53 protein-coding genes and 7 pseudogenes (1 of these 60 running past the window's edge) are annotated in these 57,671 nt (G+C 45.4%); 30 read left to right on the forward strand and 30 right to left on the reverse strand.

All coding sequences use genetic code 11. The features are described 5' to 3' along the window. The 6 genes from TZ48_RS15105 to TZ48_RS15130 all read right to left on the reverse strand — a co-directional run. Positions 1–296: AI-2E family transporter (locus TZ48_RS15105; RefSeq protein ID WP_162674608.1), on the reverse strand; the 296-nt coding region annotated here is incomplete at its 3' end. Further along, a complete protein-coding gene (locus tag TZ48_RS15110; protein WP_112479762.1) occupies positions 289–975 on the reverse strand; it encodes a potassium channel family protein in 687 nt (228 codons plus the stop codon). The genes TZ48_RS15110 and TZ48_RS15105, both read right to left, overlap by 8 nt. A gap of 59 nt (positions 976–1,034) precedes the next feature. Beyond that, a complete protein-coding gene (locus TZ48_RS15115; RefSeq protein ID WP_112479763.1) occupies positions 1,035–1,910 on the reverse strand; it encodes an HlyD family secretion protein in 876 nt (291 codons plus the stop codon). A gap of 11 nt (positions 1,911–1,921) precedes the next feature. Continuing rightward, positions 1,922–2,125 (reverse strand): DUF1656 domain-containing protein, encoded by a 204-nt coding sequence (locus tag TZ48_RS15120; RefSeq protein ID WP_042498270.1) that lies wholly within the window; start codon positions 2,123–2,125, stop codon positions 1,922–1,924. Next, complete coding sequence (locus TZ48_RS15125) at positions 2,126–3,727, reverse strand: TolC family protein (protein ID WP_112479764.1); 1,602 nt, start codon at positions 3,725–3,727, stop codon at positions 2,126–2,128. A 10-nt stretch (positions 3,728–3,737) separates the two neighbouring features. Then, a complete protein-coding gene (locus TZ48_RS15130; protein WP_112479765.1) occupies positions 3,738–5,945 on the reverse strand; it encodes an FUSC family protein in 2,208 nt (735 codons plus the stop codon). A gap of 223 nt (positions 5,946–6,168) precedes the next feature. Here TZ48_RS15130 and TZ48_RS15135 point away from each other — a divergent pair, with 223 nt between their 5' ends. Further along, positions 6,169–8,637 carry an ATP-binding protein gene (locus tag TZ48_RS15135; RefSeq protein WP_112479766.1) on the forward strand — a complete coding sequence of 823 codons (2,469 nt, stop codon included), beginning with the start codon at positions 6,169–6,171 and terminating at the stop codon, positions 8,635–8,637. 87 nt (positions 8,638–8,724) lie between these two features. After that, positions 8,725–9,063, forward strand: coding sequence for a HopJ type III effector protein (locus tag TZ48_RS15140; RefSeq protein ID WP_112479767.1), 339 nt, complete (start codon positions 8,725–8,727; stop codon positions 9,061–9,063). A gap of 309 nt (positions 9,064–9,372) precedes the next feature. Here the strand turns inward: TZ48_RS15140 and TZ48_RS15145 are convergent, their stop codons facing one another. From TZ48_RS15145 to TZ48_RS15180, 10 genes are all read right to left on the reverse strand, one after another. Continuing rightward, on the reverse strand, positions 9,373–10,164 hold the full coding sequence (locus TZ48_RS15145) for a copper chaperone (RefSeq protein WP_112479768.1): 792 nt from the start codon (positions 10,162–10,164) through the stop codon (positions 9,373–9,375). Between the two features lie 46 nt (positions 10,165–10,210). Next, complete coding sequence (locus tag TZ48_RS15150; RefSeq protein ID WP_162674610.1) at positions 10,211–10,924, reverse strand: hypothetical protein; 714 nt, start codon at positions 10,922–10,924, stop codon at positions 10,211–10,213. Beyond that, positions 10,906–11,736, reverse strand: a complete 831-nt coding sequence (locus TZ48_RS25235; protein ID WP_239670902.1) for a tyrosinase family protein — start codon at positions 11,734–11,736, stop codon at positions 10,906–10,908. The genes TZ48_RS15150 and TZ48_RS25235 overlap by 19 nt, the downstream gene beginning before the upstream one ends. A gap of 448 nt (positions 11,737–12,184) precedes the next feature. Then, positions 12,185–12,721: an ABC transporter permease gene (locus TZ48_RS25240; RefSeq protein ID WP_239670903.1), complete on the reverse strand. Its 537-nt coding sequence runs from the start codon at positions 12,719–12,721 to the stop codon at positions 12,185–12,187. Then, the gene (locus TZ48_RS25245; protein WP_239670904.1) at positions 12,673–13,092 is read right to left on the reverse strand and encodes a hypothetical protein; all 420 of its coding nucleotides are present in this window, start codon (positions 13,090–13,092) and stop codon (positions 12,673–12,675) included. Before TZ48_RS25245 ends, TZ48_RS25240 begins: the two co-directional genes overlap by 49 nt. Continuing rightward, complete coding sequence (locus TZ48_RS15165; RefSeq protein ID WP_112479770.1) at positions 13,089–14,057, reverse strand: ABC transporter permease; 969 nt, start codon at positions 14,055–14,057, stop codon at positions 13,089–13,091. The genes TZ48_RS25245 and TZ48_RS15165 overlap by 4 nt, the downstream gene beginning before the upstream one ends. 80 nt (positions 14,058–14,137) lie before the next feature. Then, the gene (locus TZ48_RS25250) at positions 14,138–14,404 is read right to left on the reverse strand and encodes an ABC transporter ATP-binding protein (protein ID WP_239670905.1); all 267 of its coding nucleotides are present in this window, start codon (positions 14,402–14,404) and stop codon (positions 14,138–14,140) included. An 8-nt stretch (positions 14,405–14,412) separates the two neighbouring features. Beyond that, positions 14,413–14,967 carry an ATP-binding cassette domain-containing protein gene (locus tag TZ48_RS15170; protein ID WP_239670906.1) on the reverse strand — a complete coding sequence of 185 codons (555 nt, stop codon included), beginning with the start codon at positions 14,965–14,967 and terminating at the stop codon, positions 14,413–14,415. Next, positions 14,967–15,956 (reverse strand): ABC transporter ATP-binding protein, encoded by a 990-nt coding sequence (locus TZ48_RS15175; protein ID WP_112479771.1) that lies wholly within the window; start codon positions 15,954–15,956, stop codon positions 14,967–14,969. The genes TZ48_RS15170 and TZ48_RS15175 overlap by 1 nt, the downstream gene beginning before the upstream one ends. A 76-nt stretch (positions 15,957–16,032) precedes the next feature. Beyond that, positions 16,033–17,709, reverse strand: coding sequence for a peptide ABC transporter substrate-binding protein (locus TZ48_RS15180; RefSeq protein ID WP_112479772.1), 1,677 nt, complete (start codon positions 17,707–17,709; stop codon positions 16,033–16,035). Between the two features lie 371 nt (positions 17,710–18,080). Between TZ48_RS15180 and TZ48_RS15185 the strand changes: the two are divergent. The 4 genes and pseudogenes from TZ48_RS15185 (at position 18,081) to TZ48_RS15200 (ending at position 22,906) form a co-directional block, all read left to right on the forward strand. Next, positions 18,081–18,756: pseudogene (locus tag TZ48_RS15185) on the forward strand (ABC transporter ATP-binding protein). Beyond that, positions 18,743–21,245 (forward strand): annotated as a pseudogene (locus TZ48_RS15190) (ABC transporter permease). Before TZ48_RS15185 ends, TZ48_RS15190 begins: the two co-directional pseudogenes overlap by 14 nt. After that, entirely contained in the window at positions 21,245–22,348 is a 1,104-nt protein-coding gene (locus TZ48_RS15195) for a lipocalin-like domain-containing protein (protein WP_112479773.1), read from the forward strand. Before TZ48_RS15190 ends, TZ48_RS15195 begins: the two are co-directional and overlap by 1 nt. 132 nt (positions 22,349–22,480) lie before the next feature. Beyond that, on the forward strand, positions 22,481–22,906 hold the full coding sequence (locus tag TZ48_RS15200) for a DUF3995 domain-containing protein (protein ID WP_112479774.1): 426 nt from the start codon (positions 22,481–22,483) through the stop codon (positions 22,904–22,906). Between the two features lie 74 nt (positions 22,907–22,980). On the opposite strand, the gene glpK is transcribed toward TZ48_RS15200, so the two are convergent. Together glpK and TZ48_RS15210 are read right to left on the reverse strand one after the other, a co-directional pair. Continuing rightward, a complete protein-coding gene (glpK, locus tag TZ48_RS15205; protein WP_112479775.1) occupies positions 22,981–24,501 on the reverse strand; it encodes a glycerol kinase GlpK in 1,521 nt (506 codons plus the stop codon). Positions 24,502–24,552: 51 nt separating this feature from the next. Then, positions 24,553–25,413, reverse strand: coding sequence for an MIP/aquaporin family protein (locus tag TZ48_RS15210; RefSeq protein WP_112479776.1), 861 nt, complete (start codon positions 25,411–25,413; stop codon positions 24,553–24,555). 316 nt (positions 25,414–25,729) lie between these two features. Here TZ48_RS15210 and TZ48_RS15215 point away from each other — a divergent pair, with 316 nt between their 5' ends. The 15 genes and pseudogenes from TZ48_RS15215 to TZ48_RS15280 all read left to right on the forward strand — a co-directional run bounded on the left by TZ48_RS15215 (position 25,730) and on the right by TZ48_RS15280 (position 42,922). Further along, entirely contained in the window at positions 25,730–26,491 is a 762-nt protein-coding gene (locus TZ48_RS15215) for a DeoR/GlpR family transcriptional regulator (protein ID WP_112461585.1), read from the forward strand. Between the two features lie 193 nt (positions 26,492–26,684). Next, positions 26,685–28,382: an anaerobic glycerol-3-phosphate dehydrogenase subunit A gene (glpA, locus tag TZ48_RS15220; protein WP_112479777.1), complete on the forward strand. Its 1,698-nt coding sequence runs from the start codon at positions 26,685–26,687 to the stop codon at positions 28,380–28,382. Next, positions 28,379–29,680, forward strand: a pseudogene (gene glpB, locus TZ48_RS25255) (glycerol-3-phosphate dehydrogenase subunit GlpB); the annotation flags it as partial. The gene glpA and the pseudogene glpB, both read left to right, overlap by 4 nt. A gap of 78 nt (positions 29,681–29,758) precedes the next feature. Beyond that, a complete protein-coding gene (gene glpC, locus TZ48_RS25260) occupies positions 29,759–31,012 on the forward strand; it encodes an anaerobic glycerol-3-phosphate dehydrogenase subunit GlpC (protein ID WP_420822945.1) in 1,254 nt (417 codons plus the stop codon). 410 nt (positions 31,013–31,422) lie between these two features. Beyond that, entirely contained in the window at positions 31,423–31,923 is a 501-nt protein-coding gene (locus TZ48_RS15230) for an ATP-binding cassette domain-containing protein (RefSeq protein WP_239670907.1), read from the forward strand. After that, the gene (locus TZ48_RS15235) at positions 31,907–32,917 is read left to right on the forward strand and encodes an ABC transporter substrate-binding protein (RefSeq protein WP_112479780.1); all 1,011 of its coding nucleotides are present in this window, start codon (positions 31,907–31,909) and stop codon (positions 32,915–32,917) included. The genes TZ48_RS15230 and TZ48_RS15235 overlap by 17 nt, the downstream gene beginning before the upstream one ends. A gap of 128 nt (positions 32,918–33,045) precedes the next feature. Continuing rightward, positions 33,046–33,936 (forward strand): annotated as a pseudogene (locus tag TZ48_RS15240) (ABC transporter permease). Then, entirely contained in the window at positions 33,936–35,198 is a 1,263-nt protein-coding gene (locus tag TZ48_RS15245; RefSeq protein WP_112479781.1) for a quaternary amine ABC transporter ATP-binding protein, read from the forward strand. The pseudogene TZ48_RS15240 and the gene TZ48_RS15245 overlap by 1 nt, the downstream one beginning before the upstream one ends. Positions 35,199–35,491: 293 nt before the next feature. Then, positions 35,492–36,052, forward strand: a complete 561-nt coding sequence (locus tag TZ48_RS15250) for an aldolase/citrate lyase/malate synthase family protein (RefSeq protein WP_112479782.1) — start codon at positions 35,492–35,494, stop codon at positions 36,050–36,052. Positions 36,053–36,574: 522 nt separating this feature from the next. Next, a complete protein-coding gene (locus tag TZ48_RS15255) occupies positions 36,575–37,552 on the forward strand; it encodes an LPP20 family lipoprotein (protein WP_112479783.1) in 978 nt (325 codons plus the stop codon). A gap of 27 nt (positions 37,553–37,579) precedes the next feature. Further along, complete coding sequence (locus tag TZ48_RS15260; protein WP_112479784.1) at positions 37,580–38,596, forward strand: hypothetical protein; 1,017 nt, start codon at positions 37,580–37,582, stop codon at positions 38,594–38,596. 2 nt (positions 38,597–38,598) lie between these two features. Beyond that, positions 38,599–39,198, forward strand: coding sequence for an LPP20 family lipoprotein (locus TZ48_RS15265; RefSeq protein WP_112479785.1), 600 nt, complete (start codon positions 38,599–38,601; stop codon positions 39,196–39,198). A gap of 56 nt (positions 39,199–39,254) precedes the next feature. Continuing rightward, positions 39,255–40,855, forward strand: a pseudogene (locus TZ48_RS15270) (transglycosylase SLT domain-containing protein). Between the two features lie 8 nt (positions 40,856–40,863). Continuing rightward, a complete protein-coding gene (locus TZ48_RS15275; RefSeq protein WP_239670908.1) occupies positions 40,864–41,640 on the forward strand; it encodes an ETEC_3214 domain-containing protein in 777 nt (258 codons plus the stop codon). Positions 41,641–41,743: 103 nt separating this feature from the next. After that, positions 41,744–42,922: a mechanosensitive ion channel family protein gene (locus tag TZ48_RS15280; RefSeq protein ID WP_112479786.1), complete on the forward strand. Its 1,179-nt coding sequence runs from the start codon at positions 41,744–41,746 to the stop codon at positions 42,920–42,922. Positions 42,923–43,498: 576 nt separating this feature from the next. Here the strand turns inward: TZ48_RS15280 and TZ48_RS24445 are convergent. The 8 genes from TZ48_RS24445 to TZ48_RS25280 form a co-directional block, all read right to left on the reverse strand. Beyond that, a complete protein-coding gene (locus TZ48_RS24445) occupies positions 43,499–43,624 on the reverse strand; it encodes a transposase (protein ID WP_162674611.1) in 126 nt (41 codons plus the stop codon). 307 nt (positions 43,625–43,931) lie between these two features. Next, the gene (locus TZ48_RS15290) at positions 43,932–44,306 is read right to left on the reverse strand and encodes a phosphatidylglycerophosphatase A (protein ID WP_112479788.1); all 375 of its coding nucleotides are present in this window, start codon (positions 44,304–44,306) and stop codon (positions 43,932–43,934) included. Further along, positions 44,279–44,404 carry a phosphatidylglycerophosphatase A gene (locus tag TZ48_RS25270; protein WP_239670909.1) on the reverse strand — a complete coding sequence of 42 codons (126 nt, stop codon included), beginning with the start codon at positions 44,402–44,404 and terminating at the stop codon, positions 44,279–44,281. Before TZ48_RS25270 ends, TZ48_RS15290 begins: the two co-directional genes overlap by 28 nt. Before the next feature lie 106 nt (positions 44,405–44,510). After that, positions 44,511–44,813: an HdeD family acid-resistance protein gene (locus tag TZ48_RS15295; RefSeq protein WP_162674612.1), complete on the reverse strand. Its 303-nt coding sequence runs from the start codon at positions 44,811–44,813 to the stop codon at positions 44,511–44,513. Positions 44,814–44,833: 20 nt separating this feature from the next. Continuing rightward, positions 44,834–45,106, reverse strand: a complete 273-nt coding sequence (locus TZ48_RS15300; RefSeq protein WP_112479790.1) for a DUF308 domain-containing protein — start codon at positions 45,104–45,106, stop codon at positions 44,834–44,836. Positions 45,107–45,207: 101 nt separating this feature from the next. After that, entirely contained in the window at positions 45,208–45,651 is a 444-nt protein-coding gene (locus TZ48_RS15305) for a potassium channel family protein (RefSeq protein WP_112479791.1), read from the reverse strand. A 58-nt stretch (positions 45,652–45,709) separates the two neighbouring features. Further along, positions 45,710–45,937: a DUF1269 domain-containing protein gene (locus tag TZ48_RS25275; protein ID WP_275426450.1), complete on the reverse strand. Its 228-nt coding sequence runs from the start codon at positions 45,935–45,937 to the stop codon at positions 45,710–45,712. Positions 45,938–45,995: 58 nt separating this feature from the next. After that, positions 45,996–46,202: a DUF1269 domain-containing protein gene (locus TZ48_RS25280; protein WP_239670911.1), complete on the reverse strand. Its 207-nt coding sequence runs from the start codon at positions 46,200–46,202 to the stop codon at positions 45,996–45,998. A gap of 179 nt (positions 46,203–46,381) precedes the next feature. Here TZ48_RS25280 and TZ48_RS15315 point away from each other — a divergent pair, with 179 nt between their 5' ends. The 8 genes and pseudogenes from TZ48_RS15315 to TZ48_RS15350 all read left to right on the forward strand — a co-directional run. After that, the gene (locus TZ48_RS15315) at positions 46,382–47,293 is read left to right on the forward strand and encodes a LysR family transcriptional regulator (RefSeq protein WP_162674613.1); all 912 of its coding nucleotides are present in this window, start codon (positions 46,382–46,384) and stop codon (positions 47,291–47,293) included. A gap of 356 nt (positions 47,294–47,649) precedes the next feature. Further along, positions 47,650–49,692: an alkyl/aryl-sulfatase gene (locus TZ48_RS15320; protein WP_112479793.1), complete on the forward strand. Its 2,043-nt coding sequence runs from the start codon at positions 47,650–47,652 to the stop codon at positions 49,690–49,692. A 323-nt stretch (positions 49,693–50,015) separates the two neighbouring features. Then, entirely contained in the window at positions 50,016–50,798 is a 783-nt protein-coding gene (locus TZ48_RS15325; protein WP_239670912.1) for a hypothetical protein, read from the forward strand. 115 nt (positions 50,799–50,913) lie between these two features. Then, positions 50,914–51,744, forward strand: a complete 831-nt coding sequence (locus tag TZ48_RS15330; protein WP_112479794.1) for a coiled-coil domain-containing protein — start codon at positions 50,914–50,916, stop codon at positions 51,742–51,744. A gap of 53 nt (positions 51,745–51,797) precedes the next feature. Then, positions 51,798–52,211: a rhomboid family intramembrane serine protease gene (locus TZ48_RS25905; protein ID WP_112479795.1), complete on the forward strand. Its 414-nt coding sequence runs from the start codon at positions 51,798–51,800 to the stop codon at positions 52,209–52,211. 5 nt (positions 52,212–52,216) lie between these two features. Next, the gene (locus tag TZ48_RS25910; RefSeq protein WP_112479796.1) at positions 52,217–52,552 is read left to right on the forward strand and encodes a rhomboid family intramembrane serine protease; all 336 of its coding nucleotides are present in this window, start codon (positions 52,217–52,219) and stop codon (positions 52,550–52,552) included. A 12-nt stretch (positions 52,553–52,564) separates the two neighbouring features. Continuing rightward, on the forward strand, positions 52,565–53,056 hold the full coding sequence (locus tag TZ48_RS15345; RefSeq protein WP_112479797.1) for a diacylglycerol kinase family protein: 492 nt from the start codon (positions 52,565–52,567) through the stop codon (positions 53,054–53,056). 11 nt (positions 53,057–53,067) lie between these two features. Then, positions 53,068–53,493 (forward strand): annotated as a pseudogene (locus TZ48_RS15350) (lipid kinase YegS); the annotation flags it as partial. 670 nt (positions 53,494–54,163) lie between these two features. On the opposite strand, the gene TZ48_RS15355 reads toward TZ48_RS15350, so the two are convergent. Next, positions 54,164–55,837: an ABC1 kinase family protein gene (locus TZ48_RS15355; RefSeq protein WP_112479799.1), complete on the reverse strand. Its 1,674-nt coding sequence runs from the start codon at positions 55,835–55,837 to the stop codon at positions 54,164–54,166. After that, positions 55,834–56,106: a hypothetical protein gene (locus TZ48_RS15360; RefSeq protein ID WP_112479800.1), complete on the reverse strand. Its 273-nt coding sequence runs from the start codon at positions 56,104–56,106 to the stop codon at positions 55,834–55,836. The genes TZ48_RS15355 and TZ48_RS15360 overlap by 4 nt, the downstream gene beginning before the upstream one ends. Before the next feature lie 235 nt (positions 56,107–56,341). Between TZ48_RS15360 and TZ48_RS15365 the strand changes: the two genes are divergently transcribed. Next, positions 56,342–56,599 carry a DUF4282 domain-containing protein gene (locus TZ48_RS15365; RefSeq protein WP_112479801.1) on the forward strand — a complete coding sequence of 86 codons (258 nt, stop codon included), beginning with the start codon at positions 56,342–56,344 and terminating at the stop codon, positions 56,597–56,599. Positions 56,600–57,209: 610 nt separating this feature from the next. Here TZ48_RS15365 and rplY read toward each other — a convergent pair. Both rplY and TZ48_RS15375 read right to left on the reverse strand, forming a co-directional pair. After that, entirely contained in the window at positions 57,210–57,488 is a 279-nt protein-coding gene (gene rplY, locus TZ48_RS15370; RefSeq protein ID WP_042475403.1) for a 50S ribosomal protein L25, read from the reverse strand. A gap of 161 nt (positions 57,489–57,649) precedes the next feature. Continuing rightward, positions 57,650–57,671: pseudogene (locus TZ48_RS15375) on the reverse strand (ATP-binding protein) (it continues 1,345 nt past the right edge of the window).

Here is a 57,671-nt window from a genome sequence, read left to right on the forward strand (position 1 = left end):
CCGTCATAGATGGAGCCTGATACCAATACAAATGGTATAACTAGGATAGAAATACCAATTAACGCCACCAACATTGAAGCCAAACCCCGTTTACCACCAAGCGAACGTTCGAGCTTTTTGGTGACGGGCAACAGAGCCACGGCAATGATTGCCCCCCACAACACCGGAATAATGAACGGCTTAATGATGTCGTAAGTAAAACTGAGTAGAAGTACGAGTAAGCCGATTCGAATAGCCGACTCCACCATATTGTTGACAAAGAGCTTGCTTTGACGTTGTTCGGTTTGTCTATCCATTTTGTTTTTCCCTGTGTTGCAAATTTGCACTGACTAAACTCGACACGACGATGGCCATATAAAATACGCCTACGATTGCCTCTAAATACACCACTACTTGAGCCAATGGAGTCACTGGACTTATATCACCATAACCGAGCGTGGTTAAAGTAACGAAACTAAAGTAGGCCGCATTGGAGAAGTTGTCTCCCCAAGAAATTGCTTCCATACCGGTGAATGCGCCCGGTGAATATTCAATGACTACCAAGTAAACGATAGCCCACATTAAGCCGAGCAGGAGAAATAATGCGACTGAGCCGATGACTTTGTTGGTATTTACTTCGCCATGAAACAGTACTTGCCTTGCCGTGGACTTGAATGTTCCTAAGAAGAAACAGAAGGTGAGCGCCAGCATGGCGATATCCATTTCACGTCGCTCGAATATGAGTTTGAAAATAATGACAGCAACCCAGCATAGAGCCAGTGTTTTCAGAAGTCGTGACCAGTTTTTATCAAACCGAAGGCTCGCAAAGCAGACAATAAAAGTAATGACAATGGTAACTTGAAGAACACGTTCGATAGCACCACTACCTACAACTTCAGCCAAAGCTCCGCTTATCAATAGGGCGATTAAAGCGAGAGTCAAATAGAAGAAGTTGTTTTCTTCATTGATGTTTTTCAGGCGGCTTCCTACTTTCATCCTGTCTATCCTTGCATCTTTGTGACTGTGTTACCTATTACATACAAGTAAGTGGCATGTTACTTTGCGTCTTCCATCACCATAATAGACGCCGACAGACCAAATCTTAGGTGAACCCCCTCAGGCAGCTCTTTAATCGAAATACGCACGGGAATACGCTGCGCGAGTCGAATCCACTGGAATACAGGGTTTACATTCGGCAGTAAGTTGTAGCCTACGGTGCCGTCTTTGGGTGCAATTCCCCAGCCAATGGAGTCGACTGTCGCTTCTAATGGTGTGTCCGGATGCGACATTAAAGTGACCCGAGCGTCACTACCGGGTTTGATTTTTGGCAGTTGGTTCTCTCTAAAGAAGCCGAATACCCAAAAGCTATTTTCGTCAATTAGGGCTAATAACGGTTGGTTGGCCACCGCCTGCGTACCTGTTCGAATATCGAGGTTGGATACAAACCCGTCAACCGAAGCTACGACACGGGTATAGCTGAGGTTAAGCTTGGCGGATTTCAGCTTTTCTTCCGACGCTTTGATTTTGAGTAGGGACTCTTGATAAGAGATTTCTCGTCGAATGAGATCTTTGTGTGATACCGCACCTTTATCTTTTTTACGAATGTCGAGTAGCCGGTCATATTCGATTTTCTTGCCCTTAGAGCTGATGATGGACTGCTCAAGAGCGACTTCCGCTTGAGCCAAGGCCACCTGGTAAGTCTCTGGATCAATTTCAAACAGAAGTTCGCCTTTTTGCACTCTTTGGTTATCGGTGATCGCAACGTTAACAATGGGGCCTGACACGCGTGGGGCAACTTTAATAATATTTGCCCTTACTTGGCCATCTCGCGTCCAAGGGTTATTGAAGTAGTCTTGGTATTTTTGATACCCAAACCAAGCCGCGCCGCCAAGTATGACTAAGTTCAGGACGATAATAATGGATTTCTTCATTCGAGAGGCTCCTAAAACCTAATCACAAAGTGGTCGAAGGCAACGACGTACATCACCACAATGGCAAGGAACGTCAGTGATGGGAATGCGACAAATCGAGACAACTTAGTTTTGTTCATAATGATCACCGTAATCCATGTGGCAACAATAGCCATACACACAACGAGAAGTAGCGGTGAAAAATAGATATCGCCCCAAGCGAGTTCGTGTGGCATTTACGGCTCCTCCTTGGTGGATGCGGTTCTAAACATCAGTTCTGGTACCAGAGTATTTTCTTGGTTTAATTGGTTATCCCAATCCGTTCTTTTTTGCATCTGTTCAATGTTATCTGGAGACACAAAGCGCTGTCCGGATTGAATTTGCCAACCGCCACCCAGTGACTTGTAAAGCGCGACGACTTGATTGGCGACGTTGCCTTTAATCTGTGCGTAGCTATCTTCACTGCGAGTCATTTTCTCTACCGAATTGAGCAGGCGCTCAAACGAGATTTGGCCATTCTCATACTGAGTAAGCGAGATATTGAATGCTCGAACCGATGCGTTGACCGATTGAAGTCGAAGCGCTTTTTGCTCAACATAGAGCTCGTAGGCTTCCATGGCATTGGTGACCTCTTGCACCGCTTGTAGGACCTTCTTGTTGTAGTTGGTCATTGTCTCTTGAAAACGAGCATCTTCCAGGCGGATGTTATTTTTAACTCGGCCGTATTGGAAAATGTTCCAGCTAAAGGCAGGACCAGCTACTAAAGTCAGTGAGTCATTAAAGCTAAAGCTTGAACCAGAGGGGACTGAGCTGTCGATACCAATTGAACCAAATAAGGAAAAACTAGGATAGAGCGCAGTTTCGGCCACGCCAATCTGTGCACTCTGGGCATGGGCTTGAAGTTCGGCGACTTGCAGATCGGGGCGTCTCATAACCAAGCTGGCGTCGATATTGGAGGCTAGTGCCGGAGCCTCGGGCACAATTGAACCATCTTCATCTTCTGATATCAGAGACTTGGAGCCTGATGAGCGAAAGCGTTGTTCATATTCAGCGAGCCTTTGACTCATCCCATCTTCAAGTAAAGGATCGACTTGCTCTGGCAGCAAACCGAGCAGGACAGCAAGTGCGTTGCGTGCCTGTAACATGGCAATCTCAAGCGCGGGCAGTGCTGCTTTGGTGGTGAATAGTTGGTTTCTCGCCTGCTGCACGTCGAGTTCGGTGACGTTACCGGACTCAAATTGTACTCGAGTGATGTTGACAACACGCTCTTGAATTTCAATGTTTCGCTGCGACAGCAACATACGCTCTTGGAACGAACGATAGTTGATGTAGTTGCGTGCCACTTCTGAAGTAATGGTCACCAATATATCGTTATAGGAGGCAATCGAGGCGTAGTAAGTGGCCTGTGCGGCTTCAATACCGCGAGCGTATTTTCCCCAAACGTCCATTTCCCAGCCAGCATCGAAGCTAATGGCAGCGTTGTTGAAGGCGCTTTCGTTAACATAGGCTCGTGCCAAGTTGCCCGATATGGCTTGTGCTTGTGGGTAACGTAGGCCATCAGCAATGCCTAATACGGCTCTAGCTTGTAGGATTCGAAGTCCAGCGGCTTCGACATCGAGGTTTTGTTTAGCGGCTTTCTCTACAAGTTGATTGAGAGTCGGGTCGTTAAACTGTTGCCACCAGTTTGCCGTCGATTGTGTGCTCGATTCGGTTTCACTGTCGCTCCATGACTGAGGAAGCACTACCTTACTGCTCGGCTCAAATTCAGGGCCAAGCGTAGTGCAGGCCGTCATTAGCATAGTCGTGGTAAAGGCTATAAATAGCCGATAGCTCATCATTTTTTCTTTCCTAAAATCGATGCATCTTGAGGTTCTCCAAATCGATATCTCGGCTGGCCTCTTGAACATTTTTCAGCGATTCATACAGATTTCTTTTTAAATGAAGAAATAGGTAGAAGCCTGCAATGTCATTTTTGTCTATCTCATCCAAGTCGAGCGACTCGAAAAAGGTTTCCAGAGCTTGTTCTGCTCGCGTGTAGTCTTGTTCAGCCCGCTTGAAATACTCATGGCTGTTTGATTGTGCGCCACCATGTATTTTAGCCCCGTGTATTTTGACTAGGTTTGGTAAAACAGTATCGACATGAGTCTCTCTAAGCTTAGTAATCAATGAGTTATTTTTCAGAATTGTTTGTGCGGCAACGAGATTATTTACATGTCCCATTAGCACTCCACAGCGTTTGGCGTAGTGAACTAGGTGTTGTTGGGTATTGTTATCGAAGTAGCTCACGTCGACCTTACTTGCCCAAAGCACTAGCTTTTTAGAGGCAACATTCGCAGTTTTGACATGCAGAGCAAGGCTCAGCCTTGTCAGCCAGTTTGGTCTGATATTTTGCATGCCGAGAAGCAAGCGGTGTAAGTGAAAGAAAAGTCGCTGTCTAACGGTTAGAAATAGATGCTCTGCTTTGCTAGAAAAGGGAAAGTAGTGTGAAAACACGATCATCATTACCACAAGGTAAAATAAGATCACGACGGTAAGAATGATGCCAAAGTGATAGGTCATCGTGTTGTCTATCCCAAGTACAAACATACCCAACATAAAAAAGATGGTGATAGGGCCTTTGAATAGGTAAAAACCAATAAACGTATAAATAAATAGGAACAGTGCGAGCTCAATTCCAAGCTCTAGCGCAGGCAAAATAAACACATAGGCAGGGATAGCGAATAAAAACCCGAATGTGAACAGAAACCCTAGCGCTTTAGGATGAAGCGGCATAAAAGACAGGACGGCCATAAATATGGTAGAGAAAATCACAAAGCTGTAACCACCGGGCGGGTTAAACAGAATCCATAAACCGCCTGCGACCCAGTAAGTGACGAAGACCTTAATCGACGTTTTAAAGTTTTCTGCATCCCACCACAAAAAGGCACTCGGCATGGGAAGAAGCGTCTCTTTAAACGACACCACTTTGGTGATGGAGTCGATACAGCTAACCGTTTCAGCAAGCTTACCTGCGTTGTCATAGAGCCGATTCATTAGATAACCCAAAGTCAACACCGACGCCCTGGTAAGGTGAGTGCTTGTCGCCAATTTTGCTTCATCAACTTGCAGTTTTTTCTCTTCAAAGCGGAACGACTCTCCACTTTCAGATGAGGCCAAAAACTGCTGACTTTGCGAGAGCAGCGTTTCAATTTGTGCGACAAACTTAGGGAACTCAGCCAAGTACTCATTGGTGTCAGCGTGATTGAATCGCGCACTTGACGCAGTGGCAAGAAATTGAGTGATTTTCTGACTGTGGTGGATAACCAGTTTCCACTCCTGCATGTACGCCGCAACTTCGCTGCTTTCCTTTTTGATGACGTTGAAACGTTGCTCTAGCGTGGTTTGTGCGGTGAACAGTTTTTCGACTAGCTCATCGATGGATGGAGTGGTGTCGTCGGAAGAGTTCTGTTCACCAGCTTCGTCTTTTGTCTCATTTGTTTGAATATCCTTCGAAGTGGAAGGTGCCATACCTGGCAAAGACGCGGAAATTGCGGCGAAGGATTTTTGTTGTATGTCCAAGGTTTCTCGAAGCAGCGTAGTGAGGTTTTGCTCGGCTTTACTGGGGAATAAATAGACGCCCACCAAGGTGTAAATTGTTACTCCGAATACCGTCATATAGGCACGGTCGACACCATACAGAAAGGCACCTTCAGCATCGCCGCCGTTTGACATCATGAGCGTCATGACCGCCGTTAACATGAGTAGAGTAGGGTCACTTTGATAGGCGTTGCGAAGGTAAAAGATAAACGCCACCACAATAGACACGCTTAACATGTACAAAAAGCGGTCTTGAGCGAAAGCACCCACCAAAATAAGACCGATAACGGCACCGACAATGGTGCCAAGTACCCTTAGGCTACCTTTTTCAAAAGACTCACGCTGACTCCCCGTTGATGCAATGAGCATAACGGTCGTCGCAGCCGTGGAGGCTTGAGGCCATCCCATAGCAAAAGGTATGAGATAAGCGAGAGTCAAACTCAGCGCCACCTTAGTGGCAAATCGCGCTTTGCTGTTCATCATCCATGAATTTAAGAAGAGGCTTAACAGAAATATAGACGTTAAATGATAGGTTGGGTGGCTAACATCAAGAAATTTAAAAGCTTTCGTGCGTTTGGTGAACTGCCTCGAGCCTTTAAAAAGGAGAGTTAAGTCGTTCAGTTGTCCTTTTTAGATAAGTTGCACTGTATATCGGCGCAAAATCTTCTAAATTCATAGTAGCAATCAAACAAAAGGATTTAACGTGCTGAAACTAAAAGGACTGAGTGGAAGAACCTTGGTACTGATATACACGACTTTCGTCATGTGTGTGTTCGCGATTGCCTCAGTCGTCATTCTGGGTAGAGAATCCAAGTATGCAATAGATTCGCTACAAACCACCGGTTCAAACCTAGAGCTGCAAGCCGCTAAATTATTTGTCGAAGAGTATCTAGACAACGCGAAGGCGCGCGTGAAATTGGCGTCGAGTAACACAGATATTGTCGATTTTCTTGAAGGGACGCATAACGTGAATCTCGATTCGACCTTACACCGTTACGAGGGAGATACACGCTCGGTCTTGTTTGCTGTCTTCAATGCTGACAGGGAAGTCCTATTCGAAGACAAGTTTCGCCATCCTTCTCGTGCCAATGAAAACCGAATTTTTGATGAAATGAAGCAGCTCGCTTCAAATCTGATCACGCCAGCACCGGTCTACCTACTCCACAACGATACTGACCATATATGTATTAAGATTTTCATGCCGATCATGAGCAAAGGAAGCTTTGTTGGAATGGTGTTTGGTGAAACGCCGGTGGACTATGAGGAACTGTTTGGAGATTTGATTGATCCACAAGAGCGCTGGTATGCGTTAACGCAAGGAGACGTTTTTGATTATGTGACTCAAAATAATCTTGATTCGTGGTTGGTTAACTCCACACCTGTAGCGACCGCAGGCTTAACGTTAATGCAAGGCGTCAACCCCAACTCATTGCAGCTGCAATCTGACAACTTTATGAGTCACATTTACAATGCGATAGCGGTGGTCATGGGGGTAAGCTTCCTGCTGGTCCTGTTTGCCGGGAATAAAGTACTGGTTAACCCGCACAAAGAGCTAGAGATTTCACAAAAAGAACTCGCTGAGAAAAATGCCGAGCTCATTGTTCAGGAACGTGAGAGTAAGCTACTTGCCACCGTCGTGAAAGCCGCGAGAGATGCCGTGGTCATAACCGATAAACATGGTGCGATTGAATGGGTGAATCGGGCATTTGAAGAGATGACGGGTTACGCACTGGTCAGCGTACAAGGCAAGATCCCTGGTCACTTCTTACAAGGAGAAAACACCAATCCCGAGACGAAAAAACGCATTGCAGAGTCCTTATCAAAGGGGCTGCCCATCAAGACAGAAATCTTGAATTATGATTCTCAGGGGAATGAATATTGGGTTGATATCGATATTACGCCCATAAGTGATGAGCATGGCGTCATTGATCGATTCATTGCGATAGAAAGGGATGTCACCGAATACAAAAAACTTGAAAGCAAACTCACTAAGACCGCTAAAGAAGCGAATGCTGCGAATGAGGCTAAATCAGCATTCTTAGCGACAATGAGTCATGAAATTCGTACTCCTATGAATGGTGTGTTGGGCCTGACCCAAATCTTAGAAAAAGAAATTACTGACCCCAAACACCGTGAGGCACTGCAACTCATATTGGGTTCCAGTAATCACCTTATTTCGATACTCAATGACATCTTAGATATATCGAAGATTGAAAACCAAGCCTTGGTGCTTGAACATACCCAATTTAAGATGCAGGACATTCTTGCACCAGTGAATAATACCTACCAAAGCCTATGTTCAGAGAAGGGGTTATTGTTTGAAATTCATGATAAAACAGACCCGCAGATACAGTTTGTTGGCGATCAAGTTAGGTTAAGACAAATTTTACTGAACTTAGTCGGTAATGCGCTTAAGTTCACTCAAAAAGGCGCTATCACAGTGACAGTAGTGACTGATGGTGAGGGGCAATGTGAGTTGATAGTCAAAGATACTGGCATTGGCATTCCGCCTGAGAGAGTCGACAGCGTTTTCGAGAAGTTCGAACAAGCGGAGACTTCAACCACCCGTCAGTTTGGTGGAACCGGTTTAGGGCTCTCCATTGTGAAAAGCCTTACTTTGTTAATGGGCGGAAAAATCGATGTCAGCAGTGAGGTGGGTGTGGGCTCGACATTTTCTGTTCGAATTCCGTTACCAGCAATAAAGAGCAAGGCAACAGACGAGACGAGTTCTACCCCGATTGATGCCGATTTTTCCATCTACAAGGTGCTTCTTGTTGATGATAATGCAATCAATAGAATCGTGGCTGCTAAGTTTTGTCAGTCTTTGAACATTGAAGTAGAAAGTTGCGCCAATGGCGCCGAGTGCTTGGAGATGTTTGATCCGAACAAATACAATTTGATCATATTGGATAACCATATGCCCGTTATGAATGGGCCTAGTGCCGCCTCTGAGATACGCGCGAGGTATGGCGAGAGTATCCTCATTTTTGGCTGGACCGCCGATGTGATCAGTGAAAATAGACAGGAGTTTCTGGACAGTGGGGTGAACACTGTGATCGCTAAGCCGCTTATCAAAAAGGACTTTGAAAGAGCCCTGTTGACCTACTTAAAGGACGTTGAAAGTAATAAAACGGCTTCGGGGTCGTCTGTTGGATGCTCTTCGAGCAATTAAATAGAGTTAGAGTTTCTGGTGGGTGTCATTTTTTACGGCTCTAGTGATATAGTGCTAGCTCAGAACACGATTAAGGAACAGTAAAAAATGGAACAATTTCTGGCACTTCTGGCCTCTAACCCAAACGAAGTCATGTTTGAGCAAACAATGCAGGTGATTGACGAGCACTTCGATTTTACGCCAGTGAGCTTTATCAATGGCGACACTGAGAATCAAGCGGGTCAAAATAACGGCTCTTGTAAGATCTTCGCTTTCGCTCAAATCAAAGAGCTGGATGAGCCATCAACGTTGGCATGCTTTGGCCAATACTATCGTGAAGATGTGCTTAAAAACCCTGAAGGTACTGATCACGCTAATATTCGTAACTTTATCAAGTATGGTTGGCAGGGCGTAAAATTTGACGGTGTGGCGTTGGTTGCTAAGTAAGGTTTTAGTGCTTCGATAAAGGGCTAGGCCGCAGTCATCCTCAACAAAAATTTCCGTTCTTGGGAGTGTTTATGCCTAATATGGCTCATGTTAAGTGATAGGTTTACACTCGATGTGAAATCTACGCAAAGCTCCTACCATTTCGGTAGTGGTTATCGTGAAGAAGGGGCATAAGGAAATGCTCGTTGTGTCGTTGGTTTCGGACAATAACTTAGCTATTGCACGGAAAGGTATCACAACGGGTGATCAAGGATTTGCCCATGGCTGGAATTTAACTCGAAAAGATGTGGCGACCAGAAAAATGTTGGTTCAAAATGATTGGAAGGTTAGTACCGCGACGGACAAGATAAGCCAATGCCAACTTACAGAGCGTAGTTGATTCAATACGGCATAGCGGTCAGCGATAAGTATTGCTGTCATGGCAAGCATAATTAGCAGGCTATGGGATTGAAGGAGCAGCATACTTAACATGACAAGCCCGCATTCAATGACGCAGCGACTCCAGGCGTTGGCGGTGCACCGAACAAGACTGATGTAGAAGAGCGCCCCAATGACATGGACAGGAAGGAATTGAGAGCAGCGTGTCTTTATAGCGATCACGCTGTTTCGCCGACCAACCCACCAGCAGCTCACCAAGACAGCAGGTGCAAGGTAGGGGGAAAATCCAGAGATTGTTGGCCAATTTTGTTTTGCGGCATCATAAACGAGCGTCAATCCTACGCAGGGCAGTACCCAAAGCACACTGTAAGTGACCAGAGCGACCCCAACGGCTATAAATCGCTGGCTGGGATTGACTGAGCGAACAATATGTAGCACCACCGGTATAAACATGGGTGTCATCATGGCTACAATCATCAGCTGACTATTGATGAGCAGCGAGCTTATCCCTTGCTGATGGTGATGGGCATGGCCGCTAGACAGGAATGCTTGCGCACCGAGAGCTACCCATCCGAACAGGCACAGGCTGGCGAGTAATGGCAGAACCCACGGGTAACGGCGAAATTCCCTGACACGTATTTCGGCACCTTCAAGCCACCGGTAAAGTCTGTCCTTGGGTTGGGCATTAGGCTGCAACGAGAGCGTTTGTGATTGTGGCATCATTCAATCCTTTGTGGGTAGCAGGGCGCGGCAAAGCGCCCCATACAGATCATTGAGTGAACTTGAAACTGATCGTGATTTTGTCGATGGCTGCAATATTCTCCTTGTTTACGCTGCAGCTTGGCCTTAATCGAAGGCTGATCTTCTGTCCGGCCAAGATCAACTGACCGACCTCGATGATCGAATCCCTTGGAATCGGTAAAGCCTGGGTCAAGGGTTTGTTGTCCGTCAGCGGGCTGGTTATCAAGTTTCGTCCCGCACCGAAGAATGAAACAGGACCCAACTGGTAGCTCTTTTCATTGCCGTTAGTGTCTTTAGCAACAAGATCTGCGGCTAAACGGAATGTATGCTCGGTAGTTGTCATACCTTCGAACTGGATTGCCATGTGCTTAATTACATCTTGGAATTGATCGGAGATACACGAGTTAAAGTTTTTCTTAAAACTGGAAAGATCCACCGGCTGTAAATCCACGGTAACAGGTTTTGTACCTAGGCTAACTGAACTTGGCGCCGATGCAATTGAAAGGATAGTAGCCTTGGGTTTGAGTGGAGCAGCAGCTGCAACCACAGCCTCGGGTACGGCGATTTCGACGACATGAGGACTGAACTGACGGTATGCCAATACATCACTGATAAACGCTTGCTGACGGTCTGCGGGGGCGTATTCATAGCTGATTTCGGCCAACTTCTCGCCTTTCTCCGAGGTCACTGTCAGTCGCTGGGTACCCGAGAACTCTTTAAGCATCAGGCTGACATCAGCCACATCTTGTCCGTTTGCCCATTTGAACTTAAATTGTTTATCCGGATATGGGGTAGATCGTCAATTTCCACGATACCGCCAAGGCCAGTCCAGAATGTCCAGAGTCTGTCGATATTTGCGTGGTGGCAATAGAACAGGGGATCTAGACCGGCAGTGGGCAGTGAACCCATTGCACCACCAACTTGATCGTGAATATGATCATGAGGCCACGACTCCACTGAATTCGGTGACCAGAACTCTTTTGTTGAGAATTCTTCGAATTCGACTTGCCCTACGCTTTCGACGGATTGTTTGTAGAAGTTGTAGTTTCCTCCTACGCGCCCTGGATAAAACAGCGGCGAGTCTTCGTTAAGGAACGGTTCAGGAATCACCATATTGGCTTCACCGGAGGTGGTATAGTCCCAATACGGGAGCGCCCAATCAGCAGGTCCGCCCAGTTGAGTAATGATGCTTCGAAGCATATTCTCAAAAGACAATAGGTATTGCCTGTGCCAGGCGAGAAACATAACTGAACCATGTGGGCATTTAGCGAGATAAGGCAATTCACTGTCTGTGAAGGTATCGTGTTGCTCTTTTACGCCGGTTACCCAGTGCTGTTGTTTACCGGCTGCATTGGTATAAGTGGCTTCCCAAAAAGCCCGTAGGTCTGGATCGTTAAACTCATATTGATGGCACGCCGCCCACCAACCCCAGCTACGCGGATCGCGAACGTCAAGTCCGCGCATGTGGTCGATAGCTTTTGCATACCAGTGAAGAGCATCATTTGGGTTTTCACCCGACTGACCAAGGATGTTAGTGCGAGTTAAATTGATCATACTTATTCGAGTCCTTTTTGTGTATTGATTAATTAACACCTCAGTGTATGAAAGTAGATTAATGGGTAGCATGTGCAATTTGTTGAGTAATTGAGTGTTCGAAGTTTGAGATTAATCACAAAAAAAACTGTTCACTTTCGCTGTTTCATACACCTCGAAGGTGTGATATGCAGCAGGGTGCGTTTTGATTGCTGTGTATTGGATTAGCACATTTGGCTATTAGTTAGACTTTTAAACATGAGGAAAAGCAATCTACAAAGCAGGATTTGATATCTAGTTCAATCCGACTCTAGCGAAGTTTGAGGCAAAGGTTCGTTAGTGCCTCACAAAATTATCCCAAGTAATCCGCTTCCGTAGTTCTCCTTTTTAAGAAGGTGAGGCCAACTAGTTGCCAACGTTTTAATAGCAAGCAGGGAAAGTAAATCACTACTTTCCCTGCTAATGAACACTAAGCCTTAGGATCAATCGCCTCCTGCAAACCATCTCCCAAAAAGTTAATCGTAATCACTGTGATCAGCACCATCACTCCTGGGTATACGGCTGCCATTGGGTAGTGCCACATGGCTTCGCGAGCGTTTTGTAGCATGTTACCCCATGATGGTGTGGGGGGATTGATGCCAAAGCCGAGGAAACTCAGTGCACTCTCGGTTAGGATTGCGCCGCCAATGCCAAGTGTGGTGGCGGTGATAACGGGAGCAATGACATTAGGTAGGATGTGCTGCCTCATTACAAACCAGTGGCTTGCGCCGTAACCGATAGCCGCTTGCACATATTCTCGGTGTTTTACGGATAGGGTGTTTGAACGCACTAAACGTGCGGCAAATGGCCAGCCTAATAGTGAAATCACCACTACTAAACGGTAGACACTAAAGCTATCACTACGGACTAACTCTTCTGAAAAGCCTAGCTTGGTCATATCAATGCTTTGGATCAAAATCAGCAACATGATGCCCGGCAGGCTAATGATAAAGTCAGCACCGCGCATGATGACCGCATCGACACGGCCGCATGATAGCCAGCAATAACACCCAGCACAGTGCCAATCACAGAGGTTGCGATGGCGGCAACAAAGGCAAATGTGAGGGATACCTGACCGCCCAGAAGTAGGCGAACCAAAATATCGCGGCCTAGCTCATCCGTGCCGAGCTTATGCGTGTCGCTTGGGGCTTCGAAACGGCTAAAGAGATTGTCTTCGAACGGGTCGACACCCAGCCATTGCCCAATACTCGCCGCGTTAAAGCACAGTAGAGTCATTACAGTGAGGAGCAGTAAAGAAGCCATGGCCAACTTATGGCGAGATAAGCGATGAACGATTTGCAGCCAAGGATTTTGGCTTCTTGCTGCGAGTGCGGTCATGATGGGCTTCCTTTTGTTAAGTCAATGCGGGGATCTACTTTGGAGTAGAGAATGTCGGCGACGAAGTTCATCACCAAAATGGCGGTAGTCGCGACCATAAAACAGAGCATCGCCACGTTGTAGTCGCTGCCGTTAATCGCGTCGACAGTGAGCTTACCGATACCGGGCCAGCTAAAGATGGTTTCGGTCAGTACTGCGCCGCTCATCAGCGCGGCAATATCCATTGCGAGCACGGTAATCATCGGTAACATGCCGTTTTTGATGCAATGCTTGAACAGCACTCTTGTCGACGAGGCGCCTTTCGCTTTTGCCGTTCGCACAAAATCTTGGCGAAACACTTCCAGCATACTTGAGCGCATAAAACGCGAAATAGAGGCAATGCTGAGTAAGGTCAGACTAAGAATAGGTAGGATCATATAGCGTAGCCTATCAAAACCTTCAGCGCCATCGGCTTCTCCCGTTCCTCCTGCGGGGAAGAGGGGGTAGACCACAGAAAACAACATGATCAGCATAAGCGCGAGCCAAGCGGCAGGTGTAGACAGAAATAGATAGGTGATGCCACTAATCAGATAGTCGGTGAAGCGATTTTGTTTTACGGCACATAGCACACCAACGGGTAGCGCAATGAGTATAGAAAGAAGCGTGCCGCACCCAACCAATATAAGGGTGTTTTTCATCGCTTCCCAAAGGACGGAGATAGCAGGCTGTGAGAACATGCGCGAATAACCGAGTTCACCTTGCAGCGCATCACCAAGCCAATGGAAATAGCGAACATAAACCGGTTTATCCAGTCCTTGCTCTGCTTTGAGTCTTGCGACGTCTTCAGCGGTAATATGGGGATTATTTTGTACCATGAGATCGATGGGATCGCCTGGCATTAATCCCATCAAGTTGTATGCTGCGAACGATGCCAGCAGAAGAACCAGCAGCATTTGCAGTAATCTTGAAAATATAAATCGTTTCATAAAATGTGTGTATCCATACGGGCATAAAGCCCTTACATTTAATGGCTTAGGTCAGTGGTTAAAGGGCAGTGCCAAACTGTTTATGCGGTGACGGTTTGATGAGCGCGATTTCGCCTTCGTGTATTGCCAATGTCGGGAACAGCGCTCAGTAACTCACGGCTATAAGCGTGTTTGGGATTCGCAAAAAAGTCCGCTTTGGAGGCCTGCTCGACGATGGTTCCGCTTTTCATTACCACCACGTCGTGGGCCAAGTGGTAAACCACGGCCATATCGTGGCTGATGAACAAGAACGCAATACCATGCTCCTGCTGCAAATCTTTAAATAGATTGAGGATTTGCGACTGCACGGACACATCTAGTGCGGAGAGTGGTTCATCGGCGATGATAAGTTCAGCCTTAGCATTAATGCTCTGGCAATGGCGATCCTCTGCCTTTGTCCGCCGGAGAACTCATGAGGGTAGCGGGTAAGAACGTCTTCTCGCATGCCCACCCAACCTAAGACTTCGATAGCGCGAGCACGCTGTGATTGCTTATTGCCAATGCCGTTGACTTTCATCGGTTCAATCAGTGAAGAGAGAATCGGCATGCGCGGGTTTAACGCTGAGTAGGGGTCTTGGAACACAAGGCCAATGCGTTGTCGTAATCGACGCTGCATATGACTAGGCAATCTGGACACCTCTTGGCCTGCGAGAAAGATATCGCCGGAATCGGGACGCTCCAACATGCTGAGCATGCGGCCTAACGTCGATTTTCCTGAGCCCGATTCACCGACTATCGCGGTGGTTTTTCCTGACTCAACTTTGATGGAAACATTGTTGGTGACATGAAGGGTTTTCGGTTTTCTTCCAAACATCGAGCCTGCTTCAAGGAGGTAGTGCTTGTGCAGGTTATTGGCTTCGAGCAAAGTCATTAGGCCGCGCCTCCTTGTTGACGAAACGCAGGCTGTTGTAGCGTCGAGCTGGTTTGAGCCGCTGCCGTATCTTGCCGTTGTTGATTGCGCTTCTCTGCTTTCTGTAAGTAGCTATCGTAGAGCTCAGGGCAGCGGTCGCGAAAGCTGTAGTCTTCATTTCGTTGATCGAGTGGTGGTACGCTACCGGGAATAGCGGGCAGCCTGTCCACATCGACACCGACTCGTGGGATTGTATCGAGTAGCGCTTGCGTGTAGGGGTGTTGAGGGTTATCGAAAATCTCATTTACATCGGCGATTTCAACGACACGTCCTGCGTACATCACCATGACGCGATCCGAGATTTGCGACACCACACCCAGAGAGTGACTGATAAATTGGATAGCCGTACCTGTGGTTTCTCGCAGCTCTTCGAGTAGGTCGAGCACTTGCGCTTGAACCGTTACATCAAGCGCTGTGGTCGGTTCATCGGCAATCAATACTTTCGGCTTACAAGCGAGCGCCATGGCGATCATCACTCTCTGTCTCATTCCCCCTGATAGCTCATGCGGATAAGCATTAGCACGCTTTTCTGGGTAGGGAATGTGAACTTGTTTGAGCATTTCGATGGCACGATCACGCGCTTCTTTGGGGGAGCTGTTTTCGTGAATAATGAACATTTCGGCGATCTGATCCCCGACTTTCATTACTGGGTTTAAGGCGGTCATTGGCTCTTGGAAGATCATGCCAATGCCCTCGCCACGGATATGCTGATACTGCTTTTCGCCCAGACCGACAAGATTTCTTCCACCGAAGCGAATATCACCAGACAAGGTAAGCGATTTATCGAGTAGCCCCATAATGGCAAGAGAGGTGAGTGACTTTCCGCAGCCCGACTCACCGACGACGCCAAGGATCTCTCCCGGCTTGATTTGATAGCTGACATCCTTAACAGCAAAGTGCGGCCCAAGGGCCACACTCATATTGCGGACGTCTAAGATAACTTCATTCATAGACACTTCATTCTTAAAAATGGATACCGCTTAGCGGCTTCGATGCTTATTCATTTCGAACTTTAGAATTCGAAATCTAGTTCGCTCGACTCCAGTTTTCGGACCAGTAGCTTGAGTAATGTTGGTGCCCGGTTGGCTCAACATTAACCAGCCATTTTGGAAGAATGTAGCTGTCTGAACGATAGTAGAGAGGCAGTGCTGGTAGCTCTGTCGCATATAGGTTTTGGAATTGCTTCCACAGCTCAGTGCGCTTCTCTTTGTTAAGTTCGCTATCGATGGCTTCTAGGACTCGATCCATTTCAGGATTGCTGTAGCCAGCGTAGTTTTGTCCTGCCCATTGATTGTCTTTAGTTGGGATATAATCAGAGTGAAGAATCGTTAACGGTGGGTTTTCTGGGGACGAACTCCACGCAAACATGGCGAGACCTTTGTGTTTGCGCTCGGTCAAGGTAGTACCAAAGTACACGCGTGCAGTTTGGTTATTGATGGCTGCTTTGATGCCGATCTTCTTCCACTGACCTTGGGCGAACTGCTGAACCAACTCACGTGTCTTGTTGCCCGCAGTCGTCATAAATTCAATTTCCAGCGGCTCGCCATCTTTCATTTGCACGCCATTGACTAGCTCATAGCCGGCTTCTTTTAGTAGTTGCTTCGCTTTTTCTGGATTGTAGTCGTAGGTCGGTGTTTCAGAGGTATAGATGCTATCCAGTGGGCTTGTATCTGAGTTAGCAACTTGTTGTTTTCCATCGAATAGTTTGTCGGTAATTAGTTTGCGATCTAGCCCGAATAGCAGTGCTTGGCGAACTTTCACTTCCGACAAGTGAGGATTGTTGAGCTGAACGTCTAGATGCTCGTAGAGTGATGCAGGACGAATATCGACGTTAAACCTGTCGCCAAATTTTTTCTCAAATTGCAGCGCTTGGTCGAGAGTGAGACCCAGTTCGCCCGGGATGTAGTCGACGTCACCGGAAAGTAAGTTCGCTTGCAAGGCTTGAGTGTCAGAAACGGTTTTCAGCGTCACTGTAGCAAAGTGTGGTTGTTTGCCTTTCCAGTGCTCGTTGCGGGTCATTTTAACGAACTGACCTTGTTTGAGCTGCTCGATGATATAAGGGCCGCTGTATAGGCCAGCCAAGGTTGGCTCTGTTACGAACTTGGTATTAAGGTGGTACTTGCTTGGATCGTTTTCAAATATCGACTCTTCGATATGGGAAGGAAGAACGTGTGGAATGTAGTCTGCGTTATATTTAAACGAGATACGGTCGACATAGACGTCTAAAGTATGCTCATCGACCACATCAAGCTTCTCAATCTGCTGTAGGGTTGTCAGCTCTGGGTTGCCTTGCACGTCAGGAGAGGTCACCACTTTGTGCCAAAACACCATATCTTTTGTTGTGATGGGGGTGCCGTCGCCCCAATAGAGATCAGATTTGAGGCTGACTCGCATCTTAATGCCTTGCTTGCTCTCACCTTCTTTGGCATGTGGCCTATCTACAATTTGCGCTAAACCATTTTCAAAGCTAGGGACTTCTTCACAATAAAAGCAAACGAGCTCCCAGTTTTGGTCGTAGCCAATGGTTTCACGGTTAACAAAGCCTTTGGTGTAGGCTTTTGCCACCATGCTGTCGATGTCAGGGTGTAGAGTGGCAGGGTATTGTGTAATACCTATGGTGAGCTTGTCGTTGGCTGCGAAAGCTGAAGTTGAAAGCAATGCAGAAGCACAGGCGAGTGCAAAAGCAGTTTTTTTAAATGGCATCTGATTTCCTTATCGTTTTTATTGACTTCAAGTCTGGCGCTTGAAATTGGTTACATCCGTGTCACTCAAAATTTACATTTACCGGTTTGAGTACGGAAATGCGCGTGAGTGCATAACCAGTCCACCATAGTGGGATGTCCATTGCTAAGCAACTCAATGAGTTACTTGTTAGGTCGAATTGTATTTCATGTCACATTTCCTATCTATTTAGTGAACTAAAATCAAAAAGTGCGTGTTTACTGGCTCTTATCTAGATGTGTTGATTACATTTTATTAACTGAATTGTCACTTATGATGGCTGGTATGAAGTAAGGCAGAATGCGTATCAGCATTGAGTTACCCGCTTAAATAACAAACCCTAAGGAGGCTCTATGCCCGACAGTGAGTTGGTTTCATTGCGCAGTGTCAGCAAGCAATTTGTTGATGGTAATGAAGTACACACAGTACTTCGCGACTGCGAACTGGTGATGGCTACTGGCTCGAGTATTGCGTTAATGGGCGCGAGTGGGAGTGGCAAAAGTACGTTGATGAACATCATTGCGGGTTTTGAGCCATTAAATTCAGGAGACCTTATCCTTGATGGCCAAGAAACGAGTCAATGGCGAGATAGTGACTGGAGTGAGTTTCGCATCCACACCTTAGGTGTTGTGTTCCAGCAGTTCAACCTATTAACGCCACTCAATGTGCGTCAAAACATTGCGTTTCCGCTGTCTCTTGCTCAAAAGCAATGGAACGGCTGGTGTGATTACTTAGTAGACACACTAGGTCTCAGTGGACTACTGGATAGGCATGTCGCGGCGTTATCCGGTGGGCAGCAGCAAAGAGTTGCCATCGCGAGAGCGCTTGCTAGCGAGCCTAAGTTGCTTTTAGCAGATGAGCAACGGGTAATTTGGATGAGCAATCGGCAGAGAGGTGATGCAGCTTTTGGCCGATATTACCCAGCGAGGTAATACGGCGGTGCTTTTGGTCACGCACAGTGAGGAGTGCGCAGCTTTTATGCAGTCGAGATTACGTTTGGTGAACGGACAGCTCTATGACGCGAGTTAAGCTTTGGCATCTAGTGCTCGCACTGCGTATTTATGCCCGTCATTATCTGCAAGCTCCATTGCAAGCCGCCTCTATATTGATTGGCATTGTGCTTGCGGTGATGCTGTTTGTAGCGGTGCAAGCGATAAACCTAAATGCAAAGCGCAGCTACGCTGATGCCGCAGAGCAACTGAGTCTACCCGCCTCGCAATTTATCATCCCACCTACTGGACAACAGTATTTCTCAAACGATCTCTATTTTCAGCTCAGGCAGGCTGGGTTGAGCCAATCACTGGCGGTACTCGAAGGACGCGTTCGCTCATCCGAAGGGCGGCGATACTCAGTGCAGGGCAGTGATGTGGTGGCGGCTGTCACCGCGACTATGAACCATGGGCTTGAACATGGGCGCGAAGATGGTAAACAGCCAGTTTTTCTGTTCGACCAGCAATTGCCATTGGTTGATATGCTCCGTGGTGATCCCGTCGCTTTGGTGAGCGAACAACAGTTTGAGCAAATGGGGCGCCCGAGCGAGTTGATACTCGATGATACCAAGACACAAATTTATGCCGTGCCTGATAAATGGCAATTGGGTAGTCGAATGCTGGTGGACATTAGCTTCGCTGAGCGTTTACTTAATCGCCCTGGGCAGCTTAGCTACATAGCAGTCTTTGAAAGTCAAAACCAGCAAGAAAGGAATTGGAACAGTATCGTCGCTGAGCAAGGCCAATGGATTGAAAACACTCAAAGCAGCGATCTCGATTCACTGACCGATAGCTTCCACCTAAACCTAACTGCGATGAGTATGCTGGCTTTTTGGTAGGGCTGTTTATTGCTACAATGGTGTGAAGTACAGTTTGCTAAAGCGCAGGCGATTGCTGGTTCAACTGCAGCAAGCGGGACTTCATTCCACAACGGTGTTTGCTGCTTTGTTGGTTGAGCTGGCCATCATGGTTCTGCTTGGATCCTTGCTTGGTTTTATATTCGGAATGCAGCTCAGTCATTGGCTGCATCCAACGGTAGCATTGACGTTGGAGCAGCTTTACGGCGCCACGCTACTACCTGGCTCTTGGCAATGGAGCTGGTTGTTTCAAGCCTCGCTATTACGTTGGCCGCTGCGCTTGGGGCATGCTGGCAACATTTTCGGGGTAGCGTTCAGCAACCTTTATCCATCCACAGTGGCTATTACGCGCTTCCAGAACCACAAAAGACTACGCAGTTATTGGTTGTGGCCATTGGTTTAACGATGTTGGCGGTGGTTGGACTCTTGCTCAGTCATCATTTTCGGGTCACTATGCTTTGGCTTGGTGTGCTGGTGGTTGCGACGCCACTTTATCTGCCCAAAGGTCTATTGCTGCTGAGCGCTTGGGTTGAAAAACTGTTTACCAGTGGGTTGAAACACTATCTTGTCGCTGAGCTTAAAGAGTTGGTCGCACCGTTATCTCTCGCGATGATGGCATTGCTGCTGGCAATGACAGCGAACCTAGCGATGAACACTTTGGTAGTGAGTTTTGAGCATACATTGAAACAGTGGCTGGAGCAGCGCTTCATGCGGACATTTATATCAGCCCCGCACAAAGTGAGATGAGCAGCATTCAAAGTAGGTTGCAGGCTATGCCAGGAGTCAGCGCCATCTTCACTCAAAGCTATTTAGATACGACGGTTTCTAACCTTCCCACCAAGCTCGGCACCAAAGACACGTTAACCCTCGAACAAACCATGGTCGCCAAAGAAATGGTGCAAGATTTTTGGCCACGTTTTTATCAAATGGAGTTAGCGGCTATCAGTGAGCCTATGGCGGTGAAACTTGGGCTAGCGCTTGGTGATGAGATAGAAGTGGGGGAGCTAAACACTGCGCTTGAAAAACCGCTAAAAGTCGGGGCAATTTTCTACGATTACGGCTCACCGACAGGAGAGCTGTTGATCGCTCCCGCACTTTGGCAGCGCGCTGAATTTTCACCTGTACCGACGAGCTAGGTATTCAAGCAGAATTTGATAGCGATGATATGCGCAGGCGATTGATGGACGAGTTTGGGTTGAGCGACACCCAGCTCTACGATCAACAACAAATCAAAACCATAGCACTCGAGATTTTCTCGCAGACATTTGCGGTCACTAAAGCATTGAATGGTGTCACGTTAATGGTGGCCGTCATCGGGTTGTTTAGTGCCTGCTTCATGCTTATAGAAGCGCGAAAAGCGGCGATAGCTAGGTTGTATGCGCTTGGAGTACGCAGTCGAATATTGCTTGGCATGGTTGTGATGCAGATGGTGGTTTTGGTCTGCTTTACTCTATGCCTTGCGCTGCCACTTGGTGCGTTGGTGGGCTATGTGTTAACCGACATGGTAACGCTGCGCGCGTTTGGTTGGAGCCTGCAATTTGTTTGGAGCTGGAGCGATATTGCGATGCTATCACTTGTGAGTATCGTAACGGCATCAGCAGCGACGGCATTGCCGTTGTGGCGTTTGGTGAAACGTCCAGCGATGTCGAGTCTTCAGAGCGAGGTGCTGTAATGAAAAATAGAGCCTCGTGTATTTTGGTGGCACTATTGCCACTCTTACTTCTATTGAGCGGTTGCGAGGAGCCAAAGCCTCGAGGGTTTGGTGCTTTACTAGGTCAAGATGAACAAGGCTTTACCAAGGTCACTGCCAATCGAAATATCGAGTTTCCTAGAGATCATCAAGCACATAAAGATTTTCGCTACGAGTGGTGGTATGTCACTGCAAATTTAGAAAACAGTGCAGGCGATACTTTTGGCGTTCAATGGACACAGTTTCGAATCGCTTTAGCACCAGAAGGGCCGCAAACCATAGAACAACAAGAGGCAAATTGGAACAGTACACAGATATACATGGCGCACAGTGCAATCACCACGCCAACGCTTCATCTTGCAGAGGAGAAATGGTCTCGCGCCCATCCAAAAATGGCAGGGGTGACTGAGCGGCCATTTTGTGTGTACTTGGATGATTGGCAATGGAATAGTGAGTCCGACGGCATGTTCCCCGCCACACTTTCCGTTGCTGCAGATACATTTAGCTATAAGCTTTCACTATCTAGCGAGTCAGCCTTTCAGCTTCAGGGTGATAATGGATACAGCGTGAAAAGCGCCGATGGTAGCGTCGCTTCACACTATTACAGCCAGCCGTTTATTGACGTCACGGGCTCAATTCAAGTGGAAGGGCAAACACATCAAGTGACAGGGCAAGCTTGGATAGATCGAGAGTGGAGTTCACGTTTTTTGCTCGGCTCTCAGCAAGGTTGGGACTGGTTTGCGTTAAGGCTCGACACAGACACTAGCCTGGTGGTGTTTCAGCTCAGAGATAACCAAACAGGGGAAGCGAACTATACCTATGGCCGATTGATGTATCGTGACCGAGAAGGAATCACCATTAGCGCAGATGAACTCTCTCTAAAGGTAAAAACATACACAGACCTCAATGGCCGCCCGCACCCGACAACGTGGCAACTCGACATACCAACGCACGAACTATTTTTGACGATAGATGCCATTAATCCCGACGCTAAAATGCCATTGACCGTACCTTACTGGGAAGGACCTGTGCAGATAACAGGCTCTCATGAGGGGGTGGGATATATGGAACTCACGGGTTACTAAGCCTTGTAATGTCGCCCGACACGCAAACTTTCATGTAATGCACGTAATTGGCGTGCTTCGACTTGGTTTGCAATCTCCAACATAGTACACCTCTCTGTAGATGACTTAGGTATTTAAAATTGGAGAGGGTTCATGCAGTCGCTCGTCGCTTTATCGATGTTTTCGATTCTATCGATCATCGCGTTGATTCACGTGTATTGGGCGTTTGGGGGTAAAAAGGGCGTTCAATTGGCGATCCCTAAATTGGAAGGGAGCAATGTGTTTACGCCGGGCGCCGGGGTGACATTTTTAGTGGCGATGTGTCTTTCGCTGTTTGCTGTACTGTCTTTAGGGTTTATACAGTTAGTGTTCATCGAGCCTGAAATGCTGGAGTATGTTCAGTGGGCCGGTATTGTTGTCGGAGCTATTTTTATTTTAAGAGCGATAGGCGACTTTAACTTGGTTGGCTTTACCAAAAAAAACAAACAGGGGGATTTTGCCGTGCTTGATAGTGTGCTCTACTCTCCACTGTGTTTATTACTTGGCTCTGGTTATTTCTATCTGGTCTGGGGTGGATAGAGGCAATAATAAACAAACGAAAAGAGCGCACCGAGGTAGTTATACTTCGTATGCGCTCCGATGACTAATCGTGACTATTTTTCAGCTTGAGTAAACTCAGACCAGCTCAATACACCTTGAACTGCGCGTTTCCAACCGCTATAACGAGTTTCACGTTTTTCCGCATCATCTGATGGAATGAAGGTGCGGTCGATCTCTGCTTTACCGGATACTTCTTCCAGTCCCTCCCAGAATCCGACAGCAATACCAGCGAGGTAAGCGGCACCTAATGCTGTAACTTCAACCACTTTTGGTCTGTGAACTTCTGTGTTTAGTAGATCCGCTTGGAACTGCATCAAGAAGTTGTTGGCTACCGCGCCGCCGTCTACACGTAGCGAGGCGAGATCAATGCCCGAGTCAGCTTGCATCGCATCAATCACATCACGACTTTGATAGGCGATACTTTCTAATGTTGCGCGGATGATATGGTTGGCACCTGTCCCGCGAGTCATACCAATAATGGTACCGCGTGCGTAAGCATCCCAGTACGGTGCACCAAGGCCGGTAAAGGCAGGAACCACATACACGCCATTACTTGATTCGACTTTGTTCGCAAAGTACTCAGAGTCTTTTGCATCGTTCAATAGCTTCATTTCATCGCGTAGCCATTGGATAGATGCGCCGCCCATAAACACAGAGCCTTCAAGCGCATAAGCGAGATCGCCTTTCGGGCCGCATGCGATAGTGGTCAGCAAAGAGTTTTTAGAGGTAATCTTCTCTTTACCGGTATTCATCAGCATAAAGCATCCTGTGCCGTAGGTGTTTTTCGCTTGTCCCGGCTCTACACACATTTGACCGAATAGCGCCGCTTGCTGGTCGCCTGCAATACCCGCAATAGGGATACGTGTACCGCCTTTACCACCAATGTTGGTTTGGCCGTACACTTCTGAAGATGGTTTCACTTCTGGCATCATAGAACGTGGAATATCAAATTCTTTGAGGATACGTTCATCCCATTCAAGCGTATTGATATTGAAAAGCATGGTGCGTGATGCGTTGGTGAAATCAGTCACGTGGACGCGGCCTTGAGTCATCTTCCAGACTAGCCATGTGTCTACAGTACCGAACATCAGTTTGCCTTCTTCAGCAAGGTCGCGAGCACCTTCGACGTTGTCGAGGATCCATTTCACTTTGGTACCCGAGAAGTATGGGTCGAGTACCAGACCGGTGTTCTCACGAACATACTCCTCAAGGCCGTCGCGCTGTTTAAGTTCTTGGCAGATTTCTGCTGTACGGCGACATTGCCAAACAATCGCGTTGTAGACTGGCGCACCCGTTTCTTTGTTCCAAACAATGGTCGTTTCACGTTGGTTGGTAATGCCAATGGCGGCCACTTCATCGGAAGTGATGCCTTTTTGGCCAAGTGCTTCAATCAGAGTGGAACTCTGCGTGGCATAGATCTCTAGCGGATCATGCTCAACCCACCCAGCTTCTGGATAGATTTGAGTAAATTCTCTTTGGGCGACACTGACAATATTAGCGTCATGGTCAAGAACGACCGTTCGTGAGCTGGTGGTGCCTTGATCAAGAGCGACGATGTATTTCTTAGTCATAATAGTGTCCTTTTGATTTCGTTGTAATTATCTGTAGGGGATAGAGTTAACTTATTAAACGTGTGCTTCCGTGTCGTTGACTTCAGCTTCTTCCTCGCACTGTGCAGGGCTAGTGCAACCGCCAGCAGCAGGAAGGTAAGCGCCAATCACTTTTGGATATAGCCAGCCACCAAATAGGCCGCCTGCGATAGTGGCAAAAATAGGAACAATGAAATATGGGATATCTTTCGCTCCCGTCAGTGCATAATCCCAACCAGCAAAGTAGGCAAATAGCTTAGGACCAAAGTCACGTGCAGGATTCATTGCAAAACCGGTCAACGCGCCAAGTGAGCCACCAATAGTGGCAACAAGCAAACCAATCAACAGTGGTACCATCGCACCGCGAGATTCGCCGCCGTTATTGCTATCACCAAACGCTAAAATGCCGAACATGAGAACGGCTGTGATGGTAAATTCCACCGCTGCTGCGCCCAAGAAAGATAGAGAAGCGTGAGGGTAGGTTGAGAAAATACCTGCTGTTGCAAGTGCTTCAGGTGTATCTCTAGCCAAGCCATTGGCAAGCTCCCAGTCAACAAACAAGTTGCTGAACAATCCATATACCAACGCCGCCGCACAGAATGCGCCTGCAACTTGCGATGCGATATAAGGCAGTACCTTATGCTTTTCAAACCCGTGGAATGCGGCAAGAGCAATGGTTACCGCTGGGTTGATGTGAGCACCAGAAACACCTGCGGTGCAGTACACAGCAAGCGCCACGGCTAAGCCCCATACAATACTCACTTCCCATTGGCCGAATTCAGCACCGGTTAACACTAACGCTGCAACGCAGCCCACACCCCAAAATATAAGCAAGCCAGTACCAATAAACTCTGCGATACACTGGCCGAGTAGCGCAGGATCTTTTTTTATACTCATAGTTCTTTCCTTGGTCTTGTTTCATATGCATATCAAATGTGCGCTGGGATTGTAGCTAATTAGACCAGTTAGAAATCCGGCTTAGATCTCACATGTGCGTACGAAAGTTAAAAATGTTCGAATCATGTTCATAAATGTTATCCAAAGCACATTTTATGTTCGTTTTGGTTATTTTGCGCGAAATGGAGCAGTGTTTCATTTGCTTTATCTGTAATCGAATACAGTAATGGGCAGATTTGCTGTAGTGACTATTTAAAACCTTACCAATACCAAGTAAACTCGAGGTTCACCATGGTTTTAACGCGAGGGAGTGTGGTTGAAAGCGATAAAAAGACATCAGGAAATCATTGAATTGGTGACCACGCATGGCTACGTCAGCACGGAAGATTTGGTCGAAAAGTTTCATGTGAGCCCACAAACGATTCGTCGAGACTTAAACGAATTGGCGGATGCGAACAAAATCAAACGTAATCACGGTGGGGCAACCATTGTGACCAGCTCAGAAAATTCGTCCTACCAAAGCCGTAAAGTCTCCAATCAAGCAGAGAAAGAGCGGATTGCTGCGCAGCTCGTCAAACACATACCGAATGGTGCCACACTGTTTATCGATATTGGTACTACCCCAGAAGCCATTGCCAAAGCGCTATTGGTTGAACACAGTGACTTGCGTATCGTGACCAACAACATCAACGTCGCATCGATGTTGATGCACAAAGAAAGCTTCCGTGTCATCTTGGCAGGTGGTGAAGTTCGTGGCCGAGATGGTGGTGTCACGGGAGAGTCCACCATTGATTTCGTGGCTCAGTTCAGACTTGATTTTGGTATTTTGGGCATCAGTGGAATTGACTACGATGGTTCACTATTGGATTTCGATTACCATGAAGTGCGAGTAAAACGCGCGATCATTGAAAACAGCCGAAGCGTTTTGTTGGGAGTCGACCACAGTAAGTTTGGCCGCAATGCGATGGTCAAATTGGGTGGTATCGAAGAAGTTGACTTGGTCATCTCTGATATGAAACCACCAAAAGAGATCTGCAATGTTCTGAAAGATAATGAGATTAACGTTGAAATTGCTTAGCGTCTGATAGCGACTCAGGACTTGAGAGACCAGCTTTATGGCTGGTTTTTTTGTATTTGCTTTCCTGTCATGGCTCATATCGAAACTAAATTGCGCGAAATTATGCTCGAACGAACATTTGTGAGCGAAATCCCGAAACTTATTGAGTTTTAATGCCACACTATTTGTGCGTTAATTCAATGGGTGGGATGCAATGAAAGCAATAGCTCGATATCAAACTGAGGTGATCATCATAGGAGGCGGTGCGACAGGATCTGGCATTATGCGGGACTGCGCATTGCGGGGCATTGATTGTATTTTACTAGAGCGAGATGACTTGGCGTCTGGTACGACAGGACGAAATCACGGCCTGCTGCATTCTGGTGCTCGTTACGCTGTCACTGATCCAGATTCTGCGATGGAGTGTATTGCCGAAAATCGCATCCTAAAGTCCATTGCCTCACACTGTATCGAAGATACTGGCGGATTGTTTATCACCCTTCCAGAAGATGGGATTTCATTCCAAGATGAGTTCGTTGCAGCCTGCGATGTCGCCGGAATCGAAACCGAGCGAATGACGACCAAAGAAGCGCTGCTGTTTGAGCCTAACGCCAATCCAGCAATGCTTGGCGCTATTAAAGTACCAGATGGAACCATTGATCCATTTAGGCTTTGTGCCTCAAACGTACTCGATGCCAAAGAGAGAGGCGCCAGACTATTCAGCCATTGTGTCGTGACCTCGCTCATTCGAGAAGGGGATCGAGTCATTGGTGTTAATGCTTTCAATACACGCACTAATTTACCTTTTGAGGTGTTTGGGCAAGAGGTCATCAATGCTGCAGGTATTTGGGGACAGACGATATGTGAGTATGCGGATCTCAGCGTAAAAATGTTCCCTGCTAAGGGTTCTCTTCTGATTCTTGACTACCGCATTAATAACCGAGTCATCAATCGCTGCCGCAAACCAGCTGATGCCGATATTTTAGTGCCTGGCGACACCATTTCTCTCATTGGAACTACATCTGAACACATTGATTACGACCAAATAGACGATCTTCGCGTGAGTGCTGATGAAGTGGACATTCTTTTGGAAGAAGGTGCCAAGCTTGCGCCAATCATGAGCCAAAGCCGGGTGTTACGCGCTTACGCGGGCGTCAGACCCTTGGTTTCACTCAGTGAAGACACCAGCGGCCGTAATATCAGTCGTGGCATAGTTCTTGTAGATCACGCGGAGTTTGACGGCCTACATGGCTTTACCACGATTACCGGCGGCAAGCTAATGACCTACAGACTCATGGCGCAAATGGCGACCGACAGTGTCGCGAAAAAGCTTGGTAACACCAACCCTTGCATCACGCACACCACACCTTTGCCAGGCTCTTATAGTACCCCAACACCTGCTAAGAAAACCGCAAGTATCGCGAAGCCAGTTTATCACTCTGCGATTGATCGACATGGAGAACGGGCACTGGCGTTTTTATCTGATGACCAAGCCAGCCAGTCTGTGATTTGTGAGTGTGAGATGGTCACAGCAGGTGAAATTGAATACGCGGTAAAAGCGTTGGATGTGCATAACCTCGTCGATTTACGTCGAAGAACGCGGGTGGGAATGGGGCCATGTCAGGGCGAAATGTGCAGCTATCGAGCAGCCAGTCTATTGGCCGACTACGGTAACTTTTCGGGGTACGAAGTTGGAGAGATGCTGCATGACTTTCTTGAAGAGCGCTGGAAGGGTACCAAACCTGTGCTTTGGGGGGATGCTCTACGGGAGGCGGAATTTAGCTACTGGATATATCAAGGCCTATTTGGTGCCGGGGATTTTGATTTCAAGCAAGATGATGTAAATCACAGCGAAACTAAATTAGCGGCAGATAAGCAAGCGACAGAAAAGGAAGTGGAGGCTGAGCAATGATTGATTATGATGTGGTTGTCATTGGTGGCGGCCTTGCAGGGTTTAGCAGCGCTTTAAGATGCATTGAGCGTGGACTCAAAACCGCCGTGGTTTCTCATGGTCAGAGTGCGATGCATTTTTCATCTGGTTCTATCGATGTGCTGAGTCATTCGCCAATAACTGGCAAAGCGGTGAGTAATCCTTTTGATGAAATTGCTGAGCTTGCTAAGACGTCGTCTTTACATCCTTACGCAAAGTTAGGTGAGAAACGGGTATTCGAATCGCTCAGCTGGTTTCAGAAGTTGATGAGCAAACATGGGCTGCCTTTGAAACATCAAGATTCATTGGATAATCACTATCGAATCAGCAGCCTAGGCACATTAAAGTCCACATGGTTATCCCAGCCTTACGTATGGCAACTTGATCAGAATTTCGCAGCTCTCAATCAGATTGAACGAATAATCTTAGTATCGATTGAAGGGTTCCGAGATTTCCAGCCGGAGATTGCCAAAGCCAAGTTGGCGAGATTACCAATGTTCGCGGGCAAAGAGCTACTCACAGTGAAAATCACGCTTGATACATCGGGTATAGCTCAAAGAAACTGCCACGAATTTCGCTCTATTGATGTGTCTCGGCTGCTGCGTCAAGAGGCTGATTTTGCCAGCGTATGTTCCCAGCTTAGACAAGTTGCTACGCCGAACGACTTAGTGCTGATGCCTTCAATACTTGGCAATGGAGACGGCTTAGCATTGATGGAAAAACTGGCCGCTGAAACCCATCTGAAATTTCATGAAGTGCCGACCATGCCGCCATCGCTCTTGGGTATTCGAGTAGAAGACACGTTAAGAAAAGCATTTATTGAAGCGGGCGGGGCACTTCATGTTGGTGACGAGGTGACGCACGGTGTGTTCAAGCAAAACGGTGACCAGCTTTCGCTCGCGTGTTTGTATACCCGAAAAATGCGAACGGTACCAATCAATACCAAGCATGTGGTGCTGGCATCGGGGAGTTTCTTTAGCAAAGGTCTGAAAGCGGAGCATCATAAGGTGAGTGAGCCCATCTTTGATTTGGATATTGAAGACATCGGTGGACGGGAGTCATGGTATTCAAAGCACTTTTTCTCCCGACAATCCCATCCGTTTATGAACTTTGGCGTGTCAACGAATCGGCAATTCAAGCCTCTTAAAGCGCAGCAGTGTATAAATAATGTTTATTGTGCAGGCTCTATTCTTGCTCATTATGATCCTATCGCTCATGGCTGTGGCGGTGGCGTGGCAATAAGCACGGGTTTCCATGTTGCTGATGCCATCGCTGAAAGCCAAGAGTCAGCGTGTTATGCACAAAAATTAAGCCAATCACAGCAGCCTAACCAATCACAAAAGAAAAGGAGCGCTAGTATGACTGCCGTACGCCCAGCGGAACTGATTGCCGTCGCTAGCCTTCATGGTGATGAGCAAACGAAAACCTTTGAGAACTGCATTAAGTGCACGGTGTGTACCGTTTATTGTCCGGTCGCAAAAGCCAACCCTGAATACCCAGGACCTAAACAATGTGGCCCCGATGGAGAGCGTTTGAGGCTGAAAAGCCCAGAGTTTTTTGATGATGTACTTAAGCTCTGTACTAACTGCAAGCGCTGTGAAACGGCTTGTCCTTCAGGGGTGCGTATTGGCGACATTATTGCTTCCGCGCGTGGAAAGCATGGACGCAAACCGCTGAGTCTGACAACGGCACGAGATTTCGTTTTGAGCCATACTGATCTGTTTGGTCGCTTGGCCACGCCGTTTGCCCCTATTGTTAATAAACTCACCGAGCAAAGCGTAGTGAAAAAGGCCATGCACCATACGATTCAGGTGCATGATCATAAGTCTTTACCTAAATATTCACATGGCACTTTCCGTCGTTGGTACAAAAAACACGTCGCCGATCAAAGCCGATATCGCCGTCAAATCAGCTATTTTCATGGTTGCTACGTTAACTATAACGATCACAGCGTAGGCCAAAACTTCATCCGTGTCATGAACGCGATGAATATTGGTGTCCAGTTACTAGAGCGAGAGAAGTGCTGTGGCGTGCCCCTGATTGCTAATGGTTTTCACGCCAAAGCAAGGAAAAACGCAGAGCTTAATGTGAGTCAGTTGGAGAAAGCGTTGGAGAGCCGCTCTGAGTCAGTGGTCTCAACGTCGTCGACCTGTGCGTTTACCTTACAAGAAGAGTATCCCCATGTACTCGATGTTGATAACCACAAGGTCGCTGATAAAGTTCACCTATTTAGTCGCTTTATGTTCAGTGAGTGGCGTGAGGGTAACTTACCAAAAATGAAGCCATTGAATAAGCGTATTGTCTATCACACGCCTTGTCACTTGGAGCGTAGCGGTGACCACATCTTTACGATTGAGCTTCTAAAAATGATCCCAGGTTTAGAAGTTCAAGTGCTAGATAGTGAGTGCTGCGGGTTGGCCGGAACATATGGATACAAGCGAGAAAACTACGATGTATCGATGAAGATAGGTCACGGTTTATTTGAGCAAATTGATCACTCACAGGCTGATCTGGCGGTTTCTGATTGCGAGACTTGTCGTTGGCAAATCGAAGAGAATACAGGGCTATCTTGTGTACACCCTTTGAGTCTCATTGTAGAAGCTCTTGAATGAAGACAATATGCTTAGTGTAGGGTGCATCTATTCGTAAGCTCTGGTGAAACGGGTGGCTTAAAGGTTAGTGTTCTAACTATTAATTATGTGCTTGATAAAGCAGCTAGCATATTGACAGCGGTTTGCCAATTGTTGTTTTTATTATCAAAAACTTAAAATTATTTGTGGGGCTAATACCCAATCTCACACTGACTGTAAAGTTTTGTAATAATTTCAGTAATTTAACTATTGTTGTGCGAGGGAGATCGTATAACTAAATTACTAATTTATTGATGTTTTCAAGTTGTTAACGGAATGCTATACCTTGAAATTGACGCTAGCTTTACTTAGAGTGCTAAACGTTACATTACAAAGGACTTTAAGGGCGGCTCGACATGGATCCCATTCTGGAAGTTAAGGGACTGCACAAAGTGGTTGGAGAAAACTCCAAGAGAGCGTTTCCACTCACTGATAGAGAAGTTGAAAAGGGGAGCGTCACAAAGCAGAGTTTAGGCATTGCTTGTGCACTCGAACCTAACCGTTCTATTCCTTCCAGGGGCGTGGCTTTTTCAGCTCGTGACCCTCATAACCCAATCGAAATGCAAAACGAACAGATTCATCTGAACCTAGTTCATCAGAGCTTTAATCAAATGAGCGTTGTTCAAATGAGCAATGACGATGTTTTGCAATCCGATAGTCCTGATGACATTCTTCACTCTTCTGCTAGCAGTTCAGCAGTGCTTGCGCTTAATTGCGTAAAGGCTGCGAGCTTTCTTACCACCAAAATCATCTCGCTCAACGAAAACACTCTTGTCACTAAGGCGAACAATTCGTGTTGTAAGCAGAATCTAAGCGAAGTTTGTAATATTAACCTACCGTTCATACACTTATTGAAAACCTCATATGGAAATCACTATGAAAAACTTAACTAGGACGTTATTGTTTTCGTCTCTTCTTGCTGCAAGTTCCCTTCAAACCGCTTCTGCTGAAGAATGTGGTGAAGTTACTATCGCAGACATGAACTGGAACTCTGCAACTCTTATCGCGAATGTAGACAAGTTCATACTTCAACATGGTTTCGATTGTGACGCTGAACTCGTCCCAGGTGACACTCAACCGACGGGTGCGTCAATGATCTCAAAAGGTCAGCCAGATATTGCACCAGAGTTTTGGAGTAACTCAATGCGTGAAGCCTTGGATATGGGTGTCAAAGACGGTCAAATCCAATACGCGGGTACTACTCTAACGGATGGCGGTGAAGAAGGTTTTTGGGTGCCTGAGTATATGGTCGCCAAAGACCCATCAATGGCAACGATTGAAGGGGTACTCGCCAACGCTAAGATGTTTAAGCACCCAGAAGATCCAAGCAAGTCGGCGTTTTACTCTTGTCCTGCTGGCTGGAACTGCCAAATCTCTGCTGGCAACCTATTCACAGCGCTCGGGATGGAAGAAAAAGGATTTGAGGTAATCGATCCAGGGTCAGGTGCGGGTCTATCGGGTTCAATTGCAAAAGCTTATGAGCGCGAAGAAGCATGGTTTGGTTATTACTGGGCACCGACAGCGGTTCTTGGTAAATACAAAATGGTGAAAGTCGACTTCGGAAGTGGTGTGGACGAGACGATGTTTAAAGAGTGTATCACTCAAGAAACGTGTCTAGAGCCGAAAGCAACTATGTACCCACCATCAATCGTAGAAACGGTTGTGACTACTGATTTTGCTAAGCGTTCTCCACAAGCGATGGAGTATTTTGCTAAGCGTGAGTTTACCAACGCGCAAATGAATGGTCTTTTGGCTTGGATGGAAGACGAGCAAGCCGATGGCGAATACGCGGTTGAACACTTTATGAAAGAGTACAAATCAACGTGGTCTGCATGGTTAACGCCAGAGGTTGCAGCAAAAGTACAAAAAGCAGTAGATGAACTTTAAGCCCAAACGGTAGTAAAAGGGGCTAGAGGAATAGCCCCTTCTTATTTGATACAAGCTCGCTATTTTCAAAGGCGAACACAAGGCAGCAGTCATTGCTGTTTCTGGCAGAAGTAATCAAGGAGTAACAGATGTCTAATGCCACGTGGTTGAGTGAAATACCTCAATTAGACCGCAAACAACTATTAGAAATAAGAAAAACCTTAGACGGTGCCTATCGAGATTTTTCTCGTGAATACGGCGACACTATCGAATCTCTATTCGACCCATTATTGAGCTTCTTGATTTGGTTCGAGAAGTTACTGCTTTCCAGCCCTTGGTGGCTAATTATCGGAATTCTGGTTGGTCTTGCTTATGTGGCGAGCCGCTCTTGGAAACTCAGCGCCTCCGTCGGTATCGCTTTCTTTGTAATCGGCTTTTTCGGTATGTGGGATAATACGATGCGAACCATGAGCATCATTTTAGTCTCAACCATGCTCGCAATTGCCTCGGGATACCCACCGGGATCCTTATGGCTCAGTCGAAAAAAGCCCGAGCCATCATTACCCCCATACTTGACGTGATGCAAACCATGCCAGCGTTTGTGTATTTGATTCCAGTAGTCATGCTCCTTGGTATCGGCAAAATTCCAGGTGTTATCGCCGTTGTGATTTACGCCATCCCGCCAGTCATCCGTTTGACGGATTTAGGGATACGACTCGTCGACAAAGAAGTACTCGAAGCCGCTACTGCATATGGTGCAAGTCCTACACAGCGCTTGTTTGGGGTTCAGGTGCCTTTGGCAATGCCGAACATCATGCTGGTATCAACCAAACCATTATGATGGCTCTTGCGATGGTCGTGATTGCTTCGATGATCGGTGTAAAAGGTTTGGGACAACCCGTTCTAAAATCCATCACCAACCAATATTTCACGCTAGGTCTACTCAATGGCCTTGCTATCGTGCGCTTGCCATTATTTTTGACCGTGTTTCACAAAGTTATGCAAAACGTACCCAAGCTCACTTAGGAGGTAGAGAATAATGTCTACTACTCAACCTCAGCCAATGATTCAAATTAAGAACTTATATAAGATTTTTGGTCCTAAAGATAAGTCTTACCTCCAAGCTGTAAAGGATGGCGAATCAAAAGATGATCTTCTAGCGCGTACTGGCCATACACTCGGTCTTAAGGATATCAACCTAGATGTCTATCCGGGAGAAATTTTTGTGATTATGGGTCTATCTGGCTCAGGAAAATCCACACTTATCCGACACTTCAATCGCCTTATTGACCCAAGTGAAGGGGAGATCATTGTTGATGGCTCGGATGTTATGAAGCTCTCTGATAAAGAGTTACGTGATTTCCGTCGCCATAAGATGTCGATGGTATTTCAGCGCTTTGGCTTACTTCCGCACAAAACCGTCATTGATAACGTCGCCTACGGATTGCAAATCCAAGGAATGAGTAAAACAGAGCGATTCGAAAAAGCCAGAGATTGGATCAAGACCGTTGGCCTAGAAGGCTATGAAGAGCAGTATCCTAGCCAATTGTCTGGCGGACAACAGCAACGTGTAGGTCTTGCTCGTGCGCTGTGTACCGACGCTGAGATCTTGCTGATGGACGAAGCCTTCTCTGCACTCGACCCCCTCATTCGTAGTGAGATGCAAGACCAGTTGATCGAGCTTCAAGAAAAGCTCCACAAAACCATCATTTTCATTACCCATGATTTGGATGAAGCACTTCGGATTGGTGATCGTATTGCCATCTTGAGAGACGGTGTCGTCGTCCAGCAGGACAAACCTGTCGATATCCTGCTTAACCCAGCCGATGATTACGTAGAAGCGTTTGTGAAAGATGTGAACCGAGCTCGGGCACTGACAGTTGAGACGGTTATGCAGCCACCTGTACTTCGTATCACAGCGGAAACACTGGGCGAAGCGATCAGTCAGATGCGCAAATCTTCTGAGGACTATGGATACGTTGTTAACGATGACGGTTACCAAGGCGTCATTACTCAAGAAACGTTAGAGCAAGTGAACAAAAACGATTATCACAAAGAGATACCGGAAGACTTGTTAGATGACGTACCTGCCGTTCAAAGCGATGCACTGCTTGAAGAGGTGATTCCTGAGACGCTCGATAGTGACCACCCACTTCCTGTTGTCGATGACAATGGCGATCTTCAAGGTCATCTATCTAAGTCGACACTTGCAGAAGTACTAAGTGATAGCGCAACGAGCGAACCTTCAGAAAGCAATGACTCAACGGTCGATGAGCGCTTATCTGATAAAGGCGCAGCGTAGAGCAAGAGGCTTGATAGATTCCAACTTGTAGGTTGGTGAAATCATCATAAGAAGCAAAGCGCAAACCGATGGTTTGCGCTTTTTTATTGAGTGTAGCTTTTTATTGAGTGTGACATGGGCAAAAACGGCAGTGTGTAAAAAACGCATTTTTGTAAAATTGACAGTGTAAAAATTTTGTTGTGAAATTGTTTGTAAAAAAGCGCTATTCTAAAAATCAAGCGGTAACCAAACGGTCATATAGAAGTAACAAGGCTTGGTTAATGCAGTACTAAAAGTAGCTGAAGGAATAGACTATGAAAATGCAAACATTCGATAATACACAACAACAAAATCCACAAAACTTTATCGCACAAGCCGTGTTTGCCGTTGAAATGGTCGACGCAGGCGAGCCTACGCAAAAGCAGAAAATGGCCAAGCAGCTCCTTGATACGCTGTTCCCGCTAGAGAACGGTTCACACGAGGATGTAGTGAGCTACGAAATCAACTATCGCCACGTGCAAGCCTTCTTCAAAAATGGCCAGCACAGCGGTCTACGCCATAACAAACACTTTGTTGCTTACACTGGTGACGAGTGCAACCCGGACAACATCTTGTTCCGCGACGAAAGTGGCACGCATGTAGAAATGACCATCGCTCGCCGCAAAGGCACAGGTTGTCTTGAGCTAGTAGAGATTGATGACATTCAAATCGAAACATGCACGACGTTTGGTGCAGACAAAGAGATGGGACTACGTCACTGGGTTAGCCTGGTAAAAGGGGACGAAAAACGTCATCCATCGGCGAGCAATGAAGATAAAGAATATGTAGCAAAAGGTGGTGATGATTACTGTTTGACCTTTAGTTACGCTTGTTAGACGTAAGGATCGACAAATTTTTGAACCCACCAGATTGGTGGGTTTTTTTGTTACTGTGGTTCCGCAATCCCAAAGCCCCAATCAGTGCAATCTACCTTGTAGAAATTGATTCCGAATTAAACTTTTTTCTGTGAGTTGCTGCTTAATGTAGAGTGGTAATTCCATTTGGTTTTCCATATTAAGTACTGTTTATTAAGCAAGAGTGTTCAATTGTTTTGTGTAGACGGTTAGTATTAAAATAGCGCTAACCTCATCTAATTAAGTTACTTATATATGGAATGATACTCTGTTAATTTGAATGTCATGGGAATGTTAAATATATTGATGTTGTGATTTTTATTTTGATTATAAAATAAGGTTCTCAAAAGATAAGTTTGGTGTTTGTTTATTCTCCGCATGAGGTTCCATAAAGTGCATTGATGTGACGGGCGTCACAAATAAAGTTTGATTTATAAACTTGTAATTTATTTATATAACTGTGAATTGTAATATTTTTACATATTCAATAATTCACTAAAGATAATGATACGTCAGACATCAATCAAATTGGCTTCAATAATCTCTGTTTTTCTAATAGGGTGCCAGTCAACCAATACCCAGCCGCCAGAATGGTATCACTCTACACAAACAACCAATGATGCCTATATTTATGCAGTAGGACAGGGTAGAAGTTTAGAGATGGCAAAGCAATCAGCTCTAAGCCAAATAAGTGCCCAGCTATGGACAGAGGTAAACTCACAATTCGCCTCAAGAGACGTATTTAGAACAAATGGCGTAGATGAAACGGAATTAGGTTTTGTTGATAGTAAAATCAATAGCAAGACTGCAACGGTTGCGTTTGCTGACATAGAGTATATCCAGACTGAAAAAAATGACATAGCGTACTTTGTACAAGCAAAAGTAAGTCGAGATAAGATTATTCAACAGCTGAATAGCGACATAGAATTAGCAGATAGCAATGCCCAGCAAGTCCTAGAAAAGCTGACCCACCAAGATAGTTTACTTTGGTGGTTGCAAAACAAAGATAAAAAAGATCTACAGAACACAGTCAATGTACGTAAGACAATGCTTGCTGCTTTGGGAGTTGAAATCACTTCAAATGCGAGCAGTGTAAGTAAAATGGTAAATAAGATTGACGAAATTCAGTCTGGTATTGTTGTTCAATTCTCATTTAAAGGTAGCGCTAGGCAAAGCGCTCAGCTGCTAGCGGACAAGTTGTCACAACAAACAATTAAAACATCTTTAAAGCGAACTCCCAGCGCCACACACACATTAACTCTGAAGACTGAATTACGTCAGAACAAAGTCGGAGAGGCGTTCATTTCGACTCAGTTTACACGACTAGAGTTGACGCCGAAGCGTGGAGCTACATTGGGAAGCAATGAAATAATTTCAACTGGCAGTTCTTATTCTAGCTACAAAATATCTAGGGAAGGAGCTGAACGAAACTTTATCGACCTAGTTGATGAACAAGGCGTTTGGAACGCACTTGGTTTGTAAATAATAATAATTGAATGGAGTGACAAAATGTTTAAGAAAACGGCAGTGGCATTGAGTACCATGATGGTACTCTCTGGTTGTCAATTAACGGGGTCTGGTGTAACGGCAATATGTACACCTGATATGGAAGTACCTTTGGCAACGGCGCAGGTTGAGTCAAAGTCTAGTGATGACCGAAAGGTTATTGTACTGCCTGTTGATATTTCTTTCGAAGACTCAGCGGACAAAAAACTAAAAGCAGTGATGCGTAACGAGCTTGAGAGTCAAATTAGTAAGACAGGTAGTAAACTTGTAGACAGAAAAATCGCGAATAAGCTCAAAGACGAGATTAAACTAGCTGAGCAAAGTGGCCGATATAACACCAAAGGTGTGCCAATTGCGGACTACGCTATCATTACAGAAATTATTGGTAGTGAACTAAACAAATCACATGAAGAAGCGCATACTGCGACGAACATTCTGACTGGTGATGAGTATTTAGTTCCTGCAAATTGTAGCTATAACGTAGATGTGACTGCTGTTGTTAAAGTTGTGACTCTACCAGAAATGAGTTTAGTACAACGAATCGAGCTAGAAGGCGATCACTCTTCAAAAACGGATACAAGAGATTCACGTTGTCCAATTTCAAGTGCTAGTTACGCTAATCTAGCGAGCAAAGCAGCAATGGAAGCTGTCGACTTTAATAAAGATCTACAACATTTGCTGGCACCAACCGCTCCAGTTTTGGAAGTTCGTCAGTGTGAAACTGGCACAATGGCAAAAGTAGGCATTGGTTCTGAAAAGAATATTCAGCCAAACGACAAGGTTGAGTTTGCAACATTGATCAAAAATGCAGAGGGTGAAATTGAAACTTTCCCTATCGGTGAAGGTACTGTTGTAGATGTTCCAAGAAACGGTATTAAAGCCAAGTATTCATGGGTAGGTATTAGTGAAGAAATGTCACTGAAGCTTCACAAGGGAGATGCTGCAACTGTCGTTCCAAAAGAGTGCAGCGTGTTCTCTCTTTCAGATTTTGAATGTGGCTTAGAGAATATGGTGAAATAACAATGTTTAAGAAAAGCCTTGTAATTGGTACTGCTGTACTATCATTGGCAGCTTGTCAAAGTACTCAGTCGACCGTTGAACAAGCTCAGCAGTTTGCGCAATGTACTTTCCCAGACTCTCCAACACATGAAGCGCCAGCATGGGTTTGTGATGTGATGCCACAGGATCTTGGTGCTGGGGCAATGGGCTATGCCAAAAAGAGTCGTGCCGGAATTGGCGTTATGCGTGAGCGAGCAGTCAATGCTGCGCGTGTTCAACTGGCGTCTCAATTCCAGACCGATGTGAGCAACATGTTCAGAGAAGCGATCGAAGGCTCTGTTTTATCGAGCAATGAAGCAGAAGTTGAGTCTGTAACTGAAACGTTTGAGTCAGTAACACAGAACGTTGTTACGCAAAATCTTACCAATAGTAAGTTGATCGTTAGTCAGGTTAGTCCGGCTGGTGGCTTATACGTTTTGGTTGGAATGGACAAAGAGGCGTTTAAGTCGAGCGTGAATCAAGTGGTTGACCAAGCGAGCGAAGCTAAGTTGTGGAATCAGTTCAACAACGAAAAAGCGGAGCAGGAGCTTTCCAATGCGCTTAACTCGCTAAAAAGCATGTAATTAGCAATACACAGGGATCTTCGGATCCCTGTTTCTTACCAGTCAGGATTAGATCAATGCGAAAAATAGTCTATTCAGCTCTCGCACTATCCATTGCCACCACGTTCTCTCCCGTTATTAGTGCAAACTCCCAATCATTTGATGAACTGAACAAAGTTGTCGCCAAAAAGAACCGTCCTCAAGAAGAGGTATATCGTGAGTTTAGGGATTACGTTAATCAACAGTTTGATGAGTATGAAGCGTGGCGTGAAAACTATACGGCCAATTTAGATCAGCAGCGAGGTGAATTGATTTCTCGTTGGGGCAGTGCGGAGCTTTCGGATGAAACCAAAGATGTAGAATATAGTGATGACGAATCGATAAGAAAAGTCGTCGATTATGACAATAACACCGCTGAAATCTCTGTTTTGGTTGATGAAAATATGACAGAGGATCAAGCGAAGAGTCTTGTCATTGCCAATGTTCAGCTTCCAGATGGTACTACCCTTGCGATTAATCAAGCCGATGTCACACAACAAAGCGTTGCGTATTCCCATGAGCAGCAGGCCAAAGAAAAAGCGTTCATAGTCAAACAAACTCAACAACAGATGAATGAGTATGACATTCAAGCCGACCGCTTGATTGCGGCGAACACTGGCGTGCCAGACTCCTTTATTTATGAAAGAGCGCACAATAAAAAGACAGCCTAATCAAAGAAGCGCAGCAGCGGATAGCGACTCTAAATGCACAGTATGAGCAACAGCGTAAGATGCTCGGAATCCGTGAACTTCCTGATCAAAAGATGGTTGAGAATAAAACGGCTGAGCCAACGCCAAGCCCCGTGCCTGCCAAGGAAGTGACTCAACCAGAAATAGGCACGTCCCTCGCAGCCGTTGATAAAAATTCAGAAGATGTCAAAGAGACAAGACCAGATCAAGAAATAAACCAGGTGGAAGTTGCCAAAGCTAAAACGGTTGAGACGTTGACGCCAAACCAAACTGAGCTGGTTAAAGAGACGGCGAAGAGTGAGCAAGTAAGTCAACCGGAATCTGCAAAAGTGGCTGAAGTTGCTGTAAACGAGCCAAAACAGAAAGTCATCACATACAAAATCAAACTCCCAAACAACAGTCTTGCGAAACGCGCGGCTACGTATCAGCCATTAGCGCTTGAACAGAGTAAACGATGGGAGCTTGATCCAGCGCTTGTCATGGCGATTATGCATAGCGAGTCTTCATTCCGTCCAAGGGCAAAGTCCCACGTTCCTGCGTTTGGACTTATGCAGGTTGTCCCAACTAGTGCCGGTCATGATGTCAATCGAATGGTGCGAAATATCGATGCGCCGATGAAAGAAGCTGAGTTATACCAGCCAGGCTTCAATGTTGAAACGGGTACGGCATATTTGCATATATTGGACACGCGTTACCTTAGCCGGATCACCAACGATGAGAGTCGTTTGTACTGTGCTATTGCCGCCTATAACACGGGTGCTGGTAATGTTGCTAGGGCTTTCAACTCCGATAATTCAACCAATATCAGAAAAGCAGCCAAAATCATCAATCAGATGACGCCAAAACAAGTGTTTGAACGTTTGATTGAGCGCTTGCCTTATGATGAAACCAAAAACTATCTCAAGAAAGTGTCGTCACGGATGCCACTTTATGAAGCAGAACCAATCTAGAGCAAAGTATGATGTCAGACATTCAAACAATAACATCACCGGAGAGTGAAGAGAATGAAGTAAAAAGGCACTCAATCAAGGATCAATGGACAAAGCTTGTTGCCGTTGCTTCACTGGTTGCCATTGCTTTGGGGAGTTTCAATGACAGCGTTGATGCGCTTGAAAAAATATACCAGTTTTCATTGTCTCAGTTCACGGATATTCCTTCTCAAAGTAAGCTAGAAAAGGTATATGTTCGAGCATCGTCTAATGTCCTTGATGAGGTCATGGGTGCGCCCGTTTACATCAAACGCAGCTCATCAGGCGCCATTATCAAGTATTACCAGGACAGCCGATTTATTCTGTCTGCGATTACTCAGGATGAGTCTATTGCCGCGTTTCTGGTTTTTCCCGTCGATAACTTCCAACCCGATACGACAAAATCATCAGGCGGTAGCCAGTTGTTAAATCGTGCATTCAGTGCTCAGGAGGATGTGTCTGATTTGAGAGCAAACCTGTCACGTATCGCTACTTATTATGTTGAAGAAAATGCGGGTGGGGAATTTGGGAACTTGTATGCGTCGGTTTCTGGTTTTTCCCAATTCGAACAGGACATGAGCGCCAATAGTCGTAATGACTTGGACAGATTGGTTGATGGCATCATGCTTGGAGAGGATGTCACCGCGGTTGCGCAAAAACTTAGACAGGATCTGGTACCTAATTTTTTCGGCTATAGCACGCTTGCGCTCTATGAGTTAGAAGAGGCCATTCTTTCAAAGTCTGAGTACCAGTTAATTCGACCTTAGCCACGGATACCTATGCTTTTGGTGCATATTTTGCCTGGAAGCTTGAGTTAACGTTTTGTTTTTCAAAGGGCGACAACGTCGCCTTTTTTTAGTTGTAGTTATAATGGATTATTTAGAAACGCTGAAATCTCTCTACCTTTCCCTAACAGAGGTAGAAAAACACTTTTTTCAAATCGCTGCCACCACGGTTTCATTCTGTCTTATCCCTTGGCTTGTTCGTACCGTTCTATCACAGTTTTTAGATCTAAAACTCAATCGAGAAAAAAAGCAGTATGAAGCGCGCTTTGTACATCGCGTGCAGTACTTGGTGGGCTTTGTCTTCAGTCTGTTTTGGTTTCAATACTTCTCGGCGGAGGGGTGGTACAACAAACTTGCGGAGATGGGACTCATCGTATTCTCCGTTTTAGTGATTCATTCCGTGCTCGACCTTTTCGAGGCTCGATTCAGCAAGAACGAGTCACTGGATGGGATCCCGATTAAGCCGTTTATCGAGCTTATCAAGATTGTTACCTCTGTCATGATGATTGTGATGATCTTGGCTATCTTACTGGATATCCCGCCTATGGCGCTGGTCAGTGGTATTGGTGCAATGTCGGCAGTTCTGATACTCATTTTCAAGGACAGCATCCTTGGTATCGTGACGGCGATTAAGATAAATGTGCACCGATTGGTTCGCAAAGGAGATTGGATTGAGGTAGAAAAGTATGACGCAGATGGCGTTATCAAAGACATCACGCTCAACGTTATTACGGTCGAGAACTGGGATAAAACCACCTCTATTATACCGACTTACGAGATACTGAATGTTGGCCTAAAGAACTGGCGCAGTATGACGAATCAAGGTCGAAGAATTAAACGCAGTCTTGCGCTCGATGCTAACAGCATTAAGTTTCTAGACATGAATCAGGTCAGTCGATTGGCGAGCGTACCGCTTCTTAGAAGCCAAATAGCGGAGCTATGTGACACTCATCAGCTCAATCAACTAGGCGACAATATCAACAAACGATGTTTGACCAACGCAGGGCTGTTTCGTCTTTATATTGAAGCTTACCTGCGATCCAGAGAAGACATCACTCAAAAGCATACGCTTATGGTTCGCCAGTTGGACTCTTCTGCCAAAGGCGTTCCTCTAGAGATTTACTGTTTCACTAAGAACACGGATTGGACGCATTTTGAAACTGTTCAGGCAGAGATCTTTGAACATCTTTATTCTGTGCTGAACCTGTTTGAGTTGCGGGTTTTCCAAGATGTAAGTCAACTGGAGCTAGCTCAGGTTGCGTAAAGTGCCACTAGGGACAATTATCCCAACTAAAGCCGGCTGACGTCACAAGTGAACAAGGGTTTGAGTAATGATAAGCCTCCAAAGATTCATCTTTGGAGGCTTAATTAATGAATAAATAAAATGCTAATTATTGAATCAAAGCAATTGCCATATCCCTATCCGCTTGCGTTAGCCCCCATTTAAAGAAAAAATCATCAGATAGGTTACTGGAAGCGAAAGCAGAGAAATTGTCACATACCACTTATTAATTGTACGTTCAGTTTCTGTGATTTCATTCCATTCCAACCTACCGCGCACACAGAATGCGAATCCGAAGAAAATCGTGCAAACAAGAAAAAACTCTACAGGAAGAGGAAGGCTTAAGGGGCTAGCTAACTTTTCACTAAACTTAGGAAAAGCTAATGTAATCAGAAAGTAAATGGTCACGAAGTTCTGAAAAAGTAGGTACGCTGTAACTGCGATTGATTTGAAATTACTATCCGCATCACCATGTTTTTCAAAATACTGTTTGGATATTAGTTTGTTCTTGTATAGAAACTTAATTTTCACTGGGTAGTTTACCATCTATGTTTTTATTCACCGCCAACTTCTTAAGGTCTTCGATTTCGCTGCTACAACAACGGTATAGCCTTGGTCAGTGACTAACTGTGCGGCTTCTAGCTTAAATTCGGGACTGAGGGCTCTTCTTGTACGTTTTGTCATGGCTTCACCTGTTGTGTACGAGGTGCATTCTAACCCGTCTAATCAGGTGTCTAGATTCACTATGCCACTACAACTGACTGAGGCCGCTATGCATCGGATCTAGAAGCTTTTTAGCGGCTCGTTGCTCCTAAGAAGCGACAACGCTTCAGTTGGAGAGGTTTATGTCATGATCAGAGAGCTGAGTAAGCTTACTGGGCGAGGTATGCCTGAAGCTTGATGTGTTGGCTAGAATACAGCCAGCTGTGTCTCTTGACACTTTGAACATAATTTTGGAAACAACGCCCTAAATTTACCATTTTTCTGGAAATTACCCTAGTAATGGCAATGCGAACAGGTGCATCAGTAGACAGGTATAAATACCGGCGACAATATCATCAAACATGATCCCGTTGCCCAAGCCCAGTTTGTGCTCTACCCGCTTAATCGGATAGGGCTTCAAGATATCAAAAGTCCTAAAGATGACAAATCCAATTAGTATTGTTTGCCACTGAGCAGGAACTAGAAACATGGCTATCAGAAATCCGATAATCTCGTCGAAAACAATGATGCCAGGGTCTACTTGATTTAAGTAGCGAGCCGTCTGGCGACAGAGGAATACTCCAAACCAATACAGCGCGAATACCCAGCCAAGATAGGCCAGAGGAGATAGATTCGCTAGGGTGTAGTAGAGTGGGATGCTAATAAGGTGCCGATAGTACCAGGCATGGCAGTTAGTTTACCTGCGCCAAGACCGTAGGCTAAAACCCGAACGGTACGATTGATGAAGGAAGGGGTTGGCATTCTAAGCTCCTAAACGATGGCCTCAGCTTGGTCTGAGGCCTAATTGGATGATTTATTCGGTGGCTGCTTTAGTTGATGCAGCGACTACATTCGCTGTAGATTGGTTTTATCCTCGAGTAATCTCCGCCGCTTTTACCCCGGCCATACCCAGCATGGTGATCATCCATCCGTTCATGATCAGGCGTACTCCGACCATTACGCCTAGTGCATAGAGGCCGGTATCAGGCCAGTTGTAAACAATAAAACATCCCAGCATCAAACTGGTGATACCAGAAAGCATTACCCATCCCCAACCGTTGTTTGGGCGCAATTTAATGCCATTGTAAATGGTGACAAAACCATCGATGAAAAAATAAATCAACAAGACACCAGTTATAGTGAGCATGCCAGTTAACGGAGATACGAGCATTAGCATCCCAGCAGCTATCGTTACGCCCCCATCAAGAACTGCAATGCTCCTTTACCCCAGTGGTCTGACTTAAAGCAATACACAATCAGAGTAATGCCCGCTGCAACAATGGCTATAGAGGTTAGTTTTGTGGCAGCTAGAGTGCTCAAATAGGGGCTAAGTATGGCAAGCATACCCAGTAATATCAGTGAAAACCCGGCAACTGTGGCTAGTTTGGCGTTGGCTTTTATCTGTTTGCTGAGTTGGTTAATAAAGCGCTTTTCTGCATCTTGCAGCGTCATTGGTGTGGTCATGGGAACCTCGTCTGTGTAATTAAACTGACTTAATGCTAGCGCACTGAAGGAGGTGAACCAATGTTCTAAACGGGGGTCTATTCATAATAAAAACGTATGAATTAGTCTGGTTTGCTCGAAACTATGTGAAATAACTGAGCCCCAACTAATCCCATGTAGAGGTAGCCAATCATGGCTTGTGAAGCGGCAATAAAACGGGCGTTTTCGGATGGAGTAATATCACCATACCCCAGAGTGGTCCAGGTAGTGAAACTAAAGTAAAGTGCAGATGAAAAATCTTCAGTTACACTCAGGTCAACGTAGATTGAGGCATATTGAAAGATGATAACTAACATGATGATCACCAGAATAAATAGTGCCTGTAATGAGGTGTTTTGCGCTCTTTTATGGCTGATGTCTACTAGGTAAGTTGATGAAAATAAGAGGATTAATATTACATTTGCCGAGTTGATTAGAGGGTGATTCATCAGCTTAGACAACCCTACTAAGGGTAAGGTTGCAGTGGCCAGAATGATCAACAGTTTATGGCGGCTTATTTTGCTCATGGTTGACTCCTTGGGAAAAGGTACCAGCAGCCGTAGCTGTGGTACCGGAGACGTTGGATTAAGCCTCTGCAGTTTCACCTAAAGCTGAGCGCAGCTTTTCATCGGCGTCGTCAGACAACGAGGTTTTAATCAATTTGCCTTCAAACTTTTCTAGCTCAGGTAACACCTTGTCAGCGTTTGCGTTATGAACCAACAAGAATAGAGCTGAGCTGTCGTTTTGAAGTGCCTGACCACACTCCTTCATAAACTCATTACTTACACCAAAATCACTCAATGAGCCGGAGATAGCGCCTGCCCTGCCCCACTGCTGCTCCTGCCAATGGGTTCATGAAAAATCATTCCGATCAGGCTCCCAAAAAACCACCACCAGCAGCCCCTACAGCCGTCAGGTTAACGGTCTGGTGTAGCTTGACCTTGCCTTTACTGTTTTTGGTGACCACAACGGCATCTTCCATGCTTATCAGGTGTGCTTTTTGCAGACCTTTCAGGTTTTTACGTACCTCAAAAGCAGTATCTTTTTGTTTGAAGCTAATTGCTACTAGATTACTCATACATTACCTCATGTTCAGTTAAATGTTGTTAATTACTTGAAAACGCCGCTTACTTTACCGGGCTGATAGAAAGGAATTAAGGGGAGGAGTGATATACGGATTTATAAGATTTGTGAATGTATTAACTTGGTCTAATGTGTTTTAATCAGTTGCAGTTATCTTCTTACTGCGAGGTTTTTATGACAAAGAAATATGGCGACCTGAATCTCTTGACGGTTTTTTTGGAAGTATATCGACTGCGCTCTATTACCCTCGCGTCTGAGGCGTTAGATATGAGCCAACCAGCGGTTAGTAATGCAATGAACCGGTTTCGAGAGCAAATAGGGGAAGAGCTGTTTGTCCGTGAGGGACGTGGCATCTCTCCAACTAGTACCGCTCACTATCTAGCAATTGAGTTGGAACCTATGATGAAACACATCGATCGCACAATCGATAACTTGAATGAATTTGATGTGAGCTCATCACGTAGTTTCAAGGTTTTGCTGCCAGAGCCACTTCTTTACGCGCTGCATAAGCCGCTCGAAAGTGACCCTAGACTTGGAAACTGTCAAATTGAATATGACATTATTCCACCTTCTCGAAGCGAACTTCTCAAATTACTGTCGTTACAAAAGGTAGACCTAGCCATTGACGTCACCCCGGTTGACAATCTTAGCTATAAGTCAGAGCTCATATGTGAAGATCCTTTGACAGTGATCTGCAGTGAAAATCATCCCAGGGTAGGTGATAGCATATCAATGACAGAGTACCTTGGAGAGAGTCATGTCGCACTTGAGTTAAAGCGTCAGGGATTGCATGCTCTTGATTACTATACTAAAGAGCAATTTCAGCGCCGTATAAGAATGGAATGCTCATCGACCGTCGCAATGATTGCTATGGTCAGTGCTGGTGAACTACTTGGAGTTACAAGTGAGATGCTGTACCGCCAGTACGCTGTGCCTTTGAAAGTCCGTAAAGTGGCTGTACCATTTGAAATTAGCCCGATTCAGTACCACATGGTATATCACAAAAAAATGGCCAAGAACCCTGCCTTGCAGTGGCTAACATCTTTCGTACGAACAATTACTCAAGAAATGCAAACCCAAATATAGACTCTCGCTATCACGGGGTCGACCTCGGGCTTTTGCTTGAAGTGACCCCCTGTCTTAAGCATTCTATTAATGGAACTCAACCAAGCAACACCTCCTCCTCTCTCGTAACCCCATCAAACATAGTGCTTCTATATTGGGAGCGCCTTAAACCATAGCCAACTTTAGCGGCTCAAAACGTTGTCGAAATTTGACTTGAAATGGTGTCTCGAAGTTTATCACCATTACGAAGTTTCTTGAGCATGACACAATACATTACCTTTGGTTATGTGTAGAAGGTATCTCTCCCTTATGTATTGTTATGTTCCAGTCTTCCAAAATAGCCTCATACCAACTTGAGACACACAAAGAGGCTCTCTATGAAAACACATTTTCACTCATCAGCTTTATCCATGGCTATTTTAGTATCATTCGGCGCTGCCGCGGACAATGACTATGAATCCATCGATACTTATGCAGGTAAACCAGCGACCGAACATACCATTGCAGCGAATAACGAACTCGCGAAAACGCTACCGTGGCAGGACACTTCTGCTTTTGAGCGTTCAAAGCGTGGGCTGATAGCAGCATTTGGTGATCACCGTGTAGGTGAGCTTCGCAACCGAATGTCTCACATGGATGTTGAGCATATTCGTAACGACCGACCAGACACTGTGAACCCCTCTATATGGCGTCAAGGTCAGATGAACTACGCTTCAGGTGGTCTTTACCAAGTGACAGAGGGTGTGTATCAAATCCGCGGTGCGGATCTTTCAAATATGACTATCTATCGTACTGACAACGGCTATTTGATTCATGATCCTTTATTGCACGATGAAGTTGCAGAAGCGGCATGGAACTTTGCGAAACAGCATTTACCTCCTATTAATGGTGAACACAAAATTACGGGTATGATTTATTCTCATACTCATGCTGACCACTTCGGTGGATCTCGAGGCATTCTCAACACAGGCGACTTTATGGAAGATGCACCGGTGATTGCTCCTGGTGGTTTCATCAAAGAAATGGCTGACGAAAACATTATGGCCGGCAACGCAATGTCTCGACGAGCTCAATATCAATACGGACAATCACTAGAAAATGATCCTACGGGTATCGTGGATAACGCTTTAGGCATGGGCTTTGGCAAAGGCGCTGTAACGTTGGTTTCACCTACAACTGAAATTGTCGAGCGTGAAGAAATTCGTGTTATTGATGGACTTGAGGTTCATTTCATCAATATGCCAGGTGCAGAAGCACCAGTGGAGATTGTCAACTATGTCCCAGCATATCGCTCATTAAATACTGCAGAGCTTACGTACGATGGTCAACACAACATCTATACGTTCCGGGGTGCTAAAGTTCGCGACTCCCTTGCGTGGGCGAAGTACCTCACGGAGCTGAAGATGCGTTTTGTCGATGCAGGTCTGGTAGACAACATTCATTCGGCTCATTCAGCTCCTGTTTGGAATGACACAGAAACCGAAACCAACGAAATTGCACACTACATGGAGATGCAACGCGACAATTACAGCTGGTTACATAACAACTCGGTTCGATTGGCAAACCATGGTGTTACGATTGGCGATGTAGGTCGAGAGATTGAAGCAATTGTACCGAAATCTCAAAGACAAAATTGGGCATCTCGTGGGTATCATGGTTCATACAGCCATAACGCTCGTGCGATTGTAAATCTATATCTTGGTTATCATGACCTGAATCCGGTGAACACCAATCCACTAAAAAGTGTCGATAAGTCTTGTACTTATGTGAAAGCGGCGGGTGCGGATAACTTCTATGCTGCGGCAAGAGCACACTTTGATGCCGGTGAATATCAAGAGGCTGGCCAGCTATTAAATGACTTGGTTCAATGTAACCCAACGAACATTGAATATCGTGAGTTGCTAGCAGATACATTTGAGCAGCAAGGCTACCAATCAGAAACGATGGCGTGGCGCAACTCATATCTGCAGGGTGCCGTGGAACTGAGAACCAACGAAATTGGTGAATCTTTAAAAACAGCGTCAGAAGATGTGATTGCAAATACCCCAACTACAAACTTCCTAGATCTTGTTGGTGTTCAGTTTAATGGTCCTAAGGCGGAACAAGCTGAGCTTAGCTTTAATATGGGTATCTACCATCCGGATATTGAGGAGCGTCACTACATAGAAGTATCGAATGCTACTTTTTCGCACATTCCTGTAACCGAGCTAGGGTTGGACAAAATGATGCCGCAGTTAGATACAGAAATTATTATACATAAATCAGATCTCACTCGCGTACTCACAGGGCAAACAACACTAGAGGCTCTGTTTGAAAATGGACAAGCAGGATTACGTGGTGAAGCTCAGAACCTAAAAGGCTTAAAAGATGCACTTGATGAGTTTGATATGAAGTTTGATATCTTACCTTTAATTCGTTAGCAAACTAAAGAAGAAAGGCGCTCAATAGAGCGCCTTTCTGCTAATCAATTTCTCAATGGAAATTATAATATCAACATCCCATAGTTATTAAGAATGCCTCACTTTTATAAAATCAACTTCGTTTGTTGTTGCAAAAATATTTAATTTAGTATTTAGGGCGGAGCTGGTGTTATGATGTTCCTACTATAATAATTGATCCAGTAAGGGTGCTAAAAGTGAAAATGTATTTGTAATAAATATGAGTAGTCATAATCTTGCGATTATTTAAATTGTCATCTTTATCCTTAAAATGACTAAAAATGTAATCATATAAGGTTAATGATATGAGATTAAAACTAATTTTCGCACTATTGGCTTCTTCATCTATTGTTTGCGCAGAAGATAAACTGCAGGATATGTCAAATCCTATTGCTATCTATACTCAGGCAGGAGTCGGTCTTTCAAATAAAGGTATCAACCTGAAATTTGGTAATACTTATGACACGGGCAATGATACCTCTGCAGGTATGAATATTATCGAGTTGAAAGGCATCATGGGTGACACATTTGGCTGGGCTGATGAGAGTGTGTCCAGTAACAGTATTGATAGTTTTCGGATCCGAAATTTCTATGGTTCTACAGAAACCTGGTCTGGTCGGCAGCTAGATTTGGACTGGCGCTTTCATACCCGGCCACCACTGAATGACCTGGGTATAAATAGTTATGGAACCGCATCATATGCTTTGGCTCAGGCACTGCCACCGCTCGGTCCATTTCAACTTTTCCCGATTATTGGTGTGGGTGCCATTATTACTGATACTGATGATGGTTTTAAGTTACCAGGGGTTTTTGCTGTCGCTGGTTTCTACGGCAAGGTTACGCTCTCCGACAAAATCTGGCTTAACTATAACCCTATGTATATGCGAGGTATCTCTGGAGTCAAAACACCATTTGGCGACATGAATGAACAGTCGCTGCTTGCTCACGAAATTGCCGCCTCATATCAACTAAATCCACGCCAGAATATTCGCCTTTTCGTCAACTTTACCAATCGGGATGATGACAGTAGTTGGAGTTATTTGAATGACAAAGGAGACATTAGGTTCGAGTTTAACCATCAGTTCTGATATTGGATTTGTGAATGTTATAAAATCAGTCGGCTTTATTTATTAAGTTACCTCTAAGAGCTAGAATGAATTTAGAAAGTTAACCAGTTAATTATTTAGTAACCCGGAGTAAATTATGTCAATTAAAACTGAAGAAAGAATTTTTTCTAATGAAGATAGTATAAAAGGTAGTAGTGACGCAGCCAAGTTTAGCGCCTCGGTGGCAAAGAGGCTGGATACAGCAGCAGATAGACTTGAGACCATACGAGGAACAATTAAAAGCGCTCCTAAAGATCTAGGTGATAAAATTAGTGTGGCTAGAGAAAGGCTAGCGGAAAACAATGCAGACTTTAATAGAAATATCGCTGAGAAAAGTTGTGAAATAAAAGAGCACTTGCAAAAATCCAAAGAAGAGCTGGATGAAAAAATTGAAGAGTTGAAAGTTAACGCTGCAACAAAAAATGCTGAGCTGAAAGCTTGTGCTGCAGAAAAGCGTGAAGCTCTGAGTAACAAAGTTGAACAAAGCTGCCAAGCAATGGATAAAAACCTAGATGCAATTGCCGATCGTATCGATGAAAAAGATGCTGCACTACGTGCTGAATATCAGAATTCAAAAACTGATTTCAATGAGTCGATGGCTGAGACTAAGCGAACATTGGCTAATGGTAACGCTTCATTACGTCAAGGCATTGAAAGTGCAGGCAGTAAAGTCAAAGATAAATGTCACGGCGTCAAAGATGCTATTGACACCAAGGTGGCTAAAGCCAAATCCAATGTCTCTGATTGGCAGAACGACAAGAAACTGGCGAAATTAACGCGCCGCGCTGAGAAAACTGAAGATAGAGCAGAAGAGCAGGTTGTTAACGTACTACAAGCGTTGTTTGAAGCCGAGCATGCCTGCCTCGATGCACTGGAAGCGAGACTGGAGCTTGAAAAAGCCCAAGCTGATATCGAGAAAGCACAATAAAGTACTGGAGGGAAAGGGGAGAACCTTTCCCTCTTCATTGTGAGGAGTCTCCCATGAACAAAACCCCAAACCTTGTTCTTACCCTGATCGCTATCAATTTGGTGATTTTCTTCTTTCCCGGTGATGTAGGCCGCTGGTTGAATCATGTCATTGCTTTATATTTTCCTGAGCATAACAACTTTCGGATTTGGCAGTTGGTGAGTTACATGTTTGCCCATGGTGGCATTTCTCATCTTATGTTGAATATGTACACCCTTTATGTTTTTGGAAGTGTGTTGGAAAACATTTGGGGTGGGAGAAAGTTTTTAGCCTATTACCTATTGACGGGGTTCGGCGGTGCGGTGTTATACACGCTGGTAAATAACTATAACTTCACCAACATTGTCAACGAGTTATATGCTGCAGGCATTTCTACAGCTGAATATCGCGGAATGCTATCAGCCAGTCAGTTTCGTCCACAATCATAACCGCTATGGGGGAAGACCGTCTGTTACAGTTTTACCGTATTTTAAACGGAGCGGTTGTCGGTGCATCTGGCGCTATTTATGGTCTGCTGGTGGGCTTTGCCATGCTTTTTCCAAAAGCAAAAATGTCGTTATTTTTTCTGCCAGTTTCTCTACCCGCTCTGTACGCTATTGGCGTGTTTATCGCCATCGATTTGTTCTTTGGTCTGAGCTCCCATACTGTGGGGAATATAGCCCACTTCGCTCATGTTGGAGGTGCATTAAGCGGTGCGTTACTGACCTCTATATGGCTGAGAAAATCACACGATGCTCCCAGAACGCTCTCGTATTCGACTAAAAAATAGGCTGGAGGTAACATGAAAGCCCGATTAATTATTAATGGAAAAAAAGCCGCTTCTTCCGCACTGCGCCAAGCTGTAACCAATTGCCGGTTAGCAGGTACTGAACTGGATGTTAGGGTCACTTGGGAACACGGGGACATAGCCCGTTTATGTGATGAAGCCAAGCAGGAAGGTTTCGACAACTCAGGAGCTCGGCTTATCATTGCTGGCGGTGATGGTACCATCAATGAAGTGGTTAACGCCGTTATGCGTTGGCCTAGTGAGCAGCGTCCTACTTTGGGTATCGTGCCTATGGGTACGGCCAATGACTTCGCTAAATCATGTGAACTTCCAGAGTCAACTGAGCTGGCACTTCAAGTTGCCCTAACAGGCAGCTCTTCGGCGGTGGATGTCGGGCGCTGTGATGCCACCCATCTAAGCGAGCCACTTTGGTTTGCTAATATGTTAACTGTTGGCTTTGGTGCACAGGTGACAGCCCAGACACCTGTGGAGCTAAAAATGTTCTAGGCGGTAGCGCATACACGTTAGCAGGTCTGGTACAAGCGGCGCAGTTTAAGCCTTTCAAGGTGACAGTGCAGTGTGATGGCTACGCGTTCTCCGGTAACGTGATTGCGGGTGCGCTTTGTAACGGTCGTTTTGCCGGTGGTGGTCAGGAACTGGGCAAAGGAGCAAAGCTAACAGATGGTCAGATGCAGATCTGTTTTCTAAAAGATTTTCCCAAAAGTGCAGTAGCGAAAGTGCTAAAGGAGATTGCTGACTATAATCAAACTGGTCATTGTGCAGGCGAATATTTGGTGAGTTTTAAGAGTACTGAACTTATAGCTGTCACTAGCCAGGCGGTTGCAACAAACCTTGATGGAGAACCACAGCAGCTTCACGCAGGTCGCTTTTCGGTCGAACCTGCAAGTTTGAAACTGTCTTTACCCTCTTATGCTCGTCATTAATCGCTAATCATAAGCTCATTTCTATGGCCGGCATTCAGACCGGCCTTTTTTATCTGTGATCCAAAGTATACTTGCGCCTGTCACGCTGAAGGTCAGGAGGCACCTACCAAGCAATTTATCTGTTGTTCATTGTGTTAGCGCCGTGTAACTTCCCAGGCGACCACCACTTTAAGCAAGAGTAAGGGCTAAAAAGGGCAGGTATGGCCACATGGCAATGTCAGCTCTTTAGCTTTTTACGTCAACAAAAAGCTTACTTATCCACTGTGCATGAGAGATCCATTAGATTGCTTAACGTAGTGCTGGAATTTCAAAGATGAATATAAATGTGACGAAGATATTATTGCACTAACCACATTGGAGAACTAGCAGGGCGGCAAGAATGCTTGATTGCTGCGATGAAGGAGTAAGGCTAATAAACTTAGGGCACTCAGAACATAAACCTTAGACAAGAGCTGTATATACTATTTGAGAAAAGAAGCTTGGATGTGCAAGCTGTGACCATGTAGAGGTACGATACGCTTGACGTTGTGTTTGAGCATAATGAGGAACTGACCACTGTATGACATTAACTTATGGGTGTGGTTGGTTCCAGTTTGGAATAAGGTAGTGTCATTATTTGGATTGTCAGAGGTGAAAGGCATTGAAAACTAACCAATGCCTCTCAACCAAATCATGAGCTCCTGCTGCGCTGATATAACTTGCCCGATGCATTCACCGCGCGAAGTAGCTTAAAACCCAACCCGGTACCAGTCCCTATCATTACCAGACCAATTATAGAAGCACCGTTGAGGAGAGGAGGAATGCTGTTGCTCAAAACGAGACAACCTCCTAGAAAGGTACTTCCACTTAATAGACCGTAAACCAGTCGGTTAACCACCGCATCCAGATGACGGTGCTGCAGATTCACTTCCACTGTTCCGTCATTAATTTTATGGAGAGCTTTATCCAGAAAACGCGGGATAAGGGTGAGTGTCTGCTCCCATGCCAACGCAGACTTTGTTAGCTTGTTGCTCAACCGTTTGGGTGACAAGCGCTGGCGCTGTAATCGTTGCAGGTAGGGCTGAATCGCTTCGGCTAGACTAATGTGTTGCTCTAATGAACGGGAGGTGCCATCGAGCATCAAAAGTACTCTTAATAGCATGGAAACCGATGATGGGATAATCAAGTGATGTTTGCGAACAATATCTGTGAAGCGGGTGATCACCGCGCTGGTATCCAACTCACTAAGGCTCAGGCTAAAATAATTGTGAATAAAATCCTCTATATCCAACTGAAAGCTATCACTATCAAGTTGTGAATGTCCCTGACAAAGCTGCAGTACGTAGTGACTTACTTCCTCGGCGTCTTTGTCCACTGCAGCCAAAAGGATTTTTTCTACTAGAGTGCTATCCTGGCGTGTAAGTCGTACGACCATACCATAATCCAGCAGCCCTATCACTCCTCCGTCGAGCAACCAAAGGTTGCCTGGGTGGGGATCGGCATGAAATAGTTGATCACGAAAAATCATGTCTAGGTACATATTGATACCAGTGTGAAATATCGCCTTACTATTGTAAGCACAGTCTTTCATGCGATTAGTATCACCAATACTGAAACCGTTCAGTCGCTCCATACAGAGTACGCGGGCTGTAGAGTATTGTCGCCAGGTGACAGGAATTTTCACTCTGTTGTTATGTCGGAAGTGTTGCCGAAATAACTCCATACTCCGTAGCTCTCTAGCATAATCTAGTTCACCAAGAAGAGCCCGGCTAAAGTCATTGACCAATCTTTTGGGTTGATACAGACGAAGATTGCTTTCGTACTTCTCCGCTAGGTTAGCCAATAAAGCGAGTATTTCTAGGTCGGCTTTTATGGTGTCCGCAATCCCCTGGTGTTGAAGTTTTACTACTACCTCTTCGCCGGTATGTAATCTGGCCAAATGAACCTGACCTATCGAAGCCGAACCAAGCGGAGTAAAGTCAAACTCAGCAAACAAGGTACTGATTGGGGCACCCAACTCTTGCTCAAGGCATTGGATGACATAATCTTGGTCATCCGCTGGCACCTCTGATTGTAATTTACTCAACTCATGGGCTATTTCCGGACCGATCAAGTCAGCTCGGGTACTAAGCAGTTGACCCAGTTTAATAAAAGTTGTGCCCAGCTCAATGAACGCCATTCTGAGTCGAATGGGCAATGAAGCCCTCTTTGACTCTTGTTGTTCTGTTGTACTGATCAGTGCTTTAGTAAATTCTGGGTCGCTATCTTTTATCCAGTGAGCAAAACCATATTTGTGCAGTATTGTTACTATGGTTCGAAAGCGGCTAGCGTTGTTTTTGTATTGGCTGAATTTTCGGATTTTCATAGCAGGAATCCTTCAGCTTCGTTCACTTTTTCCTGCCGTTTTTGCCTGCTATATACCTCTTTTGGTACAAATTCAGAAGGTAAGATTTTACGGAAATCAACTTGTTGGAGGAATCGCCCATTGAATTCAGAACACCCAGAAGTAGGTTGAGCTTGACCAAATTGAGCCAAGTCTGGTACGTCGCGCTGATAGGGGACTATGTAATCAGTCTGTACTGTTTCTAATACTTGTCGAACCGTAGCGGGGATAAATCGATTAATAGCTATCATTGTCTCTCCTTTCTTTGATAAATACATTATTTACTAGCTAGGCAAGACGGATAAATAAATCAGAATTGGTACTACTTATTCACGGGCTGTATATATGTTTTCATTCCTAAGTCCAAGAGGCGGTGTCACTTAATATAACCAGACATTATAAATGGTTATATCGCTGACAATGTTTTTTTTCAAGCTGATGGTTATATTCTTAGAATCTGAACTTTCAGATTAAAGAGGTTATCTTATGAAACACATCATTTTTCTTAAACGCTTATGGACACCTAAATTGATCACCCTGATCTACTGGTTTCTGATGTCACTGGTGTTTATTAACAGTATTGCCATTATGTTCGATATGAGTGCGGGCGGTTATAGTATTGAACAGTTCCTTCATGGTAGCGCTTTTCTTATTGGCGGAGCATTGGCGACTCGGATATGGTGCGAAGTTTTGATCGTTATCTTTAATATCAGCGACAACCTACAAAAACTCGCTGAAAAATAATAACCATTATCATATTTGTTACGGGGCTTTTAACTGACAGAGAGCTTGACTGTAGAGTATTTCATTCAGGTTTTACTTACTATCAGGGAGTACTATCTCTAGACTCCTTTCTGTCAGTTTCGGGATCCTATTGCTTAACATAAACTCATAGTCCTAATTTAAGTGACTACGCTAAAGTATTTTTGCCCTTAAACTTGCGAGCGATAGCATGGCAGATTTCACTTTCATACCCTATGACTGCGAAGTCATGGAAAATTAACCTAAGCTGATGTAACTGCGCCTAATCCATTCCCGGTTCTACCCAAACGCTTCCAACAAGCCTTTGTCATTCTGCAGTTTTTCAACGAAGGAGTTTTTAAGGCTGGGTGGTTCGTATATTGTAATTATTTTGTAATTTTACTGATCGTGATGGGTAGTGCGAAGTAGAGGGAAGGGTAAAAAGTCTTTATTTACCATAGGTTAAGAGAGTTTTGCTCCCTTTTAAAACGGTGAAACCCCGATGTTGGTAGCATCGGGGTTTCGAATTTTTTAAAATTCTTGGTTGGTAAGGCCGAGAATCTTTCTATGCATAAGGTTTGGATTAAATCCGATTAATTCCTTGGTAGGGGAATTAGATACGGATGAAGTCCATGTGCTCAACTTTTGGCTTGAACGCGTGACGTTGAACGTCTTGTGGCTTAACCTTAACTTCTTCGCCAGCGATCACTAGAGTGATGCCTTCGTAGAATTCTGGCTTGTCCATTTGGTTTACGATGTCATCGTGGTTTAGAGCAACTGATACAGGTGCTGCTTCACCACCGTAAACGATTGCTGGGAATTGACCAGCGTGACGTAGGCGGCGGCTCGCACCCTTACCTAGTTCAGTACGTACTACTGCTTCGAATTTCATAGTTTTTACTCTCAAAATAGTAAAATTAACAAATACGTTTTGACATAGCGACCTAGTCAAAACTTAAATCGCTTTGAGTGATCGTAAAGATACTCTCAAAACGAGCGCGGATACTAACATTCATACTGTGGCTCGGCAATAGCAAATTGCTTATATCTCTACTATTTTTCGCCCTTTGCGCGC

Origin of the sequence: Vibrio variabilis, from assembly GCF_003263785.1 — a bacterium.
Classification (GTDB): domain Bacteria; phylum Pseudomonadota; class Gammaproteobacteria; order Enterobacterales; family Vibrionaceae; genus Vibrio; species Vibrio variabilis.

What these genes read in the sequence shown, in the direction of transcription:
- TZ48_RS24445 (WP_162674611.1), bottom strand. Translation starts at nt 43,624, where the DNA reads ATGACAAAACGTACAAGAAGAGCCCTCAGTCCCGAATTTAAGCTAGAA.
- TZ48_RS25280 (WP_239670911.1), bottom strand. Translation starts at nt 46,202, where the DNA reads ATGAGTAATCTAGTAGCAATTAGCTTCAAACAAAAAGATACTGCTTTT.
- TZ48_RS15275 (WP_239670908.1), top strand. Translation starts at nt 40,864, where the DNA reads ATGATGTCAGACATTCAAACAATAACATCACCGGAGAGTGAAGAGAAT.
- TZ48_RS15280 (WP_112479786.1), top strand. Translation starts at nt 41,744, where the DNA reads ATGGATTATTTAGAAACGCTGAAATCTCTCTACCTTTCCCTAACAGAG.
- TZ48_RS15295 (WP_162674612.1), bottom strand. Translation starts at nt 44,813, where the DNA reads ATGCTCGTATCTCCGTTAACTGGCATGCTCACTATAACTGGTGTCTTG.
- TZ48_RS15345 (WP_112479797.1), top strand. Translation starts at nt 52,565, where the DNA reads ATGAAAGCCCGATTAATTATTAATGGAAAAAAAGCCGCTTCTTCCGCA.
- TZ48_RS15300 (WP_112479790.1), bottom strand. Translation starts at nt 45,106, where the DNA reads ATGACCACACCAATGACGCTGCAAGATGCAGAAAAGCGCTTTATTAAC.
- TZ48_RS15365 (WP_112479801.1), top strand. Translation starts at nt 56,342, where the DNA reads ATGAAACACATCATTTTTCTTAAACGCTTATGGACACCTAAATTGATC.
- TZ48_RS25235 (WP_239670902.1), bottom strand. Translation starts at nt 11,736, where the DNA reads ATGATCAATTTAACTCGCACTAACATCCTTGGTCAGTCGGGTGAAAAC.
- TZ48_RS25910 (WP_112479796.1), top strand. Translation starts at nt 52,217, where the DNA reads ATGGGGGAAGACCGTCTGTTACAGTTTTACCGTATTTTAAACGGAGCG.
- TZ48_RS15200 (WP_112479774.1), top strand. Translation starts at nt 22,481, where the DNA reads ATGCAGTCGCTCGTCGCTTTATCGATGTTTTCGATTCTATCGATCATC.
- TZ48_RS25270 (WP_239670909.1), bottom strand. Translation starts at nt 44,404, where the DNA reads ATGCCAACCCCTTCCTTCATCAATCGTACCGTTCGGGTTTTAGCCTAC.
- TZ48_RS15330 (WP_112479794.1), top strand. Translation starts at nt 50,914, where the DNA reads ATGTCAATTAAAACTGAAGAAAGAATTTTTTCTAATGAAGATAGTATA.
- TZ48_RS15315 (WP_162674613.1), top strand. Translation starts at nt 46,382, where the DNA reads ATGACAAAGAAATATGGCGACCTGAATCTCTTGACGGTTTTTTTGGAA.
- TZ48_RS15210 (WP_112479776.1), bottom strand. Translation starts at nt 25,413, where the DNA reads ATGAGTATAAAAAAAGATCCTGCGCTACTCGGCCAGTGTATCGCAGAG.
- TZ48_RS15235 (WP_112479780.1), top strand. Translation starts at nt 31,907, where the DNA reads ATGAAAAACTTAACTAGGACGTTATTGTTTTCGTCTCTTCTTGCTGCA.
- TZ48_RS15305 (WP_112479791.1), bottom strand. Translation starts at nt 45,651, where the DNA reads ATGAGCAAAATAAGCCGCCATAAACTGTTGATCATTCTGGCCACTGCA.
- TZ48_RS15110 (WP_112479762.1), bottom strand. Translation starts at nt 975, where the DNA reads ATGAAAGTAGGAAGCCGCCTGAAAAACATCAATGAAGAAAACAACTTC.
- TZ48_RS15165 (WP_112479770.1), bottom strand. Translation starts at nt 14,057, where the DNA reads ATGAAACGATTTATATTTTCAAGATTACTGCAAATGCTGCTGGTTCTT.
- TZ48_RS15180 (WP_112479772.1), bottom strand. Translation starts at nt 17,709, where the DNA reads ATGCCATTTAAAAAAACTGCTTTTGCACTCGCCTGTGCTTCTGCATTG.
- TZ48_RS15130 (WP_112479765.1), bottom strand. Translation starts at nt 5,945, where the DNA reads ATGAACAGCAAAGCGCGATTTGCCACTAAGGTGGCGCTGAGTTTGACT.
- TZ48_RS15120 (WP_042498270.1), bottom strand. Translation starts at nt 2,125, where the DNA reads ATGCCACACGAACTCGCTTGGGGCGATATCTATTTTTCACCGCTACTT.
- TZ48_RS15125 (WP_112479764.1), bottom strand. Translation starts at nt 3,727, where the DNA reads ATGATGAGCTATCGGCTATTTATAGCCTTTACCACGACTATGCTAATG.
- TZ48_RS15245 (WP_112479781.1), top strand. Translation starts at nt 33,936, where the DNA reads ATGTCTACTACTCAACCTCAGCCAATGATTCAAATTAAGAACTTATAT.
- TZ48_RS15195 (WP_112479773.1), top strand. Translation starts at nt 21,245, where the DNA reads ATGAAAAATAGAGCCTCGTGTATTTTGGTGGCACTATTGCCACTCTTA.
- TZ48_RS15140 (WP_112479767.1), top strand. Translation starts at nt 8,725, where the DNA reads ATGGAACAATTTCTGGCACTTCTGGCCTCTAACCCAAACGAAGTCATG.
- TZ48_RS15175 (WP_112479771.1), bottom strand. Translation starts at nt 15,956, where the DNA reads ATGAATGAAGTTATCTTAGACGTCCGCAATATGAGTGTGGCCCTTGGG.
- TZ48_RS25245 (WP_239670904.1), bottom strand. Translation starts at nt 13,092, where the DNA reads ATGACCGCACTCGCAGCAAGAAGCCAAAATCCTTGGCTGCAAATCGTT.
- TZ48_RS15355 (WP_112479799.1), bottom strand. Translation starts at nt 55,837, where the DNA reads ATGAAAATCCGAAAATTCAGCCAATACAAAAACAACGCTAGCCGCTTT.
- rplY (WP_042475403.1), bottom strand. Translation starts at nt 57,488, where the DNA reads ATGAAATTCGAAGCAGTAGTACGTACTGAACTAGGTAAGGGTGCGAGC.
- TZ48_RS15260 (WP_112479784.1), top strand. Translation starts at nt 37,580, where the DNA reads ATGTTTAAGAAAACGGCAGTGGCATTGAGTACCATGATGGTACTCTCT.
- TZ48_RS15145 (WP_112479768.1), bottom strand. Translation starts at nt 10,164, where the DNA reads ATGATGCCACAATCACAAACGCTCTCGTTGCAGCCTAATGCCCAACCC.
- TZ48_RS15170 (WP_239670906.1), bottom strand. Translation starts at nt 14,967, where the DNA reads ATGACTTTGCTCGAAGCCAATAACCTGCACAAGCACTACCTCCTTGAA.
- glpC (WP_420822945.1), top strand. Translation starts at nt 29,759, where the DNA reads ATGACTGCCGTACGCCCAGCGGAACTGATTGCCGTCGCTAGCCTTCAT.
- TZ48_RS25905 (WP_112479795.1), top strand. Translation starts at nt 51,798, where the DNA reads ATGAACAAAACCCCAAACCTTGTTCTTACCCTGATCGCTATCAATTTG.
- TZ48_RS15115 (WP_112479763.1), bottom strand. Translation starts at nt 1,910, where the DNA reads ATGAAGAAATCCATTATTATCGTCCTGAACTTAGTCATACTTGGCGGC.
- TZ48_RS15320 (WP_112479793.1), top strand. Translation starts at nt 47,650, where the DNA reads ATGAAAACACATTTTCACTCATCAGCTTTATCCATGGCTATTTTAGTA.
- TZ48_RS15265 (WP_112479785.1), top strand. Translation starts at nt 38,599, where the DNA reads ATGTTTAAGAAAAGCCTTGTAATTGGTACTGCTGTACTATCATTGGCA.
- TZ48_RS15255 (WP_112479783.1), top strand. Translation starts at nt 36,575, where the DNA reads ATGATACGTCAGACATCAATCAAATTGGCTTCAATAATCTCTGTTTTT.
- TZ48_RS25240 (WP_239670903.1), bottom strand. Translation starts at nt 12,721, where the DNA reads ATGCGCGGTGCTGACTTTATCATTAGCCTGCCGGGCATCATGTTGCTG.
- glpA (WP_112479777.1), top strand. Translation starts at nt 26,685, where the DNA reads ATGAAAGCAATAGCTCGATATCAAACTGAGGTGATCATCATAGGAGGC.
- TZ48_RS15325 (WP_239670912.1), top strand. Translation starts at nt 50,016, where the DNA reads ATGAGATTAAAACTAATTTTCGCACTATTGGCTTCTTCATCTATTGTT.
- TZ48_RS15250 (WP_112479782.1), top strand. Translation starts at nt 35,492, where the DNA reads ATGAAAATGCAAACATTCGATAATACACAACAACAAAATCCACAAAAC.
- TZ48_RS15360 (WP_112479800.1), bottom strand. Translation starts at nt 56,106, where the DNA reads ATGATAGCTATTAATCGATTTATCCCCGCTACGGTTCGACAAGTATTA.